At 59.4% G+C, this 42,723-nt stretch carries 37 protein-coding genes and 3 tRNA genes (1 of these 40 cut by a window edge); 23 read left to right on the top strand and 17 right to left on the bottom strand.

All coding sequences use genetic code 11. The features are described 5' to 3' along the window. The 3 genes from J3351_RS07970 to serS form a co-directional block, all read left to right on the top strand. A protein-coding gene (locus J3351_RS07970; RefSeq protein ID WP_005929178.1) for a ParA family protein crosses the window boundary here: on the top strand, positions 1-471 show its 3' portion. The gene continues 381 nt to the left of window position 1, outside the view; only the last 471 of its 852 coding nucleotides appear in the window; the start codon falls outside the window, past its left edge; it ends in the stop codon at positions 469-471. A 3-nt stretch (positions 472-474) separates the two neighbouring features. After that, positions 475-1,344: a ParB/RepB/Spo0J family partition protein gene (locus J3351_RS07975; protein WP_207697484.1), complete on the top strand. Its 870-nt coding sequence runs from the start codon at positions 475-477 to the stop codon at positions 1,342-1,344. 246 nt (positions 1,345-1,590) lie between these two features. Next, positions 1,591-2,922, top strand: a complete 1,332-nt coding sequence (gene serS, locus J3351_RS07980; RefSeq protein ID WP_207697485.1) for a serine--tRNA ligase — start codon at positions 1,591-1,593, stop codon at positions 2,920-2,922. Between the two features lie 131 nt (positions 2,923-3,053). On the opposite strand, the gene J3351_RS07985 is transcribed toward serS, so the two are convergent. The 8 genes from J3351_RS07985 to J3351_RS08020 all read right to left on the bottom strand — a co-directional run bounded on the left by J3351_RS07985 (position 3,054) and on the right by J3351_RS08020 (position 8,089). Continuing rightward, positions 3,054-3,128 (bottom strand) — tRNA-Glu (locus tag J3351_RS07985). 91 nt (positions 3,129-3,219) lie between these two features. After that, positions 3,220-3,296: transfer RNA gene (locus J3351_RS07990), tRNA-Met, on the bottom strand. 160 nt (positions 3,297-3,456) lie between these two features. Beyond that, positions 3,457-4,125, bottom strand: a complete 669-nt coding sequence (locus J3351_RS07995) for a hypothetical protein (protein ID WP_005929187.1) — start codon at positions 4,123-4,125, stop codon at positions 3,457-3,459. Positions 4,126-4,275: 150 nt separating this feature from the next. Further along, positions 4,276-4,932, bottom strand: coding sequence for an HAD family hydrolase (locus J3351_RS08000; protein ID WP_117534284.1), 657 nt, complete (start codon positions 4,930-4,932; stop codon positions 4,276-4,278). Positions 4,933-5,025: 93 nt separating this feature from the next. Further along, a complete protein-coding gene (locus tag J3351_RS08005; protein ID WP_207697486.1) occupies positions 5,026-6,402 on the bottom strand; it encodes a PH domain-containing protein in 1,377 nt (458 codons plus the stop codon). Next, positions 6,399-6,830, bottom strand: coding sequence for a hypothetical protein (locus tag J3351_RS08010; RefSeq protein WP_207697487.1), 432 nt, complete (start codon positions 6,828-6,830; stop codon positions 6,399-6,401). Before J3351_RS08010 ends, J3351_RS08005 begins: the two co-directional genes overlap by 4 nt. Next, on the bottom strand, positions 6,827-7,492 hold the full coding sequence (locus J3351_RS08015) for a TrkA family potassium uptake protein (protein ID WP_005929193.1): 666 nt from the start codon (positions 7,490-7,492) through the stop codon (positions 6,827-6,829). Before J3351_RS08015 ends, J3351_RS08010 begins: the two co-directional genes overlap by 4 nt. Before the next feature lie 183 nt (positions 7,493-7,675). Continuing rightward, positions 7,676-8,089 carry a TrkA family potassium uptake protein gene (locus tag J3351_RS08020; protein ID WP_005929195.1) on the bottom strand — a complete coding sequence of 138 codons (414 nt, stop codon included), beginning with the start codon at positions 8,087-8,089 and terminating at the stop codon, positions 7,676-7,678. 252 nt (positions 8,090-8,341) lie between these two features. Here J3351_RS08020 and J3351_RS08025 point away from each other — a divergent pair, with 252 nt between their 5' ends. Both J3351_RS08025 and J3351_RS08030 read left to right on the top strand, forming a co-directional pair. Then, entirely contained in the window at positions 8,342-9,172 is an 831-nt protein-coding gene (locus tag J3351_RS08025; protein WP_207697488.1) for an undecaprenyl-diphosphate phosphatase, read from the top strand. A gap of 159 nt (positions 9,173-9,331) precedes the next feature. Beyond that, positions 9,332-10,456 (top strand): DUF362 domain-containing protein, encoded by a 1,125-nt coding sequence (locus J3351_RS08030; protein ID WP_097769914.1) that lies wholly within the window; start codon positions 9,332-9,334, stop codon positions 10,454-10,456. A gap of 69 nt (positions 10,457-10,525) precedes the next feature. Here J3351_RS08030 and J3351_RS14160 read toward each other — a convergent pair whose 3' ends face one another. Then, positions 10,526-11,113, bottom strand: coding sequence for a hypothetical protein (locus J3351_RS14160; RefSeq protein WP_227611717.1), 588 nt, complete (start codon positions 11,111-11,113; stop codon positions 10,526-10,528). Positions 11,114-11,372: 259 nt separating this feature from the next. Here J3351_RS14160 and J3351_RS08040 point away from each other — a divergent pair, with 259 nt between their 5' ends. From J3351_RS08040 to J3351_RS08055, 4 genes are all read left to right on the top strand, one after another. Continuing rightward, entirely contained in the window at positions 11,373-12,914 is a 1,542-nt protein-coding gene (locus J3351_RS08040; protein ID WP_207697489.1) for a PTS transporter subunit EIIC, read from the top strand. 181 nt (positions 12,915-13,095) lie between these two features. Next, positions 13,096-14,412 (top strand): M18 family aminopeptidase, encoded by a 1,317-nt coding sequence (locus tag J3351_RS08045; protein ID WP_207697490.1) that lies wholly within the window; start codon positions 13,096-13,098, stop codon positions 14,410-14,412. Continuing rightward, positions 14,409-15,353 (top strand): tRNA glutamyl-Q(34) synthetase GluQRS, encoded by a 945-nt coding sequence (gene gluQRS, locus J3351_RS08050; RefSeq protein ID WP_156066871.1) that lies wholly within the window; start codon positions 14,409-14,411, stop codon positions 15,351-15,353. The genes J3351_RS08045 and gluQRS overlap by 4 nt, the downstream gene beginning before the upstream one ends. 219 nt (positions 15,354-15,572) lie before the next feature. Further along, entirely contained in the window at positions 15,573-16,601 is a 1,029-nt protein-coding gene (locus J3351_RS08055) for a leucine-rich repeat domain-containing protein (protein WP_005929212.1), read from the top strand. 58 nt (positions 16,602-16,659) lie between these two features. Here J3351_RS08055 and J3351_RS08060 read toward each other — a convergent pair whose 3' ends face one another. The 3 genes from J3351_RS08060 to J3351_RS08070 form a co-directional block, all read right to left on the bottom strand. Then, positions 16,660-17,313, bottom strand: coding sequence for a phosphatase PAP2 family protein (locus tag J3351_RS08060; protein ID WP_227611721.1), 654 nt, complete (start codon positions 17,311-17,313; stop codon positions 16,660-16,662). A gap of 270 nt (positions 17,314-17,583) precedes the next feature. Continuing rightward, positions 17,584-18,942, bottom strand: coding sequence for an MATE family efflux transporter (locus tag J3351_RS08065; protein WP_156068937.1), 1,359 nt, complete (start codon positions 18,940-18,942; stop codon positions 17,584-17,586). A gap of 91 nt (positions 18,943-19,033) precedes the next feature. After that, positions 19,034-19,831 (bottom strand): hypothetical protein, encoded by a 798-nt coding sequence (locus J3351_RS08070; RefSeq protein ID WP_207697491.1) that lies wholly within the window; start codon positions 19,829-19,831, stop codon positions 19,034-19,036. 193 nt (positions 19,832-20,024) lie between these two features. On the opposite strand from J3351_RS08070, the gene J3351_RS08075 reads away from it, so the two are divergent. Continuing rightward, positions 20,025-21,680: a putative manganese-dependent inorganic diphosphatase gene (locus J3351_RS08075; protein WP_097773106.1), complete on the top strand. Its 1,656-nt coding sequence runs from the start codon at positions 20,025-20,027 to the stop codon at positions 21,678-21,680. A 72-nt stretch (positions 21,681-21,752) separates the two neighbouring features. Here the strand turns inward: J3351_RS08075 and J3351_RS08080 are convergent, their stop codons facing one another. Continuing rightward, positions 21,753-22,421 carry a hypothetical protein gene (locus tag J3351_RS08080; RefSeq protein ID WP_035393261.1) on the bottom strand — a complete coding sequence of 223 codons (669 nt, stop codon included), beginning with the start codon at positions 22,419-22,421 and terminating at the stop codon, positions 21,753-21,755. 313 nt (positions 22,422-22,734) lie between these two features. Between J3351_RS08080 and J3351_RS08085 the strand changes: the two genes are divergently transcribed. From J3351_RS08085 to J3351_RS08110, 6 genes are all read left to right on the top strand, one after another. Further along, positions 22,735-23,211 (top strand): hypothetical protein, encoded by a 477-nt coding sequence (locus J3351_RS08085; protein ID WP_207697492.1) that lies wholly within the window; start codon positions 22,735-22,737, stop codon positions 23,209-23,211. A gap of 129 nt (positions 23,212-23,340) precedes the next feature. Next, entirely contained in the window at positions 23,341-24,774 is a 1,434-nt protein-coding gene (locus J3351_RS08090) for a Wadjet anti-phage system protein JetA family protein (protein WP_207697493.1), read from the top strand. Beyond that, positions 24,758-25,363 carry a DUF4194 domain-containing protein gene (locus tag J3351_RS08095; protein ID WP_005929221.1) on the top strand — a complete coding sequence of 202 codons (606 nt, stop codon included), beginning with the start codon at positions 24,758-24,760 and terminating at the stop codon, positions 25,361-25,363. The genes J3351_RS08090 and J3351_RS08095 overlap by 17 nt, the downstream gene beginning before the upstream one ends. Next, positions 25,360-28,698 carry an ATP-binding protein gene (locus J3351_RS08100; protein WP_207697494.1) on the top strand — a complete coding sequence of 1,113 codons (3,339 nt, stop codon included), beginning with the start codon at positions 25,360-25,362 and terminating at the stop codon, positions 28,696-28,698. The genes J3351_RS08095 and J3351_RS08100 overlap by 4 nt, the downstream gene beginning before the upstream one ends. After that, complete coding sequence (locus J3351_RS08105; protein WP_005929223.1) at positions 28,691-28,930, top strand: hypothetical protein; 240 nt, start codon at positions 28,691-28,693, stop codon at positions 28,928-28,930. Before J3351_RS08100 ends, J3351_RS08105 begins: the two co-directional genes overlap by 8 nt. A gap of 25 nt (positions 28,931-28,955) precedes the next feature. Further along, the gene (locus tag J3351_RS08110) at positions 28,956-30,308 is read left to right on the top strand and encodes an MATE family efflux transporter (protein WP_156181974.1); all 1,353 of its coding nucleotides are present in this window, start codon (positions 28,956-28,958) and stop codon (positions 30,306-30,308) included. Positions 30,309-30,349: 41 nt separating this feature from the next. On the opposite strand, the gene J3351_RS08115 is transcribed toward J3351_RS08110, so the two are convergent. Then, positions 30,350-30,898 carry a histidine phosphatase family protein gene (locus J3351_RS08115; protein ID WP_207697497.1) on the bottom strand — a complete coding sequence of 183 codons (549 nt, stop codon included), beginning with the start codon at positions 30,896-30,898 and terminating at the stop codon, positions 30,350-30,352. Positions 30,899-31,234: 336 nt separating this feature from the next. Here J3351_RS08115 and J3351_RS08125 point away from each other — a divergent pair, with 336 nt between their 5' ends. The 6 genes from J3351_RS08125 to J3351_RS08150 all read left to right on the top strand — a co-directional run bounded on the left by J3351_RS08125 (position 31,235) and on the right by J3351_RS08150 (position 38,206). Next, positions 31,235-32,155, top strand: a complete 921-nt coding sequence (locus J3351_RS08125) for a LysR family transcriptional regulator (RefSeq protein ID WP_005929228.1) — start codon at positions 31,235-31,237, stop codon at positions 32,153-32,155. Between the two features lie 64 nt (positions 32,156-32,219). Further along, on the top strand, positions 32,220-32,384 hold the full coding sequence (locus J3351_RS08130) for a hypothetical protein (RefSeq protein WP_154277211.1): 165 nt from the start codon (positions 32,220-32,222) through the stop codon (positions 32,382-32,384). A 72-nt stretch (positions 32,385-32,456) separates the two neighbouring features. Next, positions 32,457-33,962, top strand: a complete 1,506-nt coding sequence (locus J3351_RS08135; protein ID WP_207697495.1) for a carbon starvation protein A — start codon at positions 32,457-32,459, stop codon at positions 33,960-33,962. A 411-nt stretch (positions 33,963-34,373) separates the two neighbouring features. Next, positions 34,374-35,879: a carbon starvation protein A gene (locus J3351_RS08140; protein WP_156062291.1), complete on the top strand. Its 1,506-nt coding sequence runs from the start codon at positions 34,374-34,376 to the stop codon at positions 35,877-35,879. Positions 35,880-36,038: 159 nt separating this feature from the next. Then, positions 36,039-37,055 (top strand): ATPase P, encoded by a 1,017-nt coding sequence (locus J3351_RS08145; RefSeq protein WP_154277208.1) that lies wholly within the window; start codon positions 36,039-36,041, stop codon positions 37,053-37,055. A 125-nt stretch (positions 37,056-37,180) separates the two neighbouring features. Further along, positions 37,181-38,206 carry an aldo/keto reductase gene (locus tag J3351_RS08150; RefSeq protein ID WP_207697496.1) on the top strand — a complete coding sequence of 342 codons (1,026 nt, stop codon included), beginning with the start codon at positions 37,181-37,183 and terminating at the stop codon, positions 38,204-38,206. 48 nt (positions 38,207-38,254) lie between these two features. Here the strand turns inward: J3351_RS08150 and J3351_RS08155 are convergent, their stop codons facing one another. Further along, the gene (locus J3351_RS08155) at positions 38,255-39,622 is read right to left on the bottom strand and encodes an MATE family efflux transporter (RefSeq protein ID WP_035393280.1); all 1,368 of its coding nucleotides are present in this window, start codon (positions 39,620-39,622) and stop codon (positions 38,255-38,257) included. A 234-nt stretch (positions 39,623-39,856) separates the two neighbouring features. On the opposite strand from J3351_RS08155, the gene J3351_RS08160 reads away from it, so the two are divergent. After that, a tRNA-Arg gene (locus tag J3351_RS08160) sits at positions 39,857-39,930 on the top strand. A 70-nt stretch (positions 39,931-40,000) separates the two neighbouring features. Here J3351_RS08160 and J3351_RS08165 read toward each other — a convergent pair. Beyond that, positions 40,001-41,401 (bottom strand): S41 family peptidase, encoded by a 1,401-nt coding sequence (locus tag J3351_RS08165; protein ID WP_097773114.1) that lies wholly within the window; start codon positions 41,399-41,401, stop codon positions 40,001-40,003. Positions 41,402-41,428: 27 nt separating this feature from the next. Continuing rightward, the gene (locus J3351_RS08170; RefSeq protein WP_005929247.1) at positions 41,429-42,205 is read right to left on the bottom strand and encodes a type III pantothenate kinase; all 777 of its coding nucleotides are present in this window, start codon (positions 42,203-42,205) and stop codon (positions 41,429-41,431) included. Positions 42,206-42,723: the final 518 nt, after the last annotated feature.

A 42,723-nucleotide genomic window follows, 5' to 3' on the forward strand; every position in this document is an offset into this window, starting at 1 on the left:
AGCCTGGATCTGCTCACCCTGAACGGTCTGTGCGCCTGCGACAGCGTGCTTATCCCCATCCAGTGTGAGTATTACGCACTGGAGGGCCTGTCGGAGCTCATCAGCACCCTCAAGACCATCCGCAAGAAGTACAACCCCTATCTGGACATCGAGGGCGTGGTGTTCACCATGTTCTCCGGGCGGTTCAACCTGACGCTGCAGGTGGTGGATCAGGTCAAAAAGTATTTTGGCACCAAGGTCTACAAGACCACCATCCCGCGCACCATCCGCATCTCGGAAGCGCCCAGCTACGGCCAGCCCATCAATTTCTATGAGCCTAAGGGCAAGGGCAGCGAGGCCTATATGGATCTCGCCATTGAGTTCGTAAAGAACAACCGCCCGCATGAACCGGCACGCCGCCGCACAAAAGGGAACAGTGCCCCCGCTGAGCAGAAAAGCGCACTGGAACAAGTGAAGCAGGGGGAAGCGTAACCTATGGCAAAAAAAAGAGGAGGACTGGGCCGGGGCCTGGAAAGTCTGTTTGAGGACACAGCCCCCAGTTTTGAGTCCGATAACCGGATCGAGACACTGCCCCTGCGGGAGATCGAGCCGGACCCGGCCCAGCCCCGCAAGACCTTTGATGAGGAAACGCTGGCAGAGCTGGCGGCCAGCATCTCAGAGCACGGTTTGCTGCAGCCCATCGCGGTGCGGCCCCACGGGGTAGACCGCTATCTCATCGTGGCCGGTGAGCGCCGTTGGCGTGCCTGCCGGATGGCGGGCCTGACCGAGGCACCCGTCGTCGTGAGGGATGTTACGGATGAGCAGGCCATGGAGCTGGCGCTGGTGGAAAACCTTCAGCGCGAGGATCTGGACCCGGTGGAAGAAGCACTGGGCATCCGGGAGCTGATGACCCGCTGTGACCTGACCCAGGAGCAGGCCGCCCGCAAACTGGGCAAGAGCCGCAGTGCGCTGGCCAACAGCCTGCGTCTGCTCAACCTGCCCGAAACGGTGCTGGAGCTGCTGAAGGGCGGTTTCCTCACCACGGGCCACGCAAAGGTGGTGCTGGGCCTGCCCACCCCGGAGCTGCAGGAGCAGGCGGCACAGATCATTGCCGACCATGAGCTGAACGTCCGGCAGGCAGAGGCCCTGTGCAAAAAGCTGGCCAAGCCCCCCAAAGAGCCTGTGGAGCCCGCCCCGCGCGGCACCCTGCCTGTGGAGGTGGAGGAGAGCCTGAAGCAGGCGCTGGGCAGTGAGGTCAATGTGGCCTACCACGACGGCAAGGGCAAGCTGACCGTCCATTTCTACTCGGATGAGCAGCTGAAGGCTTTTGCAAACTTATTAGGGCAATATCAGGTTGAGGATTAAACCTCTCCGTCATTGTTGTTGCCCAGTAGGAGAGGCCTTGGCAGCCGATGGAAGCTTTTCGTATACGCCAGAGGCTCCCCTACTAGGGGAGCCTCTGGCGGGCGCAAGCCCGACTGAGAGGTTGTACGAAGGCAAGCCTGCCCGAGAAGAAAAACATAGCGATCTAAGGCGCACGCCGCCTTTGAACGGCATGGGAAAGGGCCCACCCGCCCCATGCGAACCGAAATAGAGTAAGGAGAGTAAATCATGCTTGATATCAAATTTGTCCGTGACAACCCGGATGCTGTCAAGGAAAACATCAAGAAGAAGTTCCAGGATGCCAAGCTCCCTCTGGTGGATGAAGTCATCGAGAAGGACGCAAAGTACCGCGAGTGCCTGAAGGAAGTTGAGAGCCTGAAGGCTGCCCGCAACAAGCTGAGCAAAGCCAACGGCCCCCTGTTCGGTCAGCTGAAGAAGTGCACCGATGAGGCCCAGAAGGCCCAGCTGCAGGCACAGATCGATGCCAACAACGCCGCCGTCAAGGCCGACGCGGATAAGATGGCAGAGCTGGAAGCCGAGGAAGCCAAGCTGGCTGACCGCATCCAGGAGATCATGTACACCATCCCCCAGATGATCGACCCCAGTGTGCCCATCGGCCCCGATGACACCTACAACGTGGAGGCTCAGCGCTTTGGCGAGCCTGTGGTGCCCGATTTCCCCATCCCGTACCACACCGAGATCATGGAGAGCTTTGACGGCATCGATATGGACGCTGCTGGCCGCGTTGCCGGCAATGGCTTCTACTACCTGCTGGGCAACATTGCCCGCCTGCATGAGGCTGTGCTGGCCTATGCCCGCGACTTTATGATCGACAAGGGCTTCACCTATGTCATTCCTCCCTTTATGATGCACGGCAACGTGGTGCAGGGCGTGATGTCCTTCCCCGAGATGGATGCCATGATGTACAAGATCGAGGGCGAGGATCTGTACCTGATCGGTACCAGTGAGCACACCATGATCGGCCGCTTCATCGACCAGACCCTGGACGAGGCTACTCTGCCTCTGACCCTGACCTCCTACAGCCCCTGCTTCCGCAAGGAGAAGGGCGCACACGGCATCGAGGAGCGCGGCATCTACCGCATCCACCAGTTCGAGAAGCAGGAGATGATCGTGGTCTGCCACCCCGAGGAGAGCGCCGACTGGTACGAGAAGCTCTGGAAGAACTCCGTGGAGCTGTTCCGCAGCATGGAAATCCCCGTGCGCCAGCTGAACTGCTGCTCCGGCGATCTGGCTGACCTGAAGGTCAAGAGCTGCGATATCGAGGCCTGGAGCCCCCGCCAGCAGAAGTACTTTGAGGTCTGCTCCTGCTCCAACCTGGGCGATGCACAGGCACGCCGCCTGCACATCCGCGTCAAGGGCAAGGACGGCAAGACCTATCTGGCCCACACCCTGAACAACACCTGCGTGGCTCCTCCGCGTATGCTGATCGCCTTCCTGGAGAATCATCTGCAGGCCGATGGCTCCGTGACCATCCCCAAGGTGCTGCAGCCCTACATGGGCGGCCTGGAAGTTATGGTTCCCACCCACAAGAAGGGCTGAGCCTGAGCTTTTCCACAAAGCACTCATAAAATGTTGAAACCCCCGCCGTCCGCGTGATGCAGACGGCGGGGGTTTGTTGTGTAGAAAAAACAAAAAGAAAAAAGCTCCTGATTTTTCAATCAGAAGCTTTTTGGTGACCCGTACGGGAATCGAACCCATGTTACAGCCGTGAAAGGGCCGTGTCTTAACCGCTTGACCAACGGGCCTCAAAAACACAGAGCTTCGCTAAAACCTCCGACATCCATCATCCACTACTGCGGACGACCGTCCCCCTTATCTTAGCGAAACTCTGTAACGTGGTAGCGGTAACTGGATTTGAACCGGTGACACTTCGGGTATGAACCGAATGCTCTAGCCAACTGAGCTATACCGCCATATTTATTTTGTGCACTTGAACAGTGCTTTATTATTATAGCCAATCGACCGCGATTTGTCAACAATTATTTCGCAAAAATTCAAAAATTTCTGAAATATCTCCTTTCATGGCGTAAAAAAGACGCTGTAACAGAAAAAAGTTACAGCGTCTTGCGTAAATCATTCTCGATATTTCTCCATCATTTCCTTGAACAGCACAGCCGGAGAGGGCGGCGTGTAGGTAATGGCGTTGGCACCCGCCGCAATGGTGGCGGAAATGCTCTCGCCGGTCTTGCCGCCGCTGGCGATGATGGGCACATCCGGGAACTGCTCCCGGATCTTTGCCACCACCCGGGGCGTGTCGGTGCTGCAGGCCACATTCAGGATGGATGCCCCGGAATCAATGCGGCTCTGGATGTTGGTGTTCTCTTTTGTCACTGTGATGATGACCGGGATGTCCACCACCCGCGAGACCGCCAGCAGGTTCAGGTCAGAGATGGGGGAATTGAGCACCACGCCCATGGCACCCTGGCTCTCCACGTCGCGGGCAAGGTTCAGGGTGCGCACGCCGTGGGTGGTGCCGCCGCCCACACCGCAGAACACCGGGATGTAGGATGCCTTGATGATGGCATCGCTGATGGCCTGCTGGGGCGTGAAAGGATAGACCGCGAACACCGCGTCCGCGTCGCAGTTGCGGATGATGGCAAGGTCGGTGGTGAATACAAAGCTTTTCAGTCGCCGCCCGTTGATGACGATGCCGCTGGCGGCATACACCTCCTGGGGCATTTTCAGGATGTTGTGGCGCAGGCGGCTCTCTACGTTGGGGGAAGTTTTCTTTTCAGCTGCCATGGGCAAGTCCTCCGTTTCTCAATTGTTTCAAATAGGAACTATATTATAGGAAAACAGGGGAGTTTATGCAAGAAACATCCTGTGAACAGTCTGCAAATAAAAATCGACCCTCTCCGTCTGTGCTTCACAGCACCGGAGAGGGTCGTTCCTTTAATGTGTTCTAACGTATTCTAAAATATCCTCAGGCACGCCGGCCAGTGCATCGGCTCCGGCAGCAGTCAGCTCTGCGCGGCCCCGGAAGCCCCACAGCGCCCCCATGGCAGGCAGACCGGCATTGTGCCCGGTCAGGATATCTACATCGCTGTCGCCCACAAACAGGGTGCTGGCAGGGTCTGCATGCAGGTCCTGCATCAGGCTGTAAACACCGGTGGGGTCGGGCTTGGTGGGCACGCCCGGGCGGCTGCCCCGCACCAGAACAAACCGACCTGCCCCGAAATAATGCTCGATGATCTTGCCGCACAGCGGGTCAGCCTTGTTGGAGAACACCGCGCACTGCACGCCTGCGGCGTTCAGCGCGTCAATGAGGGCAGCAATGCCCGGGTAAGGCGCGGTCTTGTCCTCCTTGTGGGCATCGTACCGGGCGGTAAACTCCGCCAGCGTAGCGGCCAGCTGCTCCGGTGTGCGGGCATCGGCAGGCGAAAAACGCTCCACGAGCTTCGGGATGCCGTTGCCCACCATGTGCTTGAACTGCTCCACCGTAAACTCCGGCCACCCATGCTGTGCACACACCCAGTTGCCTGCATCAGCCAGGTCGTCGATGGTGTTCAGCAAAGTGCCGTCCAAATCAAATAATACCGTATGAATCATAACAATTTTACTTCCCCTAAAAACAATAACTTTATCTTTATGCCAGGGGCTCCCCTTATTGGGGGAGCTGTCGCCGATCGGCGGCTGAGAGGTTTAATTCGTTTCCATAAATCTGAAAAATTTCTCCGCATCCCGCAGCGGCACGCTCCTCACCTTGAGCTTTACCCAGCCGGGAAAGGTCAGGGTCAGGTTGGTGCGGCCCACACTGGCAGCCCAGGGGCTTTGTGCTGCGGTCAGGCAGACATCCGGGTGAAACACACAGATGCAATGCAGGTAGAGCCCCTGCTGCCGCCGCAGGGTCATGCGGCCCTCCCGCAGCCAGAGACCCTCCCGCCGGTAGCCAGCCGCGGCCCCGGCCAGCAGTGCCCCAAAGAAGAGCGTGGGGATGAGCAGGGTCACGGTCAGCTGGGGCAGCACTGTGGCCGAGACCAGCGTCAGCAGCAGGCAGAGGGCAAAGGGAATGCCTGCCGGTGCAAAAAAGATGAGACTGCGCTGCTCGGTGCGGGCCAGCAGGTCGGGCGGCATCCGGAACTCCGGCAGCAGCTCCCGGAACAATGCTTCCTCGCCGCTGCGGTAGACGAACAGCGGCAGCTCGGGGGAGCAGCCGCCTGCCGTTACAAAGACCGGCCAGCGCTTCATCAGCCGGGCAGCGGGGGAGATGCGGACATCTGCAAAGCTGATCTCGCTTGTCCGCACCCGGCACTCGAAGTGCCCCAGCCAGCCGCCCCGGCTGCCGATCTGGTCGGCCGTGTGCCAGACAGTGTAGTGCACGGTCTGGGCAAAGCTGCGCATCAGGCTGGCCCCCAGCAGAAAGCCTGCAGCCGCCAGCAGCCACGCCGCGCCTGCAGGGAGCCACCGCGCCGCGAAGCGGGCCAGAAAGCTCACCTGGATCTGGGCAAAAACGGCAGGGTTCCAGTCCGGAACATCCCGGGTCTGGCGCACGGCCAGCACAAACAGGGCCAGCGTGGAGAGGCCGTTGGCTCCCAGAAAGCCCAGCGCCGCCCGTTCCCCTCCGGCGGGCCGGTGCAGGGCAGGCTTTACCAGAGGCATCAGCTGGTCTGCCACCGCCTCGGCATCGGCTTTGGGCAGGCAGACCGAAAGGGTGTGCTTTTGCGCCGCGCCCACCGGGTAAAGGGTCAGGCGGCTTGCCCCGGCCATCCGGTAGAGCAGGGGCCGGTCGATGATCAGTGCAGCCAGCATCTCGCCCCGCAGGGCACGATCCAGCCGGATGCCCAGCCGCCAGTGCAGATGAAAGACTCCGGTGTCATCCATGCTCCAGCTGCTCACACGCAGGATGCCCCAGCTCACTGCGCAGAGCAGAAGGAACAGCAGCGCATCCTGCCGCAGAGCCGTGTGCAGGGCTGTCCAGTTCCGCTCAAACAGCACCTGAACCAGCGGCAGCAGATAGACCACCAGCGTCTTGCGCAGAAACAGCAGAACGGTAAAGGGGTGCAGGCGGCGTTCGTTCATCGGATCTCCTCCGCAAGGGCATGGGTGAGGGCAGCGGCCTGCTCTTCCGGGACCGCCGGTAAAATAAGCCGCGTGCCCGGTGCCGTGATGACGACCACCGATACCCCTGCCAGCCGGAGCAGCGGCGTGCGCAGCCGGAACAGCCCTGTTACGGCCCTGCGGCGGACCGCCCGCCGCAGCGGGAAGACGATGCCGGAGTACACCGTCAGAGTCTCCGCGCCCAGCGCGGCGGCATAGCTGCAGGCGCGCTGGTACACCACCGCCACCAGTGCGGCCCAGAGCAGGCAGAACACCATCCCGGCGGGCATGCTCTGCCAGAACACAAAGGGAGCCGCCAACAGGCCCGGGATGGCGGCCCAGCAGCAGAGCACAGCCCGGCCCCGGGGCGGGATGATGAGCGCCGTGCGGCGCAGCTCCCGCTCCGTCACTTGCTGTTCAGCTCCCAGGCATCGGTCAGCAGGTGCAGGGTATCGTCCTGCGTCAGCACCAGGATGCGGTCCCAGGGCAGCAGAACGGTGTTGCCGTGGGGGATGATGAACTCGGTGTCGCGGGTGATGCTGACCAGAATGGCATCGCCGGGAATGGGCACATCCATGATGGCCTTGCCCGCAAACTTGAAGTTCTCGGGCAGCAGGATCTCGTTCAGGCTGGCCGTGCCGCCGCCCAGGCTGAGCAGCTGGCGGATGGTGTCCGTCTCGATCTCCCGCTCCAGAATGTGGCTCAGGTTGTCGGTGCCGCAGACCACGGTGTCCACGCCTAAGGTGTGCAGCAGCTCCCGGTTCTTGGGGTTGGAGGCCCGGGCCACGGTACGGTCCACGCCGAACTCCCGCTTGGCGATCTGACAGGCCACGAGGTTGTCCTCGTCCGAGCCGGTCACGGCCACAAAGGCGTTGCAGCTGCCAACATCGGCGGTGCGCAGGGTGTCCACGCTGATGGAATCGCCGCAGATCACGGGGATGTCCAGCGAATCTGCCAGCATCCGGCACTGGGCCTCGATGGGTTCAATGATGACCACCGAATGGTGGTTCGTCAGCAGGCTCTGGGCCAGATACCGCCCAACACGCCCGCCGCCTGCAATACAAACTTTCATATTGATACCTCGTATTACTTTGGGTAGAACTGTTTTGGGATAAAACCTCTCCGTCAATGCTTCGCATTGCCACCTCTCCTAGTAGGAGAGGCCTTGGCAGTCAGGTAAAGCTTTACGCATTTGCCAAGGGCTCCCCTACTAGGGGAGCTGTCGAGCGGGTGCGAGACTGAGAGGTTTTACGTCTCACTTCGCCAGCGCACGGAACACGGCCTGTTCTGTCAGGATGGTGGGGCAGATCGTGTCCAGCTCGTAGGTCTTGTGGTAGAGCACCTGCAAATGCGGGTCAGAGACGCGGCAGATGACCTTTTCGCGCCGGAAGATGTTCTTTGCGATCTGTGCGGCCATCAGGTTCACGGAGTCATCCTCGCTCACAGCGGCCACCGCGTCGCAGTTCTCTACGCCGCCCTGCTTGAGGATGTCGGGGTCGGTGGGGTCGCCCACAAGGGCCGTGCCGCCAAAGGAATAATCATCAAAGCTGTCCAGCCGCTTGAGCTGCTCGGGGTCCTTTTCGATCAGGGAAATATCATGGCCGATGCGTTCCAGATCCCGCACCAGTGCCGCGCCCACCTGGTCGCAGCCGATCACCAGAATATTCATGGATGTCACCTCATTGTTCAAAATCTGTTTTTATCTGGCCCGGCAGTCCGCGTCAGAAGGAAACACAGGGAAAAACGTTGTGTCCAGTATAGCATATTTCCCGCGGCAGATAAATACAGAAAAAGCAGACAGTGCTCCTGTATAAAATTTGTGATTTTTCGTGCGCAGGCTCTCAGAATATGATATACTGGAAAGCGAACCCAATCTGAATGTGTGCAGAGCGCCTGTGCCGCTTTGCAGGGAGGAGAACCCATGTTTCTTGAAATACTGAAAGCCATCCTGATGGGCATTGTGGAGGGCATCACCGAGTGGCTGCCCATCTCGTCCACCGGCCACATGATCCTGGTGGAGCAGGTGGTCAAGTTCAACGCCAGCGAGGAGTTTATGTCCATGTTCCGCGTGGTCATCCAGCTGGGTGCCATTCTGGCTGTGGTGGTGCTGTTCTGGAATAAGCTCTGGCCCTTCGGCCTGCGCCATGGCCGTGTCTGCTCCAAGCCTGCCGTCTGGCAGCTCTGGTTCAAGGTAGTGGCCGCCACCATCCCGGTGCTCATCATCAGCCCGCTGGACGACTGGTTTGAGGTCCGCTTCTACAATTACATCACGGTCGCCGCCATGCTGATCCTGTATGGTGTCCTCTTCATCCTTGTGGAGAACCGCCGCACCGCCCCGCATGTCATCCGGCTGGAACAGATCACCTACCGCGAAGCTTTCATCGTTGGCGTGTGGCAGATGCTGGCCATCATCCCCGGCACCTCCCGCTCCGGTGCCACCATCGTGGGCGGCCTGCTGCTGGGTCTGTCCCGTGCCTGCGTGGCCGAGTTCACCTTCTTCCTCGCCATCCCGGTTATGGCGGGCGCGTCCCTGCTCAAGGTGGTCAAGTTCGTCCTCTCCGGCGCTGCGATGACCGGCACTGAGATCGCTGTCCTCGTGGTGGGCTGCGTGGTCGCCTTTGTGGTCAGCCTTGCCGCCATCCGCTTCCTGATGGATTACGTCAAGCGCCATAACTTCAAGTTCTTCGGTCTTTACCGCATCGTGCTGGGCCTGATCGTCCTGGCTGTGGCCGCCATCACCGCCATTGCGTAAATCGCTTTCCAAACACCCCAGCCGCCCGCCCGGGCGGCTTTTTTGCGCCCTGGGGCAATTGCACCGACCCCGGCCTTGTGCTATACTGGAGCCATAAAGAGAGAACCCGGCGGCGGGAAAGTGCCGCGCCTGAAATTGTCAAAAACGGAGGAGATCCCTATGGAAGCATCGACTGTATATTACACCGACTTCCGGTGTCCTGTGGGCACCAGCCTGACCGAAAAACTGCGCCGCCTGTGCATTGCGGCGGGCATCAAGAGCATTGATATGGACGGCAAGTTCGTGGCCATCAAGATGCACTTTGGCGAGCTGGGCAACCTGGCTTTCCTGCGCCCGAACTACGCCAAGGTAGTGGCAGACCTGTGTAAGGAGCAGGGGGGCCAGCCCTTCCTGACCGACTGCAACACACTGTACCCGGGCAGCCGCAAGAATGCGCTGGAGCACCTGAGCTGCGCGCAGGAAAACGGCTTCTGGCCCATGACCACCGGCTGCCAGATCATCATTGGCGATGGCCTGCGCGGCACCGATGAGCTTGAGGTGCCCGTGCCCAACGGCGAATACTGCAAGACCGCCAAGATCGGCCGCGCCATTATGGATGCCGACATCTTCATCAGCCTGACCCACTTCAAGGGCCACGAAGCGACCGGCTTCGGCGGAGCCATCAAGAACATCGGCATGGGCTGCGGCTCCCGTGCGGGCAAGATGGAGCAGCACTCCTCCGGTAAGCCCGCCGTGCAGGAGGAGCTCTGCCGCGGCTGCCACCGCTGCGCCAAGGAGTGCGGCTCCGATGCCATCCGCTACAACGAGAACAACAAGGCGGTCATTGATTACGAAAAGTGCAAGGGCTGCGGCCGCTGCATCGGTGCCTGCAACTTCGATGCCATCTATTCCATCGACAGCAGCGCCAACGAGGAGCTGGACCGCAAGATGGCAGAGTACGCCGCCGCCGTCTGTGCAGACCGCCCCTGCTTCCACATCAGTCTGGTGCAGGATATCAGCCCCAACTGTGACTGCCACGGCGAGAACGATGCCCCCATCCTGCCGGATATCGGCATGTTCGCCTCCTTTGACCCCGTGGCGCTGGATCAGGCCTGTGCCGATGCCTGCCTGAACGCACAGCCCCTGCCCAACAGCCAGCTGGGCCAGAACCTTGCAAAGCCCGGCTGGAACTGCCACCACGACAACTTCAAGGATTCCAACCCCAATGTCGAGTGGAAGGCAACGCTGGAGCAGGCCGAAAAGATCGGCATGGGCACCCGCCAGTACACCCTGAAGAAGATCTGAACATAAAAATAAGCCCGACAACGTCGGGCTTATTTTTATGTCTCTTGCATTCAGGGGCAGACGGAACGCTCAATACTCGCTGGAAGCCGGGACCAGTACGTCAATGACATCGGCCAGGGCCTTCCAGTTTTCCTCGGAACAGCCGGGCAGCTCTTTGGCATCCAGACCGGCATCCTCGATGCGGCCGGTCATGCTGTCCTTGTCGGTCAGCAGGGTCTCGGCATCGGCCTTGATGAGCGGCCAGGCATCGGCAAAGCTCTGCTGGTCATCGGCGCTCAGGCTGTCGAACCACTGGGTATAGGCATCTTTGATGTCGCTGACCGGCTGGATGCTCATGTTGCAGCCATCGGCCCATTTCAGCAGGGAAGCCGCCGCGATGACGGATTTCAGCGAGCAGCCGGACACGCCGGGGCCCCAGCCGAGGCAGGGGGCAAAGGCATCGTCCGGGTCAGAGAGGGAGAACAGGGAATTCTCGCCTGCGTCCAGCGGGCCCACCTTGCCAGTGTCGGCGGTCACGGTGGAAGAGGGGATGCTCTCGCTTGCAGAAGCGGAAGAGCTGGAAGCGGCAGTGCTGCCGGAAGAGGTGCTGCAGCCTGCCAGCACGCCGCATAGCAGGGCGGCGCAGACCAGCAGGGAAAGAATACGCTTGCGAATCATAGGAAAGCCTCCTTTTATCGTGTTCCGGCCCATCTGCCGGAGAAACTGCTCTGGTACATTTCTAGTATACTGTTCTGCCGGGCTGTTGTCAATCGGCGTGCGCAGGACGATTTTTCACCCCGGCTGTGCAAACTATACAAACTTTTGTCCTTTTTTTCTCAGTCGGGCGGGATTGACATTTTTTGCGCTGGCGCGTATAATTCGGCCATGGTCAAACTGGGAGAAACGGGTGAAGAACCGGGAAAAGGGGGAGAAACGGATGCAGAAATTTCTGCGGCGGCTGGAACGCTTTTCACAGTCGCTGCTGTCGCCGCTGTCTTATCTTTCGGCGGCGGGCCTGCTGCTGGTGCTGGGGGCGCTGCTCACCAGCAAGCCCCTGTGTCAGGCGCTGCCGGTGCTGCAGTGGGCTCCGCTGCAGCTGGTGGGTCAGCTGCTCTATAACGGGATGATGGTGCTCATCAACAACCTCAGCGTCATTCTCTGCGTGGGGGTGGCTGCCGTGCGCGCCAAAACCGAAAAGCAGGATGCCGCCCTGCTGGCACTGATGGCCTATCTGGTGTTCCTCACAGCCAACCACACCGCGCTGGAAGCGCTGGGACTGCTTGCCCAGCCGAACGGGATGACCGGCCTTGCGGGCACGGGCCAGACCACCATTCTGGGCATTCAGGTGGTGGACACCGGCGTGGCAAGCGGCATCGTGCTGGGCTTTGCGGCGGCGTGGCTCTTCAACCGCACCTGCGAAAAGCAGTTTTATGGCATGATCACCCAGCTCTATTCGGGCCTGCGGTGGTCGTTTTTGTGGCTGTCGGCGCTGGCGGTGGCACTGGGGCTGGGGTTCTGCTTTGTCTGCCCGCCGCTGCAGCGGACGGTCAGCGCCCTCACGGGCTGGATCGCGGCTTCAGGGAACGCGGGTGTGTTCCTTTACGGCTTTCTGGAACGGCTGCTCATTCCCACCGGCCTGCATCACCTCATCTATATGCCCTTCCAGTTCTCTTCGCTGGGCGGCAGCCTGACTGTGGGCTCTGTGACCTACACAGGTGCTTACGCCGTCTGCATGACTGAGTACACCATGGGCCTGCCCCTCTCAGACGGCATCGTCTGGATGTACACCGGCTTCACCAAGACCTTTGGCTATCTGGGCATTGCAGCGGCCTTCATCTTCACGGCCCGCAGGGAGAACCGTGCCCGTACCGCCGCCGCTATGATCCCGCTGGCGGTCACGGCCTCGGTGGCCTCCATCACCGAACCCATTGATTTTCTGTTCTGCTTCGTTTCGCCCCTGCTCTGGGTGGCCCATGCGGTCATTACGGGCGGCTTTATGGTGCTGCTCCATGTCCTGCATGTCCGGGCCTTTACCTCCAACCTGCTGGGGTCGCTGGTGTTCAACCTGAGCGCCGGGGAGCAGCTGCAGAACATGCCGCTGCTCTATCTGCTGGGCTTTGCGGAGATCCTGACCTACTTTGCCGTGTTCAGCGTCCTCATCAAGGCAAAGGATCTGCCCACCCCGGGCCGGGAAGCAACCCTTTCCGCAGAACAGTCCCTGTACGCCGACCCGCAGGAGGTGTGCCGGTTCATCGCCGCGCTGGGCGGGCCGGAGAACATCGCCCAGCTGGGAAACTGCTTCACCCGCCTCCGGCTCACGGTGCGGGATGCCTCGCTGCTGGATATGGGGGCTCTGCTCTCCCTGCCCCATAAAGGTCTTGTGGTGCAGGGCACCCGGGTCCAGCTGGTCTGCGGCCTGCACGCCGCCCAGCTCCGCCATGCGCTTGAACAGCAGCTTGCCGAGATGGCCCCGGTGTGATTGCATTTTGATAAGAGAAACGGTATAATTGTGGCGAAACCTCTCAGTCGCCTGCGGCGACAGCTCCCCTAACAGGGGAGCCAAGAAAGGCCCCTGCCTCTCCTATTAGAAGAGGTGGCATTGCGAAGCAATGACGGAGAGGTTTAGCAGCGGATAACCTGAAAATAAAGGAGAACATAAAATGCAGAATAACACCTTTTCCGTCGAAGGTCTCTTCGATTTCCTGAACGTCGGTGTCAGCGCCTTCCACTCCACGGCTGCGGCTGTGAAGATCCTGGAGGAAAACGGCTACCAGAACTGCCCCGAGAGTGCAGCCTGGGAGCTGGTGCCCGGCGGCAGATATTACACCACCCGCAACGGCTCTGCCGTGCTGGCATGGCGGATGCCCAAGGGCGAGCTGACCGGCTGGCATGTCACCGCCAGCCACAGCGATTCTCCCACCTGGCGCATCAAGCAGCTGGACGGCGGCAAGGACGCAGTCTTTGCCAAGGCGGAGACCGAGGGCTACGGCGGCATGATCATGCCCACCTGGCTGGACCGTCCCCTGAGCGTGGCGGGCCGCATTCTGGTCCGCACGGAGAATGGCATCCGGAGCCTGCTGGTCCACCCCGACCGGGCGCTGGCTGTCATCCCCAACCTCTGCATCCACTTCAACCGTGACCTGAACAACGGCATGAAGTACAACCCTCAGGTGGATCTGCAGCCCATCTTTGGTGAGGCAGGCTCCACCCTGCGGGACGCTCTGGCTGAGGAGGCCGGGGTCAAGGCTGAGGATATCGTGGACGCTGACCTGGTGCTCTGCACCCGCGAAAAGGCCGAGCGCGTGGGCCTGAAGGGCGAATACTTCATGTCCGGCCGCATCGATGACCTGGAATGCGCCTACACCACCCTGTGGGGCTTCCTGCAGGGCCGCGGCGAGGAGGAAGGCCGGGGTGATATGTGGGTCATGTTCGACAACGAGGAGGTGGGCTCCTCCAGCCGGCAGGGCGCACAGGGCACCCTGATGGCCAACGTACTGGCCCGCATTGAGGAAAAACTGGGGGTCACCCGGGAGCAGAGCACCCGTGCCTGCACCAACAGCCTGCTGCTGAGCGCCGACAATGGCCACGCCACCCACCCCAACCACCCCGAAAAGAGCGATCCCGCCAATGTGGCGGTCATGGGCGGCGGTGTGCTGCTGAAGTACAATGCCCGCCAGACCTACACCACCAGCGGCTTTACCGGCGCTGCCTTTGCCGAGATCTGCAAAAAGGCCGGTGTGCCGGTGCAGGTGGCCGCAAACCGCGCGGATGTTCCCGGCGGCTCCACGCTGGGCAACCTGCTGGGCCACCAGATCCTGATCCCCATGGTGGATATCGGTCTGGCACAGCTGGCCATGCATTCCGCAATGGAGACCGCCAGCTGCAAGGATGCCGAGTACATGGCAAAGGCCGTGGCCGAGTTCTATAACACGCCCATCTCCCAGCCTGTGGACGGCGAGTGGAAGCTGGGCCTGTGAGCGCTGTGACCGGGCGCTTTGCCCCCAGCCCCAGCGGGCGGCTGCATCTGGGCAATCTGGCCTGCAGCCTGCTGGCCTGGCTCAGCGCCAGAAGTCAGGGCGGGCGCATCGTTCTGCGCATTGAGGATCTGGATGCCGAGCGCTGCCCTCGCAAATATGCCGACGCACTGGAAGAGGACCTGCGCTGGCTGGGCCTTGTCTGGGACGAGGGCGGCAGCAGCGGCGGCCCCAACGGCCCCTATTACCAGAGCGAGTGCGCCGCCATCTACACCGAGAGCTATAACAAACTGGAAGCACAGGGCCTTGTTTACCCCTGTTTCTGCTCCCGTGCCCAGCTCCATGCCGCCAGCGCACCCCACACCTCCGACGGCAATGTGATCTATCCCGGCACCTGCCGGGGGCTGACGGCGGAGCAGATCGCCGAAAAGAGCAAAAAGAAAGCCCCGGCCTACCGTCTCATGGTGCCCGATGAGGACATCACCTTCACCGATGGCTGTATGGGCCCCCACACCGAGAACCTGCTCCACGACTGCGGGGATTTCTACCTCCGCCGCGCCGATGGCGTGTTTGCCTACCAGCTGGCTGTGGTGGTGGACGATGCCCGCATGGGCGTGACGGAGGTGGTGCGGGGCGCGGACCTGCTTTCTTCCACCGCGCGGCAGCTTTATCTTTACCGTCTGCTGGGCCTGCCCGCCCCAAAGTTTGCTCATTGCCCGCTCCTGCTGGCTCCCGATGGCCGCCGCCTGTCCAAACGGGACGGGGACCAGAGCCTGGAAAACCTGCGGGCAAAGTATACGGCGGAAGAGATCGTGGGCAGGCTTGCCTTTGCCTATGGTCTCCAACCTGAACCGGCTCCCCGCACCCCGGAAAGCCTGATTCCAGACTTTTCCTGGGACAAGGTGCCAAAGCAGGACATCTGCCTGCCGGAAGGCCTGTTTTAAGCAAACCTACGATTTTTGCCATGCCTGTGCAAAGATCGTGGGTTTTTCTTTACAAAAAAACAATCTATGGTAAAATATAACTAGAGATTTTGCCGAAACGGAAAGGAGCCTGTTATGCGTAAAATGTTAAAAGCGTCGAGTTTGTTGATTTGTGCAATGCTTTTGTTCAGCGCATGTGCAAGCTCTTTGAATCTGAGACCGGGACCTTTCCGTTCGGAAATGCAGGATGTTTTCGTTCAGCAGACGACACTTACGGTTCCGGCCAGTCACGCCGAGCATGGGGAGGATTATGTCATTGAGTGGCAGGACCCTGTGATGGAAAAGCACGTCCGGAAATGGCTTGACCGCCCGAAGGGAGATATCTATCACAGCGATGTCTGGGATTATCAGCGGGTCTCGATAAATTCCGGAACCGGCGTAGGGGATCTCATCGTCAAAGATGCACCGGATGGGGTGGACATTGGAAGAAACGTCAACAGCAATGAGCAGCTGGCAGCCTGCGCAGTCAGCGTAGAGGGAACGTATGATCCGGTGACCTCTCTGGCAGACCTGCGGCATTTTGACAGCTTGCAGGTATTGTCGGTCAATAATAGAAGGGGAGCCCCACCCATTACAGATCTGACAGGTCTGGAGGAATGCAAAAATCTGATGCTTTTGAGTGTGCCCAGTGTGGAGAGCAGCGCATTCCCGACCTTTGCAAAGCTGGATTCTGTGGTAGAGCTGAAGTATGGCAGTGACGGGATCCGGGCGGATTCCAATGTCTCCGACCTTTCGGCGCTGGCGCAGATGAAGTCGCTGAAGATGCTGTGGATCACCGGCAGTGAGGTCGATCTGACCCAGCTGGCCGGAGCTGACTTGCGGGTCCTGAGACTGGACGTGACCCGGATCGGTTCGCTGGAACCGCTGAAGCAGATGGAAAATCTGAGCTTTCTGCAGCTGTGCCAAGGGCCGGAGATCGACAGCTTTGCCCCGCTGGCGGAGAGCAGTGTGCAGTATCTGAGTATGTCTCTCTCTCAGGGTGCACAGGAAGCCTACAAGGACATGGATTATACTCCCCTGACCCAGATGCCGCAGCTGATCTGGCTGGATCTGACCAACAACATCACGTTTGATACGGAAACCTGCAAAAAACTGCTGGCAAACGATACGGCCCTGAAATATCTGAAAATTTCCTATACATCAGCGGCCAAAGATGCCGAAGAGCTGGATACAGCGCACCTGAAAGAGTTCACTGCCCCGGCTCCGTAATGCCCCAAAATGCAAAACACCCATGCCAGCGCCGGCATGGGTGTTTTTCTGTACAGATTCAGAGCCGCTGCAAGGCTCTTGCATCGCTGCGTTCCAGTGCGGTCATGGCCGTATCCAGAACCATGGCCAGGAGGATGCCCAGCAATACGTCAATGCAGCTGTGCTGCTTGAGCAGGACCGTGGACGCAATGATGGAAACGCAGAGCACGGCGGAAGCGGGCCGCATCCAGCGGCGGCCCGGCGTTTCAAAGATGCGGCTGCGGTAGTAGGCCATCATCAGGGTGACGGAGTTGAACACATGGATGGAGGGGCAGACGTTGAGGGGCGTGTCGGTGGCATAGAGCATCCGCACGGCCTGAGCAAAGAGGTCGCTGCCGTACACCCGGTAGGGCCGCAGGTCAAGCCCGGTGGGCAGGATGACATAGCAGGCCAGTGCAATGGTCATGCCCGCAAACAGGGGCAGGCAGAGCCGCCAGAAGTCGGCCCGGGGCGCTTTCCACAGCAGGTAGAACAGGGTGAACGGGATCCACAAAAACCACGCAAAGTAGGGCACGATGGCATATTTGCAAAAGGGGATCAGGTCGTCCAGATGGCAGTGCACCAGAACATCGGGCACGGCAATATGGACTTCGAGCCAATGGAACGCCGAAAGGTAAAACAGGAGATAAAACGCCATGAACGAAACGGGATGGCGGGAAAACCAGTTGCGCATGGAACACACTTCCTTTTCTGGAATGGGGGCCGCAGCCCCGCCTAAAGTTCTTTGCAGCGTATGATTATACCGCGCAAAGACGAAGAAAACAAGACAAAAAGCTGACAAAATCGTGAACACATCCGCGCGGAATTTGGTATGCTTTGGGAAAGCGAATGCAGGGGAGAGAAGCTTCTGCCTATTGATACGAGACAGGATGCGGGTTTCCTGCACAAAAAAGGCCCTCCCCGCCAAAACTGCAATGGCGGAGAGGGCCGGATATACGGAAACTCAGATCACCTTTTGTTCCATCCACCTGCCGCGGACAAAGCGGACGCAGAAGAACAGCGAGCGCATGGCCCAATCCAGGAACATGCCCATCCAGATGAACAGCAGGCCGCAGTGGAACTTGAGCACCATCAGGTAGCAGAAGGCCACCCGGAACACCCACATGGAGATGACGCTGACCGTCATGGTAAAGGCGGCATCTCCGGCGGCGCGCAGGATGTTGGGCAGAGTGAAGCTGGAGGGCCACAGGATCAGCGATACAGCGTTGAACCAGACCATCAGCTCCAGTGCCATGCCGTAGGCATCCGGCGAGAGGTTGAACCAGGAGAGCGCCAGCTTGTTCAGGAAGAACAGGCCGGAAAGGTTCATCAGCCAGTCCCCGGCGTAGGCGGTCAGGAGCAGCAGGCGGGAATAGCGCTTGGCCTGCACCTTTTCCCCGGCACCCAGACACTGGCCCACAACGGTCAGCGCGCCGATGCCCACGGCGGAGGCGGGCACGTTCAGGAAGCTGGAGATGTTGCCTGCCACGGCGTTTGCGGCAATGGCGGCGGTGCCCAGCGTGCTGGTCAGGCTGGAGACCGACAGCTTGCCGATCTGGAACATGCCGTTCTCGATGCCGGCGGGGATGCCGACTTTCAGGATGCGCTTGATGAGGTCGAGGTCTGGCTTCAGGTCGGTGAGGTGGTCGATGCGTAGTGCACAATCCGGCTTCTGCAGCAGGAACATCACGGTGAAGCAGGCGATCATCCGGCTCACGAGGCTGGCGGTGGCCGCACCCATCACGCCCATGCCGAACCCGTAGATCAGAATGGCGTTGCCGCCAATGTTCACCACGTTCATCACCAGGCTGGAAAGCATACTGATCTTGCTGTTGCCCTGGGCGCGGAACAGAGCCGCACCGGCATTGTACACGCCGATAAAGGGATAGCTCAGGGCTGAGAGCAGGAAATAGGTCTCAGCGTAGCGCATCACATCCGCGTCAATGGAGCCGAAGATGCCCCGCAGGATGGCGTGCCGCCCCACCGCCACGATGACGGCGGTGACCACGCTGAGCGAGATCATAATGAACATGATCTGTGCGGCGCTGGCCTTGGCCCGTTTGGGCTCCCGGTGGCCGATGTACTGGCTGGCGACCACCGCGCCGCCGGTGGCCAGTGCGCTGAGCAGCTGGATCATCAGCACGTTGAAGGAGTCCACCAGGCTCACGCCCGAAACGGCGGCTTCGCCCACCGAGGAGACCATCAGGGTGTCCGCCAGACCGATGGAGATGCTGAGGGCCTGCTCTGCCACCAGCGGCAGGAAAAGTGAGATGAGCTGTTGACGGTTGAACAGCGGTCTTGATGTGGTCGATGCGTCTGTCATGGTGTCCTCCCTTGGCGCGTGGATTCAAACACACCCATGATAGCGCGGAATGACGTGAAAATCAAGATGTTGTATCCAACAAATCAAAAAATCAGGCAAACTCTTTGCTGGGGGTCAGGCTGGAGCCGTAATAAACAATGTAGTCATAGGGGATCTGAGGGTTGTATGCGGCCAGATCGCCGTACTTGGCCAGAATGTCGTTCCGCAGGTTCTCCGGGGTGTAGGGCTGCCCGGCGGAAAGGGTGTCGGCGCAGACCGCGTTCCACATGCTCTCGGTAAAGGCGGCGCAGTTGAAGTAGGCCGACCAGTGGTCAGATTTGGCAAGGTTGCGGTTGACCACGTCCAGCTGGCCCTGATCCAGCGAGGTCTGGACAGCATAGATGTTCTGGTAGTAGGAATCGGCCAGATAGCGCTTGTAGTAGCCCTCCAGATTGTACCAGATGCCGGTGTGTTCCCAGCGGTTGCCGCGGGGGCTGAAGGTCATCTCGGTGTCGGGCGCGATCCGCAGGCCGCCCACCTCGATGTCGTGGTCCGAAACGTTCCGCACCGAGAGGAAGGAGTGGCCGCTGGAATTGATGGAGGCATCGCCCCGATCCTCGGCCCGGGCGTAGACGCGCAGCAGGGCCACGGCACCCTCGGCGGGTTCTGCACCGTAGGCCTGCACGGCAGATCTATGGTCGGCCTGTTCAAAATCATAGGGGCCGCCGGTGCTGGTGGTAAAGCCGACGATGTTGCGGATCTGATCCTCAAGGGGGCTTACGTCGGTGATGACACGTTCGTCCTGGGGGGCGGGCGTGGCGGCGGGAGCCTCGGCCAGCGCGGCGGTGCTGCCGGACACGCACAGGGCCAGTGTCAGGCAGAGGGAAAGGGCGCGGAACAGCTTTTTCATGGGGAAACCTCCAAAGAGAAAAAAATCAGGTCAAGAATAGACGATTTTTGGGGCGCTGTCAAGAAAAAGATATCTGTTGCCTTTACCCCCGGGGCCGGTTGTGTTAAAATGTAGCTGGCAGCCGTGCCCGGTGGTTTGGGGTATGGAGCCGATCGGAAGGTAAATGAATCTGACCCAGAGAGGGGAACAACCTATGCCAAAAGAAGCACACAAGGTCGTGGTCATCGGGCACCGCAACCCCGATACCGATTCCATCTGCTCCGCCATTGCCTATGCGGAGCTCAAAAACCGCACCAGCACGCTGGTCTGTGAGCCGCGCCGTGCCGGTAAAATGAATCAGGAGACCGAGTTCGTCCTGAAAAAATTCGGTGTCACGCCGCCCCGGATGTGCACCGACGTGAACCCCAAGATCCGGGACGTGGATTACCGCGAGATGCCGGGCATCCCGGGCTCCACCAGCCTGCGCCGCGCATGGAAGATCATGCGCGACCAGCAGATCGACACCCTGTCCATTACCAGCGCGGACAACGAGCTGGAGGGCATCATCACCGTGAAGGATCTTGCTACCGCCAACATGGACGTGTTCGATACCGCAGTGCTGGCCAAGAGCCGTACCTCTTATAAGAACATCCTTGAAACGCTGAACGGCACCATGGTGGTGGGCAATGCCGACGCGGTCTGCACCACCGGCCACATCAAGATCGGCACCGCCACCCCCGAGATGCTGGAAAGCAGCGTGGAAAAGGGGGATATCGTCATTCTGAGCAACCGGTACGAAAGCCAGCTCTGCGCCATTGAAAAGGAAGCCTCCCTGCTCATCATCTGCAATGGGGCCAAGGTGGGCCGCACCATCCAGCGCATTGCCGATGAGACCGGCGTTGCCATTATGACCACCCCTGTGGATACCTACGCGGCGGGCAAGCTCATCAGCCAGTGCGCGCCCATCTCCTATTATATGACCCGGGACAACATCCTCAAATTCACCCTCGTCACCCCCGTGGCTGATGTGCTGCGGGTGATGGCAAAGGTGCGCCACCGCTATTTCCCCATCCTCGATGAGGACGGTAAATACTGCGGCATGGTCAGCCGCCGCAACGTCATTGCCCTGCGCAAGCGGCGCATTATTCTGGTGGACCACAACGAGGCCACCCAGGCCGTGGAGGGCTTTGATCAGGCCGAGATCCTGGAGATCATCGACCACCACCGCATCGGCAGTCTGGAGACCAGCGGGCCGGTCTACTTCCGCAACCAGCCCGTGGGCTGCACCGCCACCATCATCACCCAGATGTACGATGAAAACGGTGTGGACATCCCGCCCCAGATCGCGGGCCTGCTGCTGGCGGCCATCCTCTCGGATACGCTGGCCTTCCGCAGCCCCACCTGCACCCCCGTGGATGAAAACGCCGCCAAACGTCTGGCCAAGATCGCAGGCGTGGATATCGAAGAGTTTTCCACCGAAATGTTCGAGGCTGGTGAAAAACTGGACGGCAAGACCCCCGAAGAGGTCTTTTTGCAGGACTTCAAGGTGTTCATGTGCGGCGATATCCGCTTTGGCGTGGCGCAGGGCAGCTACATGACCCGCAAAAACCTGCAGGCCGCCCAGGCGCTGCTCCAGCCTTATCTGGAGGAGGCCCGCAACAAGCAGAACGTGGAGGACCTCTACATGCTGCTGACCGATGTGCCCAAGGAGGAGAGCGTGGTCATCTGCACCGGCCGCTACGCCGCCGAGGTGTTGAGCAACGGCTTTGAGAGCCGGCCCGCTGCCGACGGCAGCTGGACGCTGCCCGGCGTGGTCAGCCGCAAAAAGCAATTCATCCCCGCCATGATGAGCGCCTATCAGGAGCTGTAACCCCCCGATACAAAACACGAAGCCCCCGGAACCCTGCATGTTCCGGGGGCTGTTGTGTTTTGTAAGGGAGCGTCAGGCTGCGACTTTTAAGGGAGAGTTATCAGTCCAGATGGTGCCATCCAAAAGCTTTGTTACGGCCAGTGTACCGTTCACGCTGACCCGCGCGGGGTCCAGCGCATAGAAATCGCTCTCCCGCAGGTTTTCGGGGTCTGCCGTGGGGGAGATGCCCACCACGCACACCCAGTGTCCGTAGGTGCTGCTGGTGGCGATGTGGGGGTAATTGACCTCTTTCCAGCCGGAGCCGGAGAGGTGGTATTCATAGCTCGTCACGCGGTTGGTGTGCTTGGACACGCCGCTGACAGCGGTGTTTTTCAGATGTACGATGACGGGCCGCCCGGCCTGCAGCTCTTCATACAGGCGGGAAAGGCAGCCGGAAAGGGAGCCGCTGTAAGCGTAGTACCCGGCGGCAGACCATACCGCGCCGTTCGACCACATCCCGCTGCCTGAGCAGGGCTTGCCATCCAGAATGGTGCGGGCGTAGCGCAGGGCGTACCAGCTGCACCGGCCCGAGGTCTGGTTGCCGATGGAGACGATCTGCTGGCTGTCGAAGGACAGCAGCATGATGCCGTTTACATCCTGCAATTGTGCCGCCGCAGCCTTTGGCGCGGCCAGAAAGCTCAGGCACAGCAGAACTGCGGCCATGAAAACGCGCACCGGAGCGCGCAGGGAACCGTGCTGCATGGGGCAAACTCCTTTTCCTTGTTCAGGAACGGCACCCGGCGGTTCCCATTGCCTTAAGTTTAGCACCAAATCGTGGTAGAATTGTGTAAACGCCGGAAATATTTTCCGGTTTTTGCCCCGGGCATGGCAAAGGATCTTTGCGAAGATTCGTTCTGGAAAAAACAACAAAAGCAGGAGAAAATGTTTGGTGAAGCTGGCAATTGACAAAAGCGACAGTCGTTGGATAAAATAAAGCCAGAAGGGGTCCTGTTTCAAAATGGAAAGGCACCCTGCATATTATGAAAAACACAACAAAACGACTGGAGGTCCCGACATGAAAATGCTGAAAAAACTGGCCGCTTTGATTCTGGCGGCGACCATGGTACTTGTTCTGTTCACCGCCTGTGGCGGTGATACCCCATCGACCCCTGAGGCTCAGGCAGAAGCTCAGATGATGAGCACGATCAATGCAAAGCGTGGTTCGGCAGTACAGCTGTGCAATGACACCGAGCTCAAACAGGAAGCTGAAAAGTTCTTGGATTCGGCGGTAGACATCAACACCGGAGCATGGAAAATTTACAATGCTATAGATGTTCATCGTGATGACAATGGTATTTATACGGCCAAGGTCGTGGTCAAGAATGAGTATACCGGTAAACTGTTGGAAGAGTTCTTTAAGCTGGTAAACAACAAGGATAAGGATGTGAACATCAACGCAGTTGGCAAGTGGACTAAGGTTGGTGTAGCCGCAAAGACAATCAAGGGCAACATGTACATTTCTGTCGTTGTTCAGGTTAACCCCAAAGCATAAGGATACAGTAATACACTCCCCGGAGCGTGGCTGAAAAGCAGCCCTCCGGGGCTTTTTGTATTTGTGGCAAAATCCTTCTGAATGTGGTACAATAAAAGATAGATTTTGTCGAAAGAAAGGAACCTTTGGATGCAGCTGTTTGAACTGGTCAGCCCGCGGCTGTTCCGCCCGCTGGCGGGGCCCAACCGGGCGTTTTATGCGGAGCTGCTGCTCCTGCTGTGGGAGGAGTGCCGCCACACGGCGGATTACTCCATCTCCCGGGCAGAAGCGGTGAGCCGGGCCGAGGATTACTTTGCGGCGCTGGCAAAGCCGCTGGCACTGGATGCCGATGACGCGGGCGACGAAGCCGAACAGCCCACCCGGGATCCCCATACCCTTGCGCTGGGCTTTCTGCTCCGCCTGCGCCGCACCGGCTGGCTGGAAGAGCAGCCCGGCAGCTATGAGGAAGAGCCTGCCCTTGCCTTTGTGCCTGAGGTGGCCCCTCTGCTGGAAGCGCTGGAAGAGATCCTGAACCCGCGTGTTGTCACCTACACCGGCAAGCTGTACAAGGCATGGCAGCTGCTGCAGAACATCGGGGAGGAAAAGAGCCCCTATGAGAATGTTCTGCGGGAGGTGGCCTCCGATCTGGAAGCACTGAACAAGTCCCTGCGGGCGCTGAACGCATCCATCGGGCATTATATCGACCGGCTCACCCGCAACCGCACCCCGCAGGAGGTGCTGGAGCTCTTCGACCAGTACGAGGAAAAGGTGGTGGCCGCCGCTTACCACCGTTTCAAGACCAGCGATAACCTGTTCAACTACCGCGCTTATCTGGAAGAGGAGCTGGACGACTGCGAGGCAGAACACCTGCCCCGGCTGGCGCTGGATTACGCCCGGGTGGAGCGCTGTGCCCCCGGCGAGGCAGCCCCTGCCGTGCGTGCCCTCATCCAGAAACTGCGGGATTCGCTGGAAGAGATGAGCACCCTGATGCGCCAGATCGACCAGAGCCACATCCGCTACCGCAAGCGGGCTGTGCAGCGGGCACAGTTCCTGCTGCTGAGCGACCGCTCCTCGCAGGGCAGTGTCACCGCCCTGCTCCGCCGCTATGCCGAGGAGATCAAAACGCCCGACCAGCTGTTCGCGCCGGATGACGGCCCGGTGGCAAAGCATCTGCACCTTTACCCGGCGGCGGTGTTCGGGGCAAAGCCCCTCTACCCGCCTGCCGCGCCCCGCAGCGAAACGCCGCTGGCCCCGGTGCGGCAGGCCGGGCTGGACGAGGAGCAGCTGCGCAAAGAACAGCAGCTGCTGCTGGACTACGCCCGGATGGCCGTGACTGAGGAAAACGTGGGCCTGCTGGCAAAACAGGCCCTTGCCGCCCGCAGTGCGGTGGCCGCTTCCACGCTGGCGGAGGAATACCCCCGCGATTTTGCCCGCATCATCGGCTTGCACACCTACTCGCAGTCGCCGCGCCGGGCTTACGATATCACCCTTACCGGAAACTGGGTCGAACGGGGCGGCTTCCGGTTTGAAGAGTTTATTCTGACACCCCGCAGGGAGGACGCTGACCATGGCCGAACCGAATAAAATGCTGGAAGAGACCGCAAACTATCTGCTCAATCACTGCTTTGTGCTGGGCGGCGTGGAGGATCAGCGGGCAAAATACCTCTATGTGCAGGATCATCTGCCCGAGGTGCGGGCCGTGTTCGCGCCGCTGGGCTATGCGGTAACGCTTTACCCGGCTCCGCTGCAGGCGGCGGCGCTGGTCAACGAGCATGAGGGCAGCCAGGCCCGGCTGCTGAAATACGAGAGCATCCTGCTGCTGGTGCTCCGCCTGCTCTATCTGCAAAAGCGGGAGAGCCTTGCCGCCAGCGCCGATCAGGTGCTGGTCACGGTGGAAGAGGTGCAGACAGAGCTGCAGAAGATGAACCTGCCCCGGCGGCTGGACCAGCGCACGCTGGAAGAGCTGATGCGCACCCTGCGCAGGTACAATCTGGCCCGCCCGGTGGGGCGGCTGACCGGTCTGGACAGCCGCATCGAGGTGTTTCCCACTGTGCTGCTGGCCCTGCCGGACGCAGACCTTGCCGATGCCGCCGCCGAGAGCAGCCGCACCCGGGAGGAACTGGCCCTCTACGAGCGGCCTGACGGAGATGCCAGCGGGGAGGAAGAAGAATGATCGAATTAAAGCGCCTGAAGCTCATCAACTGGCACAACTTTGAAAATGTCACCTTCGATTGTGCCCGTCTGACCTATATGATCGGTGTCAACGCGGTGGGCAAGACCACCATTCTGGATGCCATCCGCTACTGCCTGACCACCAACCGCAATTTCAATGCCCTGGGCAATAAAAAGAGCGGCCGCACCCTGCAGGGCTCTGTCCACGCCAAGCAGCGCGGCGAGAACGCCTACCGCCGCCCGGGCCGCACGGTGGCATATATCGGAGCCGAGTTCTGGGATACCGTCAAGCGGACAAACTTTGTCATCGCTGTCCGGGTGGAATCCGAGGGCCCCATGCAGGAGCTCCACCCCGGCGACCAGACCTGGTACATCTCCGAGGACGGCATCACGCTGGAAAAGCTGCCCTTCCTTGATCCGCGCACCGGTGCCCCCAGCGCCAAGGAGGACTTCAAGCCCGCCGTGGGCCGCCTGTCCTACACCCGCAGCCCCAGCGAGGCCCGGGACCGCATCTGCCGCGCGCTGGGCATTGGCCGCGCCTCCAGCCCGCTGGGCAAAAAGTTCAACGAAGTGTTCCAGATGGGCACCAGCATGGACGAGATCCCCAACTTCCGGGAGTTCCTGTACCAGTACATCCTGCCCCAGCCTGAGCTGGATCTGGAAGCGCTGCAGGGCGACCGGGTGGAGCTGGAAAACCTCCACGCCGTTCTGGCCGAGGCCCAGACCCGTGCCGCCGCGCTGGAACAGATCGTGGCGTATGGCCGGGAAGCCGCTGACAAAGAAACGGATGCCCTTGTCAACCGGGGCGCGGCCCTGCTGGCCCGCGCCGAAGCGGATGCCAGTGAGGATGCCTCCTGGCAGAGCCATCTGGATGCAGGCCGCCGCCAGCTGGCCGACCTGAACGCAAAATACGAGGCCGCCAAGAACGCCGAAGCCGAAGCCCGCCGGGCCTATCTGGCGGCCCACGGAGCGGCCGGTGACAGCGGCGCGGGCCGGGCACTGGATGCCCTGACCGAGGAGTTGGCCCGGAAAAAGAGCGCGCTGGATGCAGCAGCCCGGACAAGGAACGGTCTGGAAGCAACTGCGGATACCATCACCGGCCTGCTGACCCAGCTGAACCGCAGCGGCTTTGCGGTGGAGAAGGAGCTCTGGCCCCAGCGCCTGACAGCGGAACATCTCCCCGCCCTGACCGAGGCACTGGCCCGCATCGAAAAGCCGCTGGAGGAGCAGTATTTCGCTGCCCGGCAGGCTTCGGCGGATCTGGCAAAAGAGCAGGAGGGCCTGCGGGCCGAGCTGAACGCCGTGTCCGGCGGCAAGTGGGTCTACCCCCACGGCGATGCCGCCACCAAAGTGCGGGATGCCGTGAACGCCGAGCTGAAAAGCCGCGGCATGACAGCGGATGCAAAGATCTTCTGTGAGCTGCTGACCGTGGCCGACGAGAGCTGGCAGGACTGTGTGGAGGCCTGCCTGGGTGACCGCCGGTTCGATATCCTTGTGCCGCCTGCCCACTACGCCGCCGCCAAGAGCGCCTTTGTGGCGCTGGGCGACCGGGTGGGGCCCATCAGCCTGCTGGATACCCCGGGCATTCGCAAGGCGGACCGCCATGCGGAGACGGCCCCCGCCGACAGCCTTGCCGCCCAGGTCACCAGCGAAAACCCGCTGGCCGCACAGTATGCGGACACCATCCTGCGCCGCATCGTCTGCTGCGACACCCCCGATACGCTGGAGCATTTCCCCGACAGCGCCACCCGGGACCTGCTGCGCCATCATCCCTTCCGGCTGGAACGCCTGCGCAGGCCCCAGCGCTATATCGGCCTGGATGCCCGCAGGGAGCGTGCCGACGCGCTGGAAGCACAGCTTGCCGCCCAGGCCGACCGCTGCCGCGAAGCCGCCCAGACCGAAAAGACCCTGAAATCTGCCTACGACCAGTACCAGAACGTCCTGCGGGGCCATGCGCTGGAACAGCTGGCCGAACTCTGGGCCAGCCGGGCCGCGCTGGATGCTGCCCGTGCCGACTACGCCGCGCAGGAGCAGAAGCTGGCCGACTGCCGCGAGAACCCCATGCTGCAGCAGCTCTACCGCGAGGAAGAAGCCCGGGAAGCCGCATGGGAGACTGCCCGCAAGGCCGTGGAGCAGGTGGGCGGCGATATCCGCGTCTGCGAAAAGCAGATCGCATCCTGCGAGGTGGAACAGAGCAAAGCGGTGGAGACCGCTGCACAGAGCCGGGAGGCGGCAGAGGCATTCTTTGCACAGCACCCGCTGCTGGAGCCTCTGGCACAGGAACGCAAAAAGGGCCTGATGACGGGCGGGCGCACGGCCCGTGCCGCCGCACAGACTGCCGAAAAGGCACAGACCAGGCTGGACGATGCCCTGCGAGCGTATCTCACTTCCACGCTGGAACCTGCCCAGAGGGATTACAACGAGCACTACGTCTGCGATTATCCGCTGGGTCTGGCCGGGGTGGAGCAGTACCGCGCCCAGCACGACAGCCTTGTCCGCATTGATCTGGAACGCTACGCCGCCCGGCTGGAGCAGGCACAGCGGGACTGCAAGGACCGCTTCCGCAAGGATATCCTCTTCCGGATGAAAGATGATATCTTCAACGCCCGCCGCCAGTTCCGGGAGCTGAACAAGGTGATGGAGCAGCTGACCTACGGCGAGGAAGTCTATCGCTTTGAGCTGGAACCCAGCCGTGACCCCCAGCTGGCCGCCTTCTATCAGGTCATTGTGGACAAGGGCAACCAGCAGATGACCGATGGCGACTCGCTGGACAACCTTGCCGCCACTGCTGACCCCGTCTACGAGCGGCAGGTGGACGCGCTGATGGAAAAGATCATGGCCGATGTGGATGAGAACACCCGGGCCCGGCAGGAGGGCCGCACCACCTCCGGTGCCACCCTCTCGGATTATGTGGACTACCGCACCTATCTGGACTATGACATCAAGGTGACCAACACCGTCTCGGGCCAGCAGGCCTATCTTTCCCGCGTCAGCCGCGATTCCTCCGGCGGCGAGAACCAGGCTCCCTTCTATGTGGCCATCTGCGCCAGCCTGCTGCAGATCTACCAGAAGAGCGAGAACAGCATCCGCCTTGTCCTGCTGGACGAGGCCTTCAGCAAGATGACCAGTGACCGCATCCGCCCCATGATGGAGCTGTTCCGCCGCCTGCAGCTGCAGGTGCTGCTCATCTCCACCGTGGAAAAGAGCACGGCCATCCAGCCCTACTGTGATATTACCTATTCCATCGTGCGCCACGGCGATGCCAACGCCATTGCGCCGTTCTACCGGGCCGGCATCCTTGCCGATGCCCCGGAAAAGGAGACTGAATATGAATAACACCCTTGCAAACATCTGGCTCTTTGCCACCCACTGGACCAAGCTGGATGCCTTTGATACCGAGGAAGAGCTCAACGATGAACTGGAGCTGCTCCAGCGCCAGAGCCTGCCCACCAAAGTCCGTCAGGTCACGGACAAGGAAGGCAGGGAACAGTTCCTCCTTTACGTCAAACAGGCCGACCGCGATTACGCCCGCTATTGCACCGGCTGGCGGCCCGGCGGGATGATGTGATCCACCCCGGCAAAAAGGAGAATCCATGTCAAAACAGAAAATCCAACTTTCGGATCACTTTGATTATTCACGGCTGATCCGTTTTGTGCTGCCCTGCATCGGCACCATGCTGTTTACTTCCATTTACGGCATTGTGGACGGCCTGTGTGTCTCGAATTTTGTGGGCAAAACGGCCTTTGCGGCAGTCAACCTCATCATGCCTGTACCCATGCTGGTGGGCACAGTTGGCTTTATGCTGGGCACCGGCGGCAGCGCCATTGTGGGCATCACGCTGGGTGAGGGCGATAAAGCTCGTGCCGACCGCTATTTCAGCCTGTTTATGTCAACGGCGCTGATCGCCGGCATCGTGCTGTCCGTGCTGGGGATGCTGCTGCTCCGGCCGGTGGCCCTGATGCTGGGTGCAGAAGGCGAGATGCTGGACTACGCCCTGCGCTATGGCCGGGTGCTGATGCTCAGCCTGCCCACCTTTATCCTGCAGAATATGTTCCAGAGCTTTTTTGTCACCGCCGAAAAGCCGCATCTGGGCTTTTACTTCACGGTGGGCGCGGGCTGCACCAACATGGTGCTGGACGTGCTGCTGGTGGGCATCCTGCACTGGAGCGTGGAGGGTGCTGCCATTGCCACCATGCTCAGCCAGGTGGTGGGCGGCCTGCTGCCGGTGTTCTACTTCCTCAACCGGAAAAACACCAGCCTGCTCCACCTCTGCCGCACGCAGTTTGAGGGCGGTGTGCTGCTGAAAGCCTGTGTGAACGGCTCCTCTGAGCTGATGACCAATCTTTCCATGTCGCTGGTGAACATCCTGTACAACTATCAGCTGCTCCGCTTTGCGGGCGAGGATGGTGTGGCCGCCTATGGTGTGATCATGTACGCGTCCTTCCTGTTCGTGGCGGTGTTTGTGGGCTACGCCGTGGGCAGCGCGCCCATCGTCAGCTACCACTATGGTGCCAATAACCGCAAAGAGGTCAACAACCTCTACCGCAAGAGCCTGAAGCTCATCGGCGTGGTTGCGGTGGTAATGACCATCGGCTCCATGTTCATCATCCCCCATGTGGCCCGCTTCTTTGTGGGCTATGATGAAAACCTGCTCATTCTGACCACCCGGGCCTTCCGGCTCTATGGCCTGAGCTTCCTCATCATGGGGTTCAACGTCTATGCGTCCTCCTTCTTCACGGCCCTGGGCGATGGCGTGACCAGTGCGCTCATCTCGTTCCTGCGCACCCTGCTGTTCCAGGTGGCGGCGGTTCTGCTGCTGCCGCTCCTGCTGGGCATCGATGGCATCTGGCTGGCCGTGACAGCCGCCGAGCTGGCCGCTCTGCTGGTCAGCATCGGCCTGTTCATCACCAGAGACCAGCAGTTCCATTACCGCAAGGCGGAATAACTGCAAACAAAGAAAGGACCCTCGGGGGGTCCTTTCTTTGTTCAGAATGTAAACTCCACGAACTCGCAGTTTTTGATGCCTGCCGCCGCGTACTCCTCGTTGGTCATATCGTAAAAATAGGACTGCACCACCCGGGCAATGCCGTTGTGGGCCACCAGCAGGTAGGTCTTGTCGGTGTCGGCCCGGAGCTCGTCCAGCAGATTGTAGATGCGCTGGGCCAGCTGCATCATGCTCTCGCCGCCGGAGTAGCGGTCGGCAAAGTGGGTCTTGGAGATGCGGAACTCCTCGCCGTCCCGGGGCGTGCCCTCGTAGCGGCCAAAGCACTGCTCCCGGAGCCGAGGCTCACACCGGGCAGGAATGCCGGTGGCCTCTGCAATGGCCCGGGCGGTGTCGGCGGCGCGGGACAGGGGAGAGTACAGGATCTCATCGATCCGGAGACCGCTGGTCCGGAGCTTTTCGCCCAGCTCCCGGGCCTGGGCGCGGCCTTTTTCGGTCAGGGGGCTGTCGGTCATGCCGCAGATCTTGTTTTCCACGTTCCACACGGTCTCGCCGTGGCGGGTGAAATAGACCTTGTGCGCCGCCTTGGTCAGCCTGTGATCCCGCAGGGTGACGGTGCTGCCCTCGTTGATGTCCAGCCGGGTCAGCTCGGCATCCGGGTAGGGGAGAACCCGCTGCGTGCCGTCGGCAGCTTCCAGCAGGACATCACAGAGCACGGGCTGGCCCTCGGGCAGCTCCTCGCAGCCATAAAGCTGCTCCTCAATGCGCAGAACGCGGTAGTTTTTTTCTTCCATCCTCTTCGACCTCTTTCGGGCAGATTGTTTCTTACATTATAAAACGGCAGCGGGGCCCCGTCAACGCTTGACAGCCCCGTGTGCCGCCTGATAAACTAGGCGCAAAGGATAAAAACGCCAAAAGGAGAGAAAAAGTTGAACATTACAGAACTGCGGTATCTCGTCGCCATCATGGAATGCGGATCTGTGAGTGCGGCGGCAAAGCGGCTGTATGCCGCTCAGCCCAATGTGAGCAAGGCGCTGAAAAATCTGGAAGAAGAATACCATCTCCGCATTTTTGAGCGGTCATCCACCGGCATGATCCCCACGGAGCAGGGGCGGCACTTCATCGAGCAGGCCGAGCGGGTGCTGCGGGAGGTGGACAGGCTGGACCGGAGTGTGCAGGAGGAGCAGGAGCGCTGCGCCGAACTGCGGGTAATGATCCCCCACGCCACCTATGCCTCCTATGCGGCGGTGGATTATCTGGAGCAGGCGGCCTCCATTGAGCGGCTCCACATCCACATCCGGGAGGGCGGCTCCATGGAGGCACTGGATCATGTCCTGCGGCAGGGGTATCATCTGGCTCTGCTGCGGTACGCCGTGGAGGATGACGAGCACTATACCCATTACTGCGCCCGGCGGGGCCTGAAAATGGAACCCATTATGGATTTTGAATACAGTCTGCTGACCAACCGGGACGGCCCGCTGGCCCGGAAGGCGATCCGCGACCTGTCTGAGCTGGACAAGTATATGGAGATCCTCCACGATGATTTCCAGCTGCCCGGCGAGGAGGGCGGCGACGGTGTGCGCTGGCATGTCAACCCGGAACGCCGTATCCATGTGTATGAGCGGTGCAGCCAGTTCTCGATCCTGCAGCGGCTGCCCACGGCCTACATGTGGGCATCGCCCATGCCCCGCAGGGCACTGGAGCAGTACCATCTGGTGCTGAAGAAGTGCCCGGCCCAGCGCCAGCAGATGCGGGATGTGCTGGTCTACCCGGACAAGGGCCGCCTGCGCCCCGAGGAGCAGGCCTTTGTGGATCTGCTCCACAAGGAAGCGGCTTCCACCGTGAAATAAAGGGGCTTTCCGGCTAAGGCACGGCAAAGGTTACTCCCTTCAGAATTGACAGAAAAACCAATAAATGGATGCAAAACCGGGCGAAAATAAGCGCCCGGTTTTATTTTTGCTGATAAATGGTCAAAAAATAAACGGAAAAGCGGCAAAAATTCTTTGCAGCTATATCGGAAACGATATGGCCCCATGCCGGAAAGATATTTCTCCGCTGGAAAAAAGTGTGCTACCATGAGGCCAGAAAAGAGCCCCGGGTATGCGGCAGAATGGGGCCGCGGCCGGCAGGGGCAAAAAGGAGGTTTCTGGTATGATTAGTTTCCTGCTCTGTCTTGCGATCCTGGTGGGCGGATACTTCGTCTATGGCAAGATCGTGGACAATACCTTCGGCCCGGACGACCGTGAAACGCCTGCTGTGCGCATTAACGACGGCGTGGACTATGTCGTGATGCCCCAGTGGAAGCTGTTCCTCGTCCAGCTGCTGAACATTGCGGGCCTTGGCCCCATCTTTGGTGCCATGCAGGGCGCTTTGTGGGGCCCCGTGGTGTTCCTGTGGATCACCTTCGGCACCATCTTTGCCGGTGGCGTGCATGACTACTTCTCCGGTATGATGAGTGAGCGCAACGACGGTGCTTCCATCGCGGAGATCACCGGCAAATACTTAGGCCCCGTGATGCAGAACGTGATGCGTGTGTTCTCTGTTGTGCTGCTGATCATGGTGGGCACCGTGTTTGCCGTCGGCCCTGCCGGTCTGATCGTTGAGCTGTGCAGCCAGAGCGGCGCATCCGGCGTGATGACTTCGCTGCTGTTCTGGCTGGTCATCATTCTGACCTACTACTTCATCGCGACCTTTATCTCCATCGATGCGGTCATCGGCAAGATCTACCCCGTGTTCGGCATCTGCCTCATCATCATGGCCATCGGTGTCATCTTTGGCATCTTCACCAACCCTGCCTATACCATCCCCGAGATCTGGGATCACTTCGGCAGCATGCACCCGTCGGGCACGCCCATCTGGAGCTTTATGTTCATCACGGTTGCCTGCGGCGCGATCTCCGGCTTCCACTCCACCCAGTCGCCTCTGATGGCCCGCTGCATGAAGAGTGAGAAGCAGGGCCACTTCGTGTTCTATGGTGCCATGGTCTGCGAGGGTGTCATTGCCCTGATCTGGGCCGCTGCAGGCTGCTCTCTGTACGAGGTCACCGATGGCCTGAACACCGGTCTGGCCCAGGCACTGGCAATGGGTCAATCCAAGGCCATCTATGATGTCTGCTCCAAGACCATGGGCGGCGTGGGCATCGCACTGGCCATGATCGGCGTGGTCGTCTGCCCCATCACCTCCGGCGATACCGCCTTCCGTTCCGCCCGCCTGACCCTGGCCGACTGGTTCAAGATCGATCAGGACAGCTACGGCAACCGCCTGAAGCTCTGCATCCCCGTGCTGGGCGTGGGCGCATTCCTGGGCATTGGCAACGCGCTGGGCTTCATCAACTACACCGTGATCTGGCGCTACTTCAGCTGGACCAACCAGACGCTGGCCATGATCGTTCTGTGGGCTGCTTCCATGTACCTGTTCAAGGAGAAGAAGAACTACTGGATCACCGCAGTGCCCGCCACCTTTATGAGTGCCGTGTCCGCTACTTACTTCGTGCTGGCTCCCGAGTGCCTGGGCGGCCTGCTGAACCATAAGACTGCTGAGGGCGCTATCGTCTATAACACCGCAGTTGCTTACCCGGTGGGCATCCTCTTTGCGATCGCCATGCTGGCGCTGTTCCTCTATGCGACCAAAAAGCAGACGGTGAAAAAGACTGCATAATTGACATTTCCCCCTCTTTAACCCTCTCGATACCCATTCACAACCACAAAAGCCGCCTGCCGGGCCGTCCGGCAGACGGTTTTTTCTTGTGCAGAAAAACAACGAATTGCGGCAAAAAGAACAGGAATGCAGACAAGATGCACAAAAATATGCCAAAAAGTTTGGCAGGGTGTACTAAAAACGGAAAAACACCCGCTGAAACGATTTCGGCAAAGAAGTTTTGACGAGGATACGTTAAAAAATATTTGCCGGGATTCCCGGGAACGGCTGACTTATATAGTTTTTGATATAAGGGCCATTCTGGAAGGATATTACCAGATTTATGAAGATTGTGTTAACATAGGGCCAAGGAATGGCCGTGACGGGGCAGAATGGGGCTCCGGGCACGGACGATAAAAGGAGGTTTCTGGTATGATTAGTTTCTTACTCTGTCTGGCGCTCCTGATCATCGGCTACTTTGTCTATGGCAAGATCGTTGACAATACGTTCGGACCGGACGACCGCGAAACTCCTGCTGTGCGCATCAACGATGGCGTTGACTACGTTGTGATGCCCCAGTGGAAGCTGTTCCTCGTCCAGCTGCTGAACATTGCAGGTCTGGGACCCATCTTTGGTGCACTGCAGGGTGCTCTGTGGGGCCCCGTGGTGTTCCTGTGGATCACCTTCGGCACCATCTTTGCCGGCGGCGTGCATGACTACTTCTCCGGCATGATGAGCGAGCGCAACGACGGCGCTTCCATCGCTGAGGTCACCGGCCGCTATCTGGGCCCCGTGATGCAGAACATCATGCGTGTGTTCTCTGTGGTGCTGCTGATCATGGTCGGTACCGTGTTCGCAGTTGGTCCCGCAGGCCTGATCGTGACCCTGTGCAAGAACGGCGGTATGTCCGGTCTGCTGACCACCACCCTGTTCTGGCTGATCATCATTCTGGCCTACTACTTCATCGCAACCTTTATCTCCATCGATGCCATCATCGGTAAGATCTACCCCCTGTTCGGCATCTGCCTGATCATCATGGCTGTGGGCGTTATCTTCGGTATCTTCACCAACCCCGCCTACACCATCCCCGAGATCTGGGCAAACTTCAGCAATATGCACCCCTCCAACACCCCCATCTGGAGCTTCATGTTCATCACCGTTGCCTGTGGTGCTATCTCCGGCTTCCACTCCACCCAGTCGCCTCTGATGGCTCGCTGCATGAAGAGTGAGAAGCAGGGCCACTTCGTATTCTACGGTGCAATGGTCAGCGAGGGCGTTATCGCTCTGATCTGGGCCGCTGCCGGCTGCGCACTGTACACCATCACCGACGGCAAGATGGTCGGTCTGGCCGAGGCTCTGGCTGCCGGTCAGTCTGCCGCTATCTACGACGTCTGCCTCAAGACCATGGGTAAGGTTGGCGTGGCACTGGCTATGATCGGTGTCGTTATCTGCCCCATCACCTCTGGTGATACCGCGTTCCGTTCCGCTCGTCTGACCTTGTCCGACTGGCTCAAGATCGATCAGGACAGCTACGCAAACCGCCTGAAGCTCTGCGTTCCCGTTCTGGGCGTGGGCGCATTCCTGGGCATCGGCAATGCACTGGGCTTCATCGACTACACCGTCATCTGGCGTTACTTCAGCTGGACCAACCAGACGCTGGCTATGATCGTCCTGTGGGCTGCTTCCATGTATCTGTTCAAGGAGAAGAAGAACTTCTGGATCACCGCAGTGCCCGCTACCTTTATGAGCGCTGTGTCCTGCACCTACTTCGTGCTGGCTCCTGAGTGCCTGGGCAAGATGATCAACACCTATGCAGACGGCAAGCTGGTGGCTTACAACACCGCAGTTGCATATCCCATCGGCATCGTCTTCGCAATTGCCATGCTGGCGCTGTTCATCTATGCAACCAAGAAGAACACCGAGAAGAAAGCCGCATAACCCATTCATAGCGGCAATTTCTCAGTAAAACAAACCGGCCGCTGTCAGCTCAGCGGCCGGTTTCCTGTTTTTGGCTAAGAGTGAGGGTTGGGCCTTGCATTTTCTTTGCCGGAGTGGGAAAATGGGTACAAACAAAAACGCAAAAGAGGGATGAACGTTATGCTCTTCAAACCTGCACAATTGGGCCTTGCCAGGCTCGACCCCGCCGAGCTGGCGGCTGACCGGAAAGCCTGCAAAAAGATCGGCCCCTGCGGCGTGGGCAAAAAAGCCCTGTATCTGAACAGCTTTTACATCGACCGCCGCTACTACCTGCCCTACACCAGCATCACCCGTGTGTTCAAGCGGGTGGCCATGAGTGCGGGCGGCTTTACCGGCAAGGGAATGTTTGCCTCCATGGCTTACCTTGTGGTGGAGTACGACGGCGGCAAACAGAAGCAGTGCAACTTCAAGGACGAGCGGGACGTGGATGCCCTGCTGGAGCTGCTGGCAAAGCAGCAGCCCCAGATCCGGCTGCTGAGTGCCGCCGGGGAGCAGGCGTTGCAGAAAAAGGCCGAGGAAAAGGCCGCCCGCAAGCTGCCGGAGCTGTCTGACGATGCCAAACACACCGTGACGGTCCTGCGCAGGGCAAAGGAGTATCTGGACGCAAAGCCCGAGCTCTCCAATGAGCTCAGTGCTGCCCAGCGCCGCAAGCGCGCCCAGCTCAAGAGCAAGCCGGTCTACCGCTATGTGGCCCTTGCCATCTTCCTGTTCGGCACGGCCGCCGCGGCCTACGGCCTGTACGCGGTGTTCACCCACACCGGCAGCTACGGCGTGTACTTTGCACTGTTCGGCTTTGCAGCCATCTTCCTCTTTTCCAGCTACAACATGCTGCCCACGGCGCACAATAACAACAGCGCCATTATGAAGCGGGCCGATCAGGCCGATGCCGCCATGGCGGAGTATGTGAAGCACTACCCCAACGGCAGCTTCCCGGTGCCCAGCTGTTACGCCCATCCGATCGTCCTCAAGCGGATGATCGATGCCGTGGAGGAAGGTCAGGCCGTGACCACCGCCGAGGCGCTGGATGCCGTCAAGGCCCGCCTGCAGGCTGTCAATGCGGATGTGCAGGTGGAGCAGGAGGAGTACGACGAGATCGTCGCCATCAAAGCGCTGTTCCTGAACCACGATTATCAATAAAACTGACCCTCTCTGTCATCGCTGTGCACTGCCACGCTTTGATGGAGAGGGTTTTTCTTGCGTTGTGGGGCGCTTCGTCTTATAATGAGCACAGAGAGTATTTTGGAAAAAACAGGAGGTTCCCTATGGATATGGTCACATTGGGGCGCACCGGCATCACCGTGAACAAAAATGGCTTTGGTGCTCTGCCCATCCAGCGCATTTCCCAGGAGGACGCAGTCTTTCTGGCCCGCAAGGCTTACAAGGCGGGCATCCGCTTCTTTGATACCGCCCGCGCCTACACCGACAGCGAGGTGAAGCTGGGCGAAGCCTTTGACGGCATCCGCTCCGAGGTCTACATCGCCACCAAGACCGCCGCCCAGAACGTGGAGGAGTTCTGGAAGGACCTGCACACCTCCCTGAACAATCTGCGCACCGACTATGTGGACCTCTACCAGTTCCACAACCCGTCCTTCTGCCCCAAGCCCTGTGACGGCTCCGGCCTGTACGAAGCCGCACTGGAGGCCAAGGGAAAGGGGATGATCCGACACATCGGCATCACCAACCACCGCCTGTCCGTGGCCAAGGAAGCCATTGAGAGCGGCCTGTACGAGACCCTGCAGTTTCCGTTCAGCTATATTTCCGGTGAGCAGGAGCTGGAGCTGGTGCAGCTGTGCAAAGAGCACGAGATGGGCTTTATCGCCATGAAGGGTCTGTCCGGCGGTCTCATTACCAACAGCGCCGCAGCCTATGCCTTTGAAGCGCAGTTCGAGGGCGTTCTGCCCATCTGGGGCGTTCAGCGGGAAAAGGAACTGGACGAGTTCCTCTCCTACATTGATAACCCGCCCCGGATGGACGCAGAGCTGTCTGCGGTCATCGCCCACGACCGGGAGGAGCTGTGCGGTGAGTTCTGCCGTGGCTGCGGTTACTGTATGCCCTGCCCGGCTGGCATCGAAATCAACAACTGCGCCCGCATGAGCCTGCTGCTCCGGCGCTCGCCCTCGGCAGAGCATCTGAGCCCTGCCGGTCAGGCCAAGATGAAGAAGATCGAGGGCTGCCTGCACTGCAACCAGTGCAAGGCCAAGTGCCCCTACGGGCTGGATACGCCCGCCCTGCTGGCCCGCAACTATGAGGACTACAAGCGGGTCCTGGCCGGGGAAGTCAAGGTGTAACAGAGAAAACAAAAAAGATGGATGCCGCACGACATCCATCTTTTTGTTTTACAGCGAAGAGAGGATCGGCTCCCGGAAGATCTTCATGGCCTGCTTGTAGCAGCGGATGAAATAGAGGATCTCCGCAATGGCGGTCAGAGCCCAGGAGCAGGGGTAGAGCAGGTAAAGCGAGGGGATGGTATGGAAGTGGGCGAAGATGGTGTATACCCAGATCACCCGGAACACACAGGAACCCATGATGACGATGACAGTGGGCACCACGGTCTTGCCCAGACCGCGGGAAGCGGCAATGGTGCAGTCCATAAAGGCGGAAATGCAGTAGGCCAGCGCCATGACACCCACACGCTTCATACCGGCATCAATAACGGCGCTTTCGGTGGTGAAAAGGGCGAGGAACTGCCGCCCGAACAGGAACAGGCCGCCGCCCAGCGCCAGACCCACACCGAAGGAATAGGCCAGCGAGATGAAGTAGCTTTTCTTGACACGGTCGGGCTTGCCTGCGCCGTAGTTCTGGCTCATAAAGCTGGCACAGGCCATGTAGAAGGCGGCCATGCAGTCGTAGATGAGCGGGTCAGCATTTGCGGCGGCGCTGTTGCCCTTGACCATGAGGGAATCAAAGGAGTTGACACCGGCCTGGATGAACAGGTTTGCGATGGCGAAAATGGCGTTCTGGAATCCGGCAGGCAGGCCCAGCGCCAGAATGCTTTTGGTCATGGCGGGGTCGAGCTTTGCTTCCTTGAAATGAAGGGCGTAGCAGTCCTGCACCCTGGTCAGAGCGTGGAGGATGAGCCCGGCAGAAACACACTGGGAAATGGCACTGGCCAGCGCCACGCCTGCCACGTCCAGGTTGCAGACGATGACAAAGAACAGGTTCAGAAGGATATTCAGCACACCGGCAAAGCTCAGGATGTACAGCGGCTTTTTGGTCTCCCCGATGGCGCTGAACACGGCGTTGCCGAAATTGTACAGAGCCAGTGCCGGCATACCCAGAAAATACACCCGCAGGTAGAGGATCGCACCCGGCAGCAGGTCCACCTTGGTGTTCAGCAGCCGCAGCATGGCAGGGGAGCCCAGCAGCCCCACAACCAGCAGGATCACGCCTGCGATCAGGCTGACGATCAGGGCCGAGTGGACGGTGTCGTGGACATCGTCCGGGTGTCTGGCTCCGTAGAAGCGGGCCACCAGCACGTTGATGCCGTTGCCCAGGCCGATGAGAAAGCCAGTGAACAGCGTGACAAAGATGCTGGTGGAGCCCACCGCGCCCAGCGCTGTGGAGCCCGCAAACCGCCCCACCACGGCCACGTCCGACATATTGAATAAGACCTGCAGCAGGTTGGATAATGCCAGCGGCAGGCTGACCAGAAGGATCTGCTTTGCCAGAGGGCCTTCTGTCAGGGATCTTGTGCTAGATTTCATGTTCTCTTTTTCCTTTTCCAGTCCTAAACCGTGCCCGCGCATACCGGGGCACAACACCTATTATAAGAGATGCGCACACTTTTGCAAGATGAATCTTTCAAAAAGGAAGAACAGAATGCATCAGTGTCTTGCTGGCGCGGGATCGGACACGGAATCCGGATACAGAGCCGCCAGACGGCTTGATTTTTGCCTCCGGCTGTGCTATACTACATTACACTGGTTTGCCAGTAATGTGCGATCGTAGCTCAGCTGGATAGAGCGTTCGGCTCCGACCCGGAAGGCCAGAGGTTCGAATCCTCCCGGTCGCATGTGTTAATAAAATCCCCGGTACACAAAAGTGCGCCGGGGATTTTTCTTTGTGGCCGGGAGGGTCAGACCTTACTTTAGATTTTCCATAAGTTTTGCGGCCAGCGTTTCGGCTTCTTTGGCCGGGACCCAGATATCCGGAGAAAGGCCACGCATTTCTTCAAAATAATCTGTACCCTCCGGCAGCAGATAGACACATACGGATGTCATTATAACCGAGCATTTGCTGTTCGGCAGTTCCACATGCCCACCATTTCCGATCATACATCCATTTGTGTTTTCTCCGATGATCAGGCTGTTTTCCAGATTATAGGCAAGGTCCATTGTGATTTCTGCAGAAGAGGCAGAGCATTTTCCGCTTAAAAGAATCAGAATGTTGTCGTGCGTTTGCCACCGATGAGCTTGTATCGCTACGGATACCGGATTAACAACGTCATAGCGGACTCCATTGCCCTGTACACGCTGGCGGCTGTATCGGGTGATCCACTGATGAGCTACTTCTTCATATCCGCCGACATTGGAGCGCAGATCCAGCATGGAGATCGCAGCATCACTCATTTGTGCTGCCGCAGCATTGACCTCCTGTAGAAAAGAGACCTCAAAGCTGTTGAACTGGAATACCGGGATTCCATCTGTCTGGCGAAGATCGGTATTCTGGTCTTTGGGAAGCTCTTTGTAATACTGGCTCCATGCGTCTGCTGTCAGTGTGTCGGTACTGCCGTCTGTATAGTGCACCGTCAGCGTTTCATCACAGGTGTGCTTTTCCCATTCTGTCCCATCAAATGTAGCAGGCTTCAGCAGGACCGGATAATACACCAGATACCCCTGCTCAGAGATTGAACGCTTGAACAGTTCATCCAGATCGGGATGATCGTCCACGGATGCAACGACTTTTCCATTGGCATTCTGATAGCCCGAATCCGTTTTTACGAACATCACCTGACGGAAGAAAAACGGAATGTCTTTTTCCGACGGATAGTCCTGATTGATGTTGAAGTGACCGTCCTTGATAAAGGTAAGATGACTTACCAGAATCTTCTGCAAATCTTCACAGGTCAGGCTGTCCCTGCTTTGGACTTCCTGCAGAGTATCAGCCTTTGCCTGATCGAATACAGCGTGTCCGCCAAAATAATCGTAGAGAGCATAATCATAGTAGAGCGCGTCGAAGAGGTAATTCACATCTGCTTTCGCTTCATCTACGGTAAGTTCCTTTTCGGCATCGTATTCGCTGTAGGTATCGGTAAAGTAATCTGTATCTTTCTGTGCATCGGCGGGGTCATCGTAATGCCGCAGATAGGGTGTCGGGTCGGCGGCAGGAGCCGCTTCCCAACGCTGATGCTCCGTATTGATCTCATCCAACAGTTCGGCCTTTGTGGGCTGAGAATCCTTCACAAGCTGGGTGACTTTGGTACAGCCAGAAAGGTTTATGAGCACGATCAGACAGCAGAGCAGAGATGCAAGTTTGGACTTCATGGTGTAGGACTCCTTTTGATTTTGATATTACCCTTTCCGATTTTTCTGCCAGATGCGGTATAGGCCGTCCGTGATCAGATACTCCCGGTATTCGATCGGCGTGCGGCAGGCCTCCCGGATGGTGCGGGGCAGGTTGCCGGTGGCATAAAAGCGGATATCCGGGCCAAGCTCTGCCTGAAAACGCTCGGCCAGCCCATCCAGCAGCCCGGCGGTGCCCAGCACAAAACCGTTCTGTAAGCAGGCAGAGGTGTTCTTGCCCAAGATCGAGGAGGAAGCTGGAGCGGAGAGGTCGATCTGGGGCAGCTGGGCAGTTTTTTGCACCAGCGCGGAAAGGGAAAGCTGCGGCCCGGGCAGGATGACACCGCCCACCAGCTCCTGTTTGCCGTTGACTGCCATGATGGAGATGGCGGTATCTGCCGAGATGACCGCCAGCGGTCCGGGCCCCTCCTCCAGTGCGGCCACCGCACCGCACAGCAGTTCTGCGCCCAGCTGGGCCGGGTTGTCCAGCCGCAGTTTGATGCCGCTTTTCAGGCCGGGGCCAACGGTCAGGAAGCGGGCAGAGCAGAACATCCGCAGCGCATCCAATACCCGGCCTGTCAGTGCGGGCACCACACTGCCCAGAATGCCGCCCTCGATCCGCTCGGGGGCAACCTGATATAAGGAGAGCAGATTCAGCAGATTCATGGCGTATTCGTCCACCGTTGCGGCCGGGCTGGAATGCAGCCGCCCGCTGAACTGCAGGGTGTCGTGTTCGTAGCCGGCAATCGTGATGTGTGTGTTGCCGATGTTGACCGTAAGGATCATGGTTGGGGCCTCCTCCGCTCTATAATGTAATTATATAATATAACACCGCCCCGGAAACTGCAAGGGCTCTCCCCTTGGCAAAGGGGAGACGAAATGGCCGTGGCCATTTCGGAGGGGTTCAAAAACCTGCCCGGAAGCACTCCTTTTGCGAAATATAGAAAAAAACTCAAAAAAGATGCAAAAAGGTGTTGACAGAAGCTCATGGATATGGTATTATACTTGAGCGCCAAGGGCCGCCGGAAAGAATGACTTCTGAAAGCGGCAGAAGCAAAGCGAAAGAGCCAATATGGATACGTTGAAAAACGAGCCACAAGTTCGAAAAGATCGAAAAGCTTCCAAAAAAGTGCTTGACAAAAAATCACATCTGTGGTAAAATAATCAAGCTGTCAGCCGCTAAGGCTGAGGCGCACAGGACCTTGAAAATTGAACAATATCGAAAAACTTGTAACGGAACCTATTTTCGTGTTGGAAAAACACGTTAAACAATTCCAAACAAAGTAATTCACACAGGACGCAAG

The organism is Faecalibacterium sp. Marseille-Q0746 (assembly GCF_017377595.1).
In the GTDB taxonomy this organism is placed as follows: Bacteria; Bacillota; Clostridia; order Oscillospirales; family Ruminococcaceae; genus Faecalibacterium; species Faecalibacterium duncaniae.

Coding starts and splice junctions, on each gene's coding strand:
- J3351_RS07975 (WP_207697484.1), top strand. CDS start 475: ATGGCAAAAAAAAGAGGAGGACTGGGCCGGGGCCTGGAAAGTCTGTTT.
- serS (WP_207697485.1), top strand. CDS start 1,591: ATGCTTGATATCAAATTTGTCCGTGACAACCCGGATGCTGTCAAGGAA.
- J3351_RS07995 (WP_005929187.1), bottom strand. CDS start 4,125: ATGGCAGCTGAAAAGAAAACTTCCCCCAACGTAGAGAGCCGCCTGCGC.
- J3351_RS08000 (WP_117534284.1), bottom strand. CDS start 4,932: ATGATTCATACGGTATTATTTGATTTGGACGGCACTTTGCTGAACACC.
- J3351_RS08005 (WP_207697486.1), bottom strand. CDS start 6,402: ATGAACGAACGCCGCCTGCACCCCTTTACCGTTCTGCTGTTTCTGCGC.
- J3351_RS08015 (WP_005929193.1), bottom strand. CDS start 7,492: ATGAAAGTTTGTATTGCAGGCGGCGGGCGTGTTGGGCGGTATCTGGCC.
- J3351_RS08020 (WP_005929195.1), bottom strand. CDS start 8,089: ATGAATATTCTGGTGATCGGCTGCGACCAGGTGGGCGCGGCACTGGTG.
- J3351_RS08025 (WP_207697488.1), top strand. CDS start 8,342: ATGTTTCTTGAAATACTGAAAGCCATCCTGATGGGCATTGTGGAGGGC.
- J3351_RS08030 (WP_097769914.1), top strand. CDS start 9,332: ATGGAAGCATCGACTGTATATTACACCGACTTCCGGTGTCCTGTGGGC.
- J3351_RS14160 (WP_227611717.1), bottom strand. CDS start 11,113: ATGATTCGCAAGCGTATTCTTTCCCTGCTGGTCTGCGCCGCCCTGCTA.
- J3351_RS08040 (WP_207697489.1), top strand. CDS start 11,373: ATGCAGAAATTTCTGCGGCGGCTGGAACGCTTTTCACAGTCGCTGCTG.
- J3351_RS08045 (WP_207697490.1), top strand. CDS start 13,096: ATGCAGAATAACACCTTTTCCGTCGAAGGTCTCTTCGATTTCCTGAAC.
- J3351_RS08055 (WP_005929212.1), top strand. CDS start 15,573: ATGCAGGATGTTTTCGTTCAGCAGACGACACTTACGGTTCCGGCCAGT.
- J3351_RS08060 (WP_227611721.1), bottom strand. CDS start 17,313: ATGCGCAACTGGTTTTCCCGCCATCCCGTTTCGTTCATGGCGTTTTAT.
- J3351_RS08065 (WP_156068937.1), bottom strand. CDS start 18,942: ATGACAGACGCATCGACCACATCAAGACCGCTGTTCAACCGTCAACAG.
- J3351_RS08070 (WP_207697491.1), bottom strand. CDS start 19,831: ATGAAAAAGCTGTTCCGCGCCCTTTCCCTCTGCCTGACACTGGCCCTG.
- J3351_RS08075 (WP_097773106.1), top strand. CDS start 20,025: ATGCCAAAAGAAGCACACAAGGTCGTGGTCATCGGGCACCGCAACCCC.
- J3351_RS08080 (WP_035393261.1), bottom strand. CDS start 22,421: ATGCAGCACGGTTCCCTGCGCGCTCCGGTGCGCGTTTTCATGGCCGCA.
- J3351_RS08085 (WP_207697492.1), top strand. CDS start 22,735: ATGAAAATGCTGAAAAAACTGGCCGCTTTGATTCTGGCGGCGACCATG.
- J3351_RS08090 (WP_207697493.1), top strand. CDS start 23,341: ATGCAGCTGTTTGAACTGGTCAGCCCGCGGCTGTTCCGCCCGCTGGCG.
- J3351_RS08095 (WP_005929221.1), top strand. CDS start 24,758: ATGGCCGAACCGAATAAAATGCTGGAAGAGACCGCAAACTATCTGCTC.
- J3351_RS08100 (WP_207697494.1), top strand. CDS start 25,360: ATGATCGAATTAAAGCGCCTGAAGCTCATCAACTGGCACAACTTTGAA.
- J3351_RS08105 (WP_005929223.1), top strand. CDS start 28,691: ATGAATAACACCCTTGCAAACATCTGGCTCTTTGCCACCCACTGGACC.
- J3351_RS08110 (WP_156181974.1), top strand. CDS start 28,956: ATGTCAAAACAGAAAATCCAACTTTCGGATCACTTTGATTATTCACGG.
- J3351_RS08130 (WP_154277211.1), top strand. CDS start 32,220: ATGGATGCAAAACCGGGCGAAAATAAGCGCCCGGTTTTATTTTTGCTG.
- J3351_RS08135 (WP_207697495.1), top strand. CDS start 32,457: ATGATTAGTTTCCTGCTCTGTCTTGCGATCCTGGTGGGCGGATACTTC.
- J3351_RS08140 (WP_156062291.1), top strand. CDS start 34,374: ATGATTAGTTTCTTACTCTGTCTGGCGCTCCTGATCATCGGCTACTTT.
- J3351_RS08145 (WP_154277208.1), top strand. CDS start 36,039: ATGCTCTTCAAACCTGCACAATTGGGCCTTGCCAGGCTCGACCCCGCC.
- J3351_RS08150 (WP_207697496.1), top strand. CDS start 37,181: ATGGATATGGTCACATTGGGGCGCACCGGCATCACCGTGAACAAAAAT.
- J3351_RS08155 (WP_035393280.1), bottom strand. CDS start 39,622: ATGAAATCTAGCACAAGATCCCTGACAGAAGGCCCTCTGGCAAAGCAG.
- J3351_RS08165 (WP_097773114.1), bottom strand. CDS start 41,401: ATGAAGTCCAAACTTGCATCTCTGCTCTGCTGTCTGATCGTGCTCATA.
- J3351_RS08170 (WP_005929247.1), bottom strand. CDS start 42,205: ATGATCCTTACGGTCAACATCGGCAACACACACATCACGATTGCCGGC.